The sequence below is a fragment of the Bradyrhizobium sp. Ec3.3 genome (assembly GCF_000472925.1).
Lineage (GTDB): Bacteria > Pseudomonadota > Alphaproteobacteria > Rhizobiales > Xanthobacteraceae > Bradyrhizobium.
Genome location: NZ_AXAS01000059.1, coordinates 1 through 54,157, shown reverse-complemented (window position 1 = coordinate 54,157; position 54,157 = coordinate 1). Strand labels below are relative to the sequence as shown.

Genomic DNA, 54,157 nt, shown 5'->3' with positions numbered 1-54,157 from the left:
TCATGGACAATCTCGGCAGCCACAAAAGCAAGCTCGTGCGCCAGCTCATTCGCTCCGCCGGCGCCAAACTGTTCTTCCTGCCAAAATACTCGCCCGACCTGAACCCGATCGAACAGGTCTTTGCCAAGCTCAAACATCTGCTCCGAAAGGCCGCCGCCCGAACCGTCGATACGGTCTGCGCCGCCATCGGTGAAGTTCTGACGGCATTCACCCCTGGAGAATGCGCGAACTACCTCGAAAATTCAGGCTATCGAACCTAATGCCATCACGCTTTAGTGGGGCCCTTCTGCGACATAGGCTTTCGGGCGGATGTCCGCTTTGCGATTGCCCAGGGAGCATCGCATTAGCTCCAACTGTCCTAAGTCGATTTGCGAGTATCCTGACTTCCTAATGCCGCGCAAAATCGCCGGGTTGAGCTATCCAAGCATCCTTCGGCTTCCAGCGGTGTGTTCGTCCACAACGTTGGCATCTCAATGGGATTTCAACGTCGGGCAAGGTTTCAAATACGACGGTCTCGGTATTGAGCCCGGTTAGCACGACCTGACCTGTGACCGGGCAGCGGATCAAGATATCCGGCATTTTTAGAATCCGTTCGTGCTGCAAACCTACGTTAAAGAACTGTGACAGCATGCAGCGTCAGGCGAGGATATGAGAAGAGCGACGTGATTTGTTCCGAGTGCGGCGCTGGTTTTCGTCGCCTCGAACTATGGTCACACCCCGGGGAAGAAGGCGAGTACCGCTGTGCCCCTGCAACAGCTCACTCGAGGTTTTTGACGGTAGCAAGCTGGTTGCCTATCGCCTTACGATCGAGCCATCGGTTAGAGCTATGCGCGACTGACATCTCTCAATTGAGCTGCGTTTTGAAATGCAACGTGTCTCTGCCATGAAGGATGCATAAGGCTCAAGTCGATAGGATATTCACGTCGGCTCAAGCCGATCGTTTGCACACCGCGCCAGCAGGTGTGGTTCTTTTCACGAGACTTAACGCTCAGTCCGCCGGTCTCTTTCCGAAATTCCGCGATCGAGAGTGCATTTCGATGCACCGTCCCAAGCCGCCACGGGCCTGCTTACACGGCCAAGTAGCGTGTTCATCAGCACCTCACGCCTGCTTCAACAATGCGGGATCGATCGGCATCTTGCGGAGCCGCTTGCCCGTCGCCGCATAGACCGCGTTGGCGATGGCAGGGACGATCGCCGAGGTCCCCGTCTCACCCATTCCGCCCGGCGGCTCCGAGCTCCCGACGACATGAACCTCGATCGCCGGCGCCTCGTTCATGCGCAGCATTTGGTAGGTGTCGAAGTTAGCCTGTTCGACGCGGCCGTTCTTGAGCGTGATCTCGCCGTAGAGTGCCGCTGTGACACCAAAGTTGATCCCACTCTGGATCTGGGCTTGCACCGTGTTGGGATTGACCACAGTGCCGCAATCCATCGCACAGACCACGCGACGAACGCGGACTGCGCCCTCCTTCGACACCTCGACCTCCGCAACCTGCGCCATGTAGCTACCGAACACAAACTGCAGTGAGACGCCGCGGCCGCTTCCCTTGGGCAAAGCTTGTCCCCAGCCGGCCTTCTCCGCGGCAAGATCGAGCACTGCCTTGGCGCGCGGCGACTTGCCAAGCAGCGCACGGCGATAGGCGACCGCGTCCTGTTTTGCCACGGCGGCCATTTCGTCGATAAAGCTTTCGGTCACGAACACATTGTGCGACGGACCGACGCTGCGCCAGAAACCAGTTGTAATGCCTGGCGGCTCCACGCGCGCATATTCGACGTGGAAGTTCGGCAGGTCGTAGACCAGATCAATCGCGCCTTCCGTTGAGTCCGGGTCGAGACCGTTCGCAAAGCCCGGCGGCAGCCACCGCGCAATCACGGACGAGCCCGCAAAGCGATGGTTCCAAGCGATTGGCCTGCCCTGCTCATCGAGCCCCGCGGAGATGCGGTCGAACCAGTAGGGGCGGTACGCATCGTGCTGGATGTCCTCCTCGCGGGTCCACACGACCTTCACCGGGCCATCGACCTGTTTGGCGATCTCGACCGCGCGGACCGCACCGTCGGCCTCCAGCCGCCGGCCAAAGCCGCCGCCGATCAGTTGATTATGGACCATGACTTTCTCTGGCGGCAGACCTGCGGCCTTCGCGGCCATCGCCTGGACACGCGCAACCGCCTGGCTGCCGATCCAGATCTCGCATTCATCCTTGCGAAAATAAACCGTGCAATTCATCGGCTCCATCGTGGCGTGCGCCAGGAATGGCGCCTGATAGACCGCCTCGAGCTTGGTGGCTGCGCCCGCCATGGCCTTGTCGGCGTCACCGATGGTCTGCGCCACCGCGCCTGGCTTCGTCGTGGCACTTTCGAGCTCGCGCGCAATGTCAGAGGTCGAGAGGTTGGCATGTGGACCGTCATCCCACTCGATCTTGAGCGCCGCCAGACCCTTCTTTGCAGCGCCCATATGATCAGCCACGACCGCAACAGCGTCGTCAAGCTGCACGATCTGACGGACGCCGTTGATGGCCTTGGCCGCCGTATCATCCACGCGCTTCACCCGCCCGCCAAACACAGGCGATTGGGCCAGCGTTGCGATTTTCACGCCGGGCGGCCGAATGTCGATGCCGTAGACCGCGGTACCGTTGATCTTGGCGGGCGTATCGAGCCGCTTCGCCGGTGTGCCAATCAGCTTGAAATCCGCTGGTTTCTTCAGCGTCACATTCTCAGGCACCGGCATGCGTGCCGCATCGGCGGCAAGCGCGCCATAACCGAGACTGCGTCCAGACGCCTGATGGTGCACTTCACCGTTTTGTACCCGGCAGGAGCTCGGATCGACGCTCCAGCGTTTTGCCGCTGCCGCGATGAGCATTGTCCTCGCGGTCGCGCCAGCCTTGCGCAGGGGCTCCCAGGCGCCTCTTATCGCATTCGAGTTGCCGGTCGCCTGCACACCGAGCAGCGGGTTCACGTAAAGCTTTTCATTCGGCGGAGCATGTTCCAGGCGGACCTGGTTCAGGCCGACCTCGAGCTCCTCGGCAATCAGCATCGGGATCGAGGTGTAGGTGCCCTGCCCCATCTCGACATAGGGCATCGTCAAGACAATCTGGCCGTCGCCGCCGATCCGGATGAAGGCATTCGGCTCGAAGTTGTCGGAGCTCGCCGCTTCGCTCTCGCGGCTCGCGAACGACAGGCTCAGGCTCAGCAACAGGCCACCGCTCACTGTGGCGCCCACGCGGAGAAAGCCTCGCCGCGACAGATCACCTTGGGTTATGTCAATGTGTGCGAGCGCCATGGTCAGCCTCCCGATTGCGCGGCTTGCTTGATTGCTTCGCGGATACGCACATAGGTTCCACAGCGGCAGACATTGCCCGACATCGCGTCATCGATATCGGAATCCGTCGGACGCGGATTGCTCGCAAGCAATGCGGACGCCGACATGATCTGGCCGGATTGGCAATAGCCGCATTGTGGCACTTCTCGGTCGAGCCAGGCAGCCTGGATTTTCTGGCCCGCCGGTGTCTTGCCGATCGCCTCGATCGTAGTGACCTTCGCGTCGCCAATGCTATCGATCGACGTAATACACGATCGGACGGCCTCGCCGTTGATATGCACCGTGCAGGCGCCGCACAGCGCCATGCCGCAGCCGAATTTCGTGCCAGTCATGCCGAGCACATCGCGCAACACCCAGAGAAGAGGCGTATCTCCGTCGACGTCGATGGAATGCCGATCTTCGTTGATCGTGACCTCGAAAGCCATGGTGACCTCCCTTGAACGATTTGTTCGGTTTCAATTGCGAGGTGGCATTCGACGCTCACCTCGTCTCATCAACTACGCGATCGGCGAGCGCAGCCGGCCGGCTACAGGTCTTGCTCTCCACCTGTCGAATGCGAATGCGCGAGATCCTGTCGCTATATCACAGCAGCATGGCTCCGCATCTTCGCGCCTTCATCACGGAACTCCACCGCTAACGCGCTGCACCAGATTACTCCCCCTCAACAACACAACGAAACTCTCTCCGAGAGCTCTCATGAATTGACCGGCTGGACAACGCCAACCTTGGGGCTGCATTGCAGCTACCATGTTTCTCCAAAGGGCCGCAGCTCGACGTTGAATGACCATGCACAGCGATCTTGGTGAACCACGTGCCAGATCTCGTCTGCGATTGCTCGCGGTTTGATAAAGAAATCGTCCGGCCGATCGGGCCAACGTTTCCTCGTCCAATCCAAGTCGATCACGGCGTCCACCACTACATAGGCGACGTGCACGCCTTGCGGCCCGAGTTCACGTGCCATCGCCTCGGCCAGGATCCGCTGTGCCGCCTTGGTCGGCGCAAAGCCGGCAAAGCCAGGCGTGCCCCGTAATGCCGACGTATTGCCGGTGGCAACGATGGCCCCCTTGCCCGCGCTGACCATCGCCGAGGCAAAGCGCCTCGCCAGGTACAACAGCCCCATCGTGTTGACCTGGAAGTTGCGGTTGAGAATTGATGGATCGATCTCCCGGAACGTGCCGAATGCGCCGCCAACGGCGTTGTGGATGACAACGCTGGGCCCGCCGAGATCTCGATCCACGGCGGACGCGACCGTTTCGACCTGAGCAGGATCCGACACATCGCATCGAAATCCCCTCGCGTTCGGCAGCTCCTTCTCGAGAGCAGCAAGACGCGCCTCGTTCCTGGCGAGAAGGGCCACGCGGTAGCCGCCCTCGGCAAATCTCTTGGCGAGCGCCGAACCCGTACCGGGTCCAACGCCCGTTATCAAGCAAACGGGAGCGGTCATGCGATCAAACCTCCTGGTTGGAGCGGACAGCTCTCATCTTCAGGCCACCGCCTTTGACTGCAATTTTTCGACATATGGCTTGAGGTCCGGCCTGAAATGCTCGTGATCGACCAGCCGGGCAAAGTGCGCGAAGACCAGCGGGTAGTCGCTCTGGATCCCCGGATACAGGATTCTATCCAACCCACGCTGGCTCAACTGGTCCGCCCGCGCGTGCTCGTTCATGAACAGCGCAAGCTCGGCAGCAAAGCAGATGTCCGCCAGCGTGAGATTGTTTCCGACAAACGTTTGCCGCTGCGGAGACAACGCCTGCTCCAGCCCGGAGGCATAGATCGCGAATGCCTCTTTGGCGCGCGCGTGGATCCCCGCATCGACCGTGCCAGCGGACAGCGCAAGGAGATAGATCTGCGCATCCCTGGCGAAGACGAGGCTGACATCCAGAAAGCTGTCGATCCTGGAGGCTTCATAGGGATCATGGCCGTAAAGCGGGAATGTCGCTTCGCCCAGGCGCGCCACCGCCCGCATGATGCTGTTCGACTCGAAGATGCCGATCTTTCCATCGGCTCCGAACGCGGCAGGCACGTTGCCAAACGGTTGCGCTTCAAGAAAAGCATCGGTCTTGAAGAGTTGCGCACCGGTCAACCCGACCCGCCCCGTACGTGCGAGGGATGACAGCGATTGACGTTCGTGCTCGGCCAAGGGGCGCGCATCGTAGTCCCACAGCCAGTCCCTTAACTCCTTGCCCGATGCTCCTCTGATCTCGACGTCCACGGCGCAGAACCGGGCAGCGATGGTCGCTTTCCATACACGCGGGTTCGGCAGATAAGAGAATATTCGCAAATCAGCCATCGTGGGTTGCTCCTGATGAACCTTGTACCCCGAACCGCGAGTCTCCGCTTTGGGGTGTCAAGGCGCCGGGTATCCTACTCCGAGCTCCCGTCGAGAACTTCACCGAACTGCTCCCAGCCCGTCCCCGTCCATCGCTGAAGCTGCAGTTGCGTCCAGATCATGTTGTTGCTGTCGCTGGTGTTGATCCGAACGCCGGGCAGCGCTGTCGGCAGCACGAGGTTCTTCAGCGACTTCGCCTGCTTGATGATGTTTTCACGCGAAAGGTCGTCGCCGCATTGTTTGAGGATTTGCTCCAGCACCATGCCCTGCTGGTATCCGGTCAGATAGCTGGTGTTTGTGATATCGGAGCCGGCCAGATATCGTTCGAAGAAGGCGCGATAGACCTTGATCCCCTCATCATCCGCCCATTTCTGGTCGCTAGGGTCCTTGTTCGGGGTACCGACGATCACGCCGACCGAGTTCTCCAATCCCGCCGGCTTCAGCGTGCCCGCGATCGTTGACGAGGGGAAGTTGATGAAGATCATCGGCTTCCACCCGCTCTCGGCCGCACGACGAATCGCCTGCGCGGCAAATTTCGGCGTACCTGCGATGAACAGCGCCTGCGCGCCTGAGCTCTTGAGCGTGACCACCTGCGAGTCGACCGTCGGTTCTGTCACCTCGTAACTGGCCGTCACCACGCGCTTGTCGAAATCCGCGCCCAGCACGGTCTTGAAGGCGTTCACGTAGTCACGACCGAGATCGTCGTTCTGGAACAGAATCGCGTATTTCCCGTAAGGCAACGCGCGTTGCAGATATTTTGCGTAAATCTTCCCCTCGGTGTCATAGCTGACAAGTCCGGTGGTCGTCAGCGGGTAGTCCTTTACGCTGGTAAATTTATTCGCGCCGGTCACGATCGCGATCGTCGGCACACGTTTCGCCGCCAGGTATTTTGCCACGGCGGAATTGCCCGCCGTGCCGAGCTGGCTGAACATGAAGGCGACATCGTCGCTCTCCACCAGCCTGCGCGCGTGCTCAAATGCCTTGGGGGGGCTATAAGCATCATCGAGCATGACATATTCGATCTTGCGTCCGTTGATTCCGCCGCGATCGTTGATCGATTGCACATAGGCGCGCACGCCCTGCCCGGTCTGGCCGATCGAGGACGCCGGTCCGCTCAAGGGAAATATGCCACCGATCTTGATTTCCTTCGCTGTGACGCCAGGCGTGTCACCCGCCCAGCACGGAGCTGACAATGCGATCAAGAGTGCACAGACCAGCCGTATGCCCAAAAACATCGTGCATTCCTCCATTGTTTACGCGCCTTGCCTCCAGGGGGGGCCGGCGCTAATTCTTCAAGTCAGGCGGCCAACTTGAGTATCTTGACGATGTCGCCGGGCTCGCGGATCGGCTGCGGGTTTGCCCGCGTAAAGATTGAAAGCATCGCGTTCTTTCCGATCAGTTCAAAGCGGTCCTCGGCAACGCCGACCTCGGCGAGCGTCCGGGGAAGACCGAGCTCCGCGACAAATTCAGCGAAAGCCTCGCTGGCGTCACGCTCCGGCGCGCCGAGCGCCGCTGCAACTGCCCTCTGAGCGCCTTCCGTGGCGGGGCGGTTGTAACGCAGTACGCTCGGCATCATCACGGCCGTGCAGAAATAGTGCGGCACGTCGCAGGTGCCCCCGAGGACATGCCCGATGGCGTGGCTCGCGCCCATCGGCACCCTCGCCTGCAACCCGAAGGCCGAGAGCCACGAGCCCAACTGACAGTTCAGTCGTGCCGCTTCGTCGTTCGGGTTGCTCCTAGTGCGTCGAAGACCATCATGCAGGTAGCGCACCCCCTGTTGGCACACGGCATCGACGAGCACGTTGGGACGACTGGAACAGATCGCCTCGATGCCGTGATCCATGGCCCGTGTGCCGGAGCCGAGCCACAGCTTCTCCGGCGTATATCTGGTCATGGCGGGATCGAGGATGATGCTGCGCGGCATCATCATGGGGTGGTTGAATATCTGCTTCAGCTTGCGGCGGGTGTCGGTGACCAGCGCGCCGGAATTGTATTCGCCGCCGGACAGCGTGCTCGGGATCGCGATCATCCGCACCTTGGGGGTGCGGAACTGGCCAAAGCGGCGCTCCGGCGTGGTCTCGAAGCCGTCAAGCCCGTCCTGCTCAAAAATCTCGTGCTCCATGCACATCAGCACGATCTTGGCCGCGTCGACCACTGAGCCCCCGCCGATGGCAGCGACCAGATCGGCCTTCGCCTCCGTCGCCCGCTCGGCTATCTGCACCACCGCTTCGCGGGTCGTATGCTGTGGGACCCCGTCAAAAGTCTCTGCATGGCGCTCGCCCAAGGCTTTGCGGATCTTTTCGATCTCGTCGGTCTTGCTGTTCAAGGTACGGCTGACGATCAGGTAGACGCGCCTTGCGCCAAGCCGCTCCGCTTCCTCGCGCAGCGCCTCGGCCGCGGGCTTGCCGTAGATCACCGATTCCATCGTCGGATATTGATAACTGCCCGCGACAAGCATGCTTTCCCTCCCTTCGAAGTTGTTGTTCGACGTTCCCGCGCGCTGAGCCCGTCACGCGACGGCGCGCGCCGGCGTGTCGTCGATGTCCTCGTCAAGGAAGCCGGTCAGCCGCTGGCGTATGATCTGCTCGGCCTCCGTCATGATGCGGTCGATCAGCTCCTTCACCGTCGGGATGTCCTTGATCAGACCGACCACCATCCCGCAGCTCCAGGCGCCCGCGTCCATTTCGCCGTTCACCATGACCTTTGGATAAACCCCGGCAACCTGTTCGTGGATGTCGTCGATCTTCAGGCTTGCGCCCTTCTCGCGTTCGATCTCGAGCAGCTCATCGACACCCTTGTTCTTCAGCACTCGTTCGGTGTTGCGCAGCGCTCGCATGACCAGCACCGTGTCCAGCTCGGTTGCCTTGACCAACGCCTGCTTGACGTTGTCGTGGACCGGCGCCTCCTTGGTGGCGACGAAGCGGGTGCCCATGTTCATCCCGGCCGCGCCCATCGACAGCGCAGCGACGAGGCTCCGCGCGTCCGCCATGCCGCCTGAACCCACGAATGGGATCCTCAGTTCATCCGCCGCGCGCGGCAGCAGGATCATGTTCGGGATGTCGTCCTCGCCGGGGTGACCGCCGCACTCGAACCCGTCAACGCTCACGGCATCGCAACCGATCTTCTCAGCCTTGAGCGAATGCCGCACCGAGGTACATTTGTGGATCACCTTCATGCCGGCTGCCTTCAGCGCCGGCATGTACTGCTCGGGGCTGCGGCCCGCGGTCTCGACGGCCTTGACGCCGCCTTCTTTGATGGCAGCGATGTATTCAGGATAAGGCGGCGCTGTAAAGCTCGGCAGGAAGGTCAGGTTCACGCCAAACGGCTTGTCGGTCATGTCGCGGCAGCGCGCGATCTCCTTCGCCAGCAGTTCCGGGGTTTTTTGGGTTAGGCCGGTGATGATACCGAGACCGCCAGCATTGGAGACCGCTGCCGCAAGCTCGGCAAAGCCGACATAGTGCATGCCGCCCTGGATAATCGGATGCTGGATGCCGAATAGTTCAGTGATTGCCGTCTTCACGTGTGATCTCCGCCCTTGGATCAGTGAACGATTTCAAACAGACCGGCCGCGCCCATGCCGCCGCCGATGCACATGGTCACCACGCCGTATTTCGCCTTGCGCCTCCGGCCCTCGATCAGGAGGTGCCCGGTGAGCCGCGAACCGGTCATGCCGTAGGGATGACCGATCGCGATCGAACCGCCATTGACATTGAGCTTGTCCGGATCGATGCCGAGCTTGTCGCGGCAATAGATCACCTGCACCGCATAGGCCTCGTTGAGCTCCCAGAGATCGATGTCGTCGATCTTCAGATTGTGGCGCTTCAGAAGCCGCGGGATCGCAGCGACCGGGCCGACGCCCATCTCGTCCGGCTCGACGCCGGCCGCGACGAAGCCGCGGAAGATGCCGAGCGGCTTCAGGCCCTTCTTGGCCGCGATCTTGTCGCTCATGATCACGCAAGCCGAGGCGCCGTCCGATAGCTGGCTGGCATTGCCGGCGCTGATCGTCTTGCCTTCGAACACCGGCTTGATCTTGGCCAAGCCTTCGGCAGTCGTATCGGGGCGTGGGCCCTCGTCTTTGGCGAGCGTGATCTGCTGATAGCTGACCTCCTTGCTGTCCTTGTCAACCACGGCCATTTTGGTGGTGATCGGCACGATCTCGTCGTTGAAGCGGCCGCCCTGCAGGGCGGCGCCGACGCGGCGCTGGCATTCGAGGCTGTACTCGTCCTGCTTATCCCGGCCGATCCCGTAGCGCTCGGCGACCACTTCCGCGGTCTCCAGCATCGACATGTACATTTCCGGCTTCATCGCCATCAACTCTTCGTCGACAGCGTGGAATCTGTTCATGTGGTCGTTCTGCACCAGACTGATCGATTCGATGCCGCCGCCGATCGCGATCTCGACGCCGTCGAGCATCACCGAGCGCGCGGCAACCGCGATTGCCTGCAGGCCAGAGGCGCATTGCCGATCAATGGTGGTGCCCGCAACCGTGACGGGGAGGCCCGCGCGGATCGCGCCCTTGCGCGCGACATTCATCACCATGGTGCCCTGCTGCATGGCGCAGCCCATCACCACGTCCTCGACCTCGCCGGGCGCGATACCGGCACGCTTCACCGCTTCCGCGATCACATGGCCCGCCATGGTCGGACCGTCGGTGTTATTGAGCGCGCCGCGATAGGCCTTGCCGACGCCGGTGCGCGCGGTGGAAATGATTACTGCATCAGTTATCATGCTCGCCTCTCTGCTTATGCCGCTATGTCGAGCCGCGCGTAGCGCAGCAAATGATAGGCGGGATCGCCAAACTGGATGTTGATGGAGGAAATGCGCTTGAAGTAGTGGCCAACATTGAGCTCGTCGGTCATGCCCATGCCACCATGCAGCTGCACAGCCTGGTCTGCGACGAACCTGCCGGCATAGCCGATTTTAGATTTGGCGCCTGACGCCAGCCGCGAGACGCCCGCTTCGCCCGTGCTGAGACTGAGATTGAGGTGCTGCATCAGCGAGAGCGCCTCCTGATGCGCGATGAACATGTCGACCATCCGGTGCTGCAGCACCTGAAACGAGCCGATCGTGGTTCCGAACTGCTTCCGCGTCTTTGAATATTCCAGGGTGGCGGAATTCAGCTCCCCGATCGCGCCTACGGCTTCGGCACAGAGTGCTCCGATGGCTCGATCACGGCAGCCTTCCAGCGCGGCGACGCCCTCGCCTTCCTTGCCAAGCAGCTGACCGCGGACATTGTTCAAACTGACCTCAGCGGCGCGGCGTCCGTCGATGGTCTTGAAGCTTTGCAGATGCAGGTTGGCCGCGCGGCGATCGACCACGAACAGGCTGACGCCGCCTCGATCATCGCGGCGACCGGATATCCGGGCGGACACGATGAGATAGTCCGCCCAAGGTGCCGCGATCACGGCTGCTTTCTCGCCACTCAGAACGTAGTCGCCGCCGTCGCGTCGCGCGGTGGTCATCACCGCCGCCAGATCGAAGCGCGAATCCTTTTCGGCCCAGGCCAGAGCCCAGATTTTCGTCCCGGCGATGATGTCGGGGATAAAGCCTTGTTTCTGTGCCTTGGATCCCGCCTGCTCGATGAGGCCGCCTGCAAGCACGACCGTTTCCACGAACGGCTCGACCACGAGGTGGCGGCCGAACTCCTGCATGATGATCATGGTCGACAGCGGCCCACCGCCGAGACCGCCGACGTCCTCGGAGAACGGCGCAGCGAACAAGCCAAGCTCGGCGAAATCGGCCCATTGCTTGCGGCTAACGCCTTCTTCGCTTGCGACGATCTTGCGGCGCGCGTCAAAATCATACTGGTCGCGCAGCAGCCGCTGGACGCTCGATCCCAACAATTCCTGCTCTTCCGTGAACTGGATATCCATCCGATCCTCTTGTGGCGCTGTTGCTAGAGACCGAGCACTGCTTTGGCGATGATGTTGCGCTGGATCTCGTTCGATCCCCCGTAGATGCTGAGCTTGCGCGAGTTCAGGTACTTCTCGGACGCGGTGTGGCCGTAGTCCGGCCCGGGCATGAAAAGGTTCGCGCTGACCGGGTGCTCGCGGATTGCCAGACCGCAATTGCCGATCGCGCGGTGGGTCAGCTCAGTGATATTCTGAAAGATCTCGGTGCCGCGGATCTTGAACAGCGAGGCTGCCGGCCCCGGATCGATGGCGCGCGCCATCTGCGCCACGACCCGAAGTTCGGTCGCTTCCAACGCCAGCACGTCGAGCTCGACGCGGGCGATATCCCTGATGAATTCGAGATGGGCCGGATCGTCCTCCGGAATATCGGCCTTCACGATACGCTTCAGCCGCGCGATGTAGCGTGTCGAGCGACCGATCCCGGCCATGCTGGTCCGTTCATTGCCGAGCAGGAATTTCGCGTAGCTCCAGCCCTTGTTCTCCTCGCCGATCAGGTTCTCGACGGGAACACGGACGTCTTCCAGGAAAACGTCGTTGACTTCATGGGAGCCGTCGAGGGTGATGATCGGCCGGACCGTAACCCCGGGCGACTTCATGTCGATCAGCAGGAACGAAATGCCGGACTGCGGCTTGGCGGCCGGATCAGTCCGCACCAGGCAAAAGATCCAATCGGCGTGCTGGGCAAGCGTGGTCCAGGTCTTGTGGCCGTTGACGATGTAGTAGTCGCCGTCACGCACCGCCTTGGTGCGGACGGTGGCGAGGTCGGAGCCGGAGCCCGGCTCGGAATAGCCCTGGCACCACCAGTCCTCACCGGAGAGGATGCGCGGCAGAAACTTCTTCTTCTGCGCCTCGTTTCCGAATGTATAGATGACCGGGCCGACCATGGTGACGCTGAACGCCAATGGCGGCATCGTGCCGGCGCGCGTCGTCTCCTGCTCGAAGATGAAGCGGCGCGTGATCGACCAGCCGGGTCCGCCATATTCCTTCGGCCATAGCGGCGCGATCCAACCCTTCCTGTGCAGGATGCGATGCCAGAGCAGCATCTGCTCCTTCGAGAGATCGGTCTCCGGATTCGGAACGCGCATCTCCGCCGGATAATTCTCGGCGATGAAAGCGCGCACCTCGTCGCGGAAGGCCGCATCCTCCGGTGACAACGCGAGCTCCATCGGACCTGCTCCTACCACTTCTCGCCGAAGGGGCGGATTTCCAGCTCGAAAGTCCAGGCACTTCTAGGCTGCTGATAGAGCTGCCAGTAGGACGCCGCGACCGACGACGGCGGCATCAGGAGATCGGGATTGTCGAGCGCATCGGGACCGAGCGCCTCGATGCGGCGCTGCCGCACCCATTCGGTATCGACGCCGGAGTCGATGATCAGATGCGCGACGTGGATGTTCTTCGGCCCCAACTCGCGCGCCATCGCCTGCGCTACTGCGCGGAGGCCAAACTTGGCGCTGGCGAAGGCGGCATAGCCGCTGCCGCCGCGCAAGGACGCCGTAGCACCGGTGAAGAAGATGTTGCCGCCGCCGCGCGGCAGCATCAGCCGCGCGGCCTCGCGTCCGGCCAGGAAGCCGGAATAGCAGGCCATTTCCCAGACTTTCCGGAACACACGCTCGGTAGTCTCCAGGATCGGGAAGTTGACGTTGGCGCCGATGTTGAAGATGCAGACCTCGAGCGGCGCGTACTTGTCGGCATCGTTGAGGAAGGAGATGATCTCCTCCTCCTTGCGCGCGTCGAGCGAGCGCGCGTGGATCTCGCCGCCGGCAGCCTCGACCTCCTTGACCAGCGGCGCGAGCTTGTCGCCATTGCGGCGGCCGGCGAAGATCGTAAAGCCTTCGGAGGCGAACTTCTTGGCGATCTCGCCGCCGATGTAATCGCCGGCACCGATGACAGCGACTGTCGCATTTCTCTTCTGCATGGTTTCCTCCGGCCTCTGGTTTGACTGAACTCTTCTCGAATGCTGCCTCGCGCTAATGCTGGCCGCGCAGCGACTCCGCCAGCTTGTGCTTCAGGATCTTCCCCGTCGAGGTCGCCGGAAGCGCATCCAGTAGGATGATTTCCGAGGGACGCTTGTAGGAGGTTAACTGCGGGGCGACGTGAGCCATCAGGTCCTGCTCGGTAGCCTTTGAGCCCTTGATCAGCTGCACGAAGGCCACGACCTCTTCATTGCCCTCGACTGGCCGCCCGACCACGGCGCACTGCACCACCGCATCGTGCGTGCTCAACACTGCCTCTATCTCGGCCGGGTAGACGTTGAATCCCGAGCGGATGATCATCTCCTTGGTCCGGCCGACGATGTAGAGGCAGTCGCCCTCGAAGCGCGCAAGATCACCGGTGTTAAACCAACCGTCGGCATCGATCGCCTTCGCAGTCAGGTCAGGAGCGCGGTAGTAGCCGCGCATCACATTCGGGCCACGGACATGGAGCTCACCGACCTCGCCGTCGGCAACGGTCTTGCCGCTCCGGGCGACAAGCTTCGCTTCAAGTCCTGGAAGAACCGTTCCTACTGCGTGGTCGGTCCTCGGGTTATCGGGCCGGACCCCGGAAATGCCCGGCGAGCACTCGGTGATGCCATAGCCGTTAAGGAGTGGCAGGCCGAGTTCCTGCTCGACACGAGATTTGAGCTCCAGATCGAGCGGCGCGCCCGCCACCGCGATCAGGCGAAGCGCGCCGCGATCGAACTTTGGCAGGCCTGCGTTGCGCCGGTATTCGAGCAGACGCTGGTAGGTCGCGGGCACCCCATTGAGGATGGTAATGCCCTCCTCCGCCATCGCCTTCACGAGGGCGGCCGGATCATACTTTGCGACCAGGCGCACTGTGCCGCCGAACATCAAAGTCATGGTGAGCAGCGAAATGCCAACGATGTGCGAGATCGGCAGCACGCAATATTGTACGTCGGCCGATGTCATCTTCCGCCAGCCCGCGGTGCCCCTGGCGCTGAACAGGAGATTGCGGTGAGTCAGCATCACGCCCTTGGGCGTGCCCGTCGTCCCCGACGTGTAGATGAGAACCGCAACCTGGTGCGAGCCTTCGGTCTCGACCGGCTCCGCCGAAGTCTCCTCGTTCAGCGCGGTCACGCCGATACCGCGGAGCGAACCAACGTTTTGCACGGACGCACCATACCGCACGGCGTGGTCGGCTGCTTCCTGCGACACATCGGAGGTAAAGAAGGCCCGACGAGCGCCGCTGTGATCCCTGATCTGGTCAATCTCGCGTGGCGACAGCCGCGGATTGACGACGATCGCCCAGGCATCGAGCCGGCTTGCGGCGAGCAGCAGACAGGCGAGCGAAATGGAGTTTTCGCTGACAATCATCACGCGGTCGCCGGCGCGGATACCGAGCTCCTGCAGTGCCTTCGCGACACCGCCCGTGCTTCGATCCAGCTCCCGATACGTCAATTTTGCCTTGTCATCGATCAGCGCGAGCCGATCCGGTGTCGCATCGACATACCGGTCGATCACCTCGTGGATCCGGTTTGGCAAACCTTCCAGATGTTCTGCCGCCGTCTGCGTCGAAGCCACCACTGAAACCTCCCTGCAACGGCCCTTGGGGCCTGATTCTTGTCTTGCGTGCGGTTCGGGATCAGGCGGTCTTGCGCCGTCCCGTAGCCAGCTGCGCGACGATCTCGTCCTCCACCTCGCGCAATTTGTCCTTTCCAAAGAAAATCTCGCTTCCGACGTAGAAGGTCGGCGATCCGAACGAGCCGCGAGCCACGGCGTCGCTGGTGTTCTCGATCAGCTTTCTCTTGACGTCGTCCTGTTGTGCGCGCGCGATGATGCGGTCGATATCGAGGCCAGAGGACAGGAACGCCTCACGGAACACCTGCGGATCGTCCATCTTCTTGGGCTCGCCCCACATGTGGTGATAGGCGGCGCGGAAATAGGGCTCGAACATTCCCTCGAATTGGGCCGCGACAACGCCGCGCATCAGCGTCAGCGTGTTCACCGGGAAGAACGGGTTCGACTTGAATTTCGTGACGTTGTGGCGCCGCAGAAAACGCTCGGTTTCCAGCGCGTTGTATTCAGGCTTGTTCTTGATGCCGTGGAGTGACTGGGCGGGCGACATGTTGCCAGTCGCCTTATAGACGCCGCCGAGCAACACGGGAACGTAGTCGAACTTCACACCGGTCCTCCGCTCGATCTCTGGCAGCGCCAGTTCGGCGAGATAGGCGTTAGGGCTACCAAAATCGAAATGGAATTCGACCTTCAGCGGAGCAGCCATGGCATGCGCCTCCCTTTCGATGTGCGGCGATCGCGTGTCACCTGCATTTGATCGTGCCCGTTGATAAAGTTCTCTTTTAGAACTGTCAATCTCGCTTTGGACGACGAGCTCTAAAATTTCAGTAGATCATTGAAATGTGATCAGTTCTGATTTAGAATTTAACGGACTAATTCGCTTGCAGACCATTGGAGATATTGATGAAATGGGATGCGCTCGAGGACGAACCGTGTTCGGTCGCCCGTACCGTCGCAGTGATCGGCGACCGCTGGACCCTGCTCATCCTGCGCGAATGCTTTCTGCGCATCCGCAGGTTCGATGAATTTCAGGCGTCGCTAGGAATTACCCGGCATCTTCTCGCCGACAGGCTGAAGAAGCTGGTGCGCTTTGGCGTGCTTCGGCGGATTCCCTACCAGGAGTCGCCGGAGCGTTACGAATACATCCTGACTCAGAAAGGCCTCGACCTTTATCCGATCATCATGTCGATCGTGCACTGGGGTAACATCCACATGGTCGACGCGCGCGGAAGGCCGATGCTGCATGAGCACAAGAACTGCGGAAAGATGTTCGATCCCGTGATGGTCTGCTCGGAATGCGGAGAGCCGCTGACGGCAAAGGCAGTCCACGTGCATCCTGGTCCTGGAGCGCGACAATCGTCGCCGGTACATGCGAAGACGCACGCGTCCGCCAGGAGAACCGTTCGGCTGGGCTAGATCCCTGGAGCTCAAAAGCACGCCATTGCCGAGATCGGCGACAATTTCAAGCATCGAATAGGCGCCCATAGTCTGCGCCGAAGGTATGCGATCTTGAACCGTTCTCCCGGGGGTGACCTGTAGGACAGCCCTCATCGTGCCGATGCTCAGAAACGACGAGCTAACAGGAACGCTTGGTGTTGGGCGGCGGCGCACGGTGCCCTTTACGGAGAACGAGATTGAGCTGGTCACGGACTTCGCCGCGGAGGCTGCCATTGCTCTGGAGATCACCCGCCGCGAGCGGGAGCTGTGCGAGCTGCAGATGCAGCTGGCGCACACGAACCGCGTCGTAACGATGGAGGAACTCAGCGCCTCCATCACACATGAGGTCAATCAGCCGATTGCGGCGGCGAGCAACAACGTCGTTGCGGCGCTGCATTTCCTGGATCGAAACCTCCAGATTTGCAGGAGGTCAGAGAAGCGCTCGCCGCTGCTGTGGCCGCGCCGAGCGTTTCCGTCCCGTTTTGTTCACGATCGTTTCACCCAATTCGTTGCGATTTCGTTGCGGTGTTCTCTGAAAGAAAAGTGGTGCGGGCCTGAACGCATCTTTCGACGCACGTGATTTGCCTAGGCTAAGACCTTACGCTCCACAACGCGGCCGGTTAACGTCAGAGGCCCCTTTCGGCGAGTTTGCGAAACTCGTCGGGCACGGAACGAGAAACACCCAGCGCCGCCAAGCCGTATCCGATTGCATCCCAACCGAAGCGATCGCGGATCTTGTCGACGGCGCAGTCAGCCGCCCAACGTGCCATGCCGATCCTGGTGCCGGGCCGGCGCGCTTCGTCCTGAAGTCCAAGAGGAAGCTCCAGCTCGAGATCCCAGTGCTCCTCGAGATGCGACACAGAGATCGCCAAGAGCGAAATGGTCTTCTCGTGCGGGTGATCCGCGAGGATCGCGGACACCAGTTCCTCTGCGAGTTCAGCGAGGATCACGGTCGCTGAGATCGGCGCATCGAGCGTTACCGAGCGCGTGACCGAGTTCAGATCGGCGAAGCGAACGCGCACCGCTACGGTTCGACCGGGCCTGGACTTTGCCCGGAGCCGCGTTGCGATGCGGTCCGCGAGGTGAAGCAGGGTGGATCGAATAATTCGCGCATCGGCCGGCTTGCCGCCAATCGCCGATTGCGCTCCCGCCGATCGGGCCCGGCGATAAGTCCTGATTTCCCGCGGATCGCGATTCCACGCCAACGCCGCTAGCTTTTCCCCTGCCGCGGGACCGAGCAACCGCTCGAGCGACCATCCCGGTGTCTTTGCCAGCTGCCCGATCGTCAGCACACCGATCTCGGCCAGCCGCGCCTTCGTTACTGGGCCTACCCCCCACATCAGTTCGACCGGCAGGTGGTGAAGGAACTCCAGCTCGGTTTCGGGATCGACAACCACCAGCCCGTCGGGCTTTGCAACTTGCGAGGCAATTTTCGCCAGATGCTTGGTGCGAGCGACACCCACTGAGATCGGAAGACCAAGCTCGGTACGCACGCGCTGGCGAATTGCCGTTGCAATTTCAGCGGGCAAACCGAAGAGATGGGTGCAGCCAGCTACGTCGGCAAAGGCCTCGTCAATGGAGATCCGCTCGACGAGGGGCGTGAAATCGCCAATCACCTTGATCGCAGCATCACCCAGTCGTTGGTACTCCTTGAAATGTCCGCTGACAAAAGTGAGCTGCGGACAGAGCACGCGCGCTTGCCGTCCAGGCATGCCGCCGCGGACCCCGAAAGCCCTCGCTTCATAAGAAGCCGCAAGCACAACCCCACCGCCGACCGCGATGGGTTTGCCGCGCAATGAAGGAACGAGCAACTGCTCGACCGAGGCGTAGAACGCATCTAGATCCGCGTGGAGGATGGTTGCTGTCCTTGCCATCCGACCCGTTCGCCCGAAGAAGTTCTCCAAGAACATAATGAGAACATCGCCACCAGGTGTCAAGCCGAGACCTCATCGACTTGCACCTTGCAGCCGCGTCACGACGCACCTCATCAGGCCGTTTTCTGCGTTGGAGTGACGGCCGAAGTCTTTCTGCGGTTAGCGCGAAGATATCGCCGCGTAAACAGAAGAAGGCGGATGCGCCATGCCGCAAGCGCTCGGCCGGATGCAGCTCCCACGCGTGGCAACCGCGAACGAAAGCATTCCAGTGCACTAGAACTTCGATGATGGCCGTCATAAATCCGTAATCTTACGGCATCGAACCTTTCTGTATTTCGAGCTTTGCCATAGGCTGGGCTTCAGAAGACGGGGCAAGCGATGTCGGAACGCAATCAACTATAATATGCATGCGGGAGAGCGACGGCGAGAGCGTTGTCGAGGATATCCTAGACAAGAGCCGCACCAGCACGTTCATTCGAACGGTGGTAGAGCGCGAGCTAAAGCGACGGGACCAAGGAGATCAATTGTTTGCTCGCGTTGAGGGGGTGGTTCAAGCGCTTCGTACCGCAGACGAGGGCAAGGCACCTTGTCGTCGCCTCCTAAAGGCTCTTCCAAGGATGACGCTTCTTCGGGCGATCTCATTGCCATCGTCATCAACTGCGCAGACCTCACAGTCCCGATATTTGTCCCCTTTGTACGCGAGTTCGGCAGCGATCACTGTCGCATGAATTCGGGCAGACTCAGTGTCTGACAACACCGTGCCTGTTTCGTCTTCTACTGTTCTTGCGTTGCACAAGACGTGAAAGTAGTACCGTTGGCTAAGTCGCATTCTAGTTTTCCAATTGGATCTATGCACAGAAGACGCCAGCGCCAAGTTGGAGCTCGTACTCCCGTTTGATCAAGCGCCAGCAAGGACAAGAGATCTGTGCCAATCTGGATGCATCCCGGATGAGGATGTGGGCCCGTTTCATTTCGATGAGCCCCTCCCTCCTGAGTAGAACCAGGCAATCTGTCACTCCCGCACGGCGAACTCCGAGAAGCTGGGACAACACCTGATGGGTGAGCGGGACGTCGTCAGATTGAAGAGCATCGCGTGCAAGTAGAAGCCATCGCGAGAGCCGCTGCTTCAACTGATGAGCGCTATTGCATGCGCCTGACTAAAGCGCACAGCAGTCCCGACGGCGGCCGAAAAAAAACGACGCGGCGAGCTCTTCCGGATGCCATTTATGCCATCTCTATATTTCGGCCTTTCCGCCCTCCTCGATTTCAAATGCCGTTCTCGCCACGCTGAAAGGAGCGACCGCTCATCGCGGCGCACATCAGCCGTGCGAGGGAACGCCATGAGATTTGCGTCCGACCTTGATCCCGTCGCCCTTACCGGCGCTCGGGAATGCAAATGCGGTAACGCCGAAGTTCATCGCAGAACTCATCGTTCGCGCCTATCGGCGCTTCCTCCCCGGTGGAAAGACCACCAAAACGGCGCGTATCGCGGAGCTGATCGAAGCGCGAGCCTGGACCGCTGTCGCGCTGGCGCTGATAGATCTGGAACCGCCGCTGTGGCAGATCCGACGGATCGCCTACGACTCAGGCGATTGGCACTGCGCACTGTCACACCAGCGCGAATTGACCGACTGGCTGGACGACCCGATCGAGGCGCGGCATGCACATTTGGCCCTTGCGCTGCTTGGTGCGGGAGCCGCCTCGCGTGTTCCTTTGGTACGGCAGGCGGCGGATGATCCGTGCAAGCCGATTTGCCGCGATAACTTCAGGTAGGCCGCAGCAGCGAGGAGCTTCAAACTTTGGCGCAATTTCCGAATGTACCGCGAACGCTGAGCTCAAGCCGGGTACTTGTCCGATTCTGCGTCCGCGTAATGCTTCTCGTCGGATTTGCCACATTCGGTAGCATCGGTTTCAGCCAGAGCCTCACTGCGCTCTTGTGGATGGCGATCATCCTTTGCTCGCTCATTGGTATCATTCGGCGCGAGCCGGTGTTCGATTCAACCCTGAACCATTGGGACGAGGCGGCAGCGTACGGCGCGCTGCTCGCGCTCGCCATCATCTTCAATTCAATAGCTGCAGCTTGAGCGGCAGTTCATCCAGATTTTATGCGGCTCTTATGAGATCGCCAATCGCCAGATCTCGAATTCATATTCCAACGAAGGATATTATTAGGCGGGCAAGTCTACGCAACCCGCCCTGCAGGAAATTCTCTCAACATTCGGCCAGCCGAAATGACTGCAGTCAGCGAGTCGCCGATTGTATCGATCAGAAGGAATATCAACGTGAAACTCATCGAACCTCCGTCGTGCAGTTCTCCCTCGGTCGTTGTCTTCGTCGGCAGGAACCGTCGTGGCCAGTGGGTCGCCCAGGAACAGAACGGTCTCTATGGCGGACTGTTCGTCAGCCGCGCGCAAGCTCTCAAATATGCGCTGTTCGAGAATGGGCAGCGTCTTGACACGATCGTCGAGCTGCCGCGCGAGATCGAGCTCGACATGAGCCGGCAGCCGCAAACCGGCAACGATCGACGCGTCGCCTGACAGAACATCTCGCCAAGGAGTACGCTGATGATGCTCCAGCTTCATTCGTCCCCCTCAGAGCGCGACCAGGTCATCGAAACCATGATCACGCTCACGCACCTCTCGAACCTCAATCGCGCGATCGTCGCTGGCCAGGGCAGCACCGAATTGTATCTCGCTTTGCGCCGGCGCGGCCTTGTCCGGATCGCACTGCCCTCGATGTTTCGCCTGCGCAACGGGAGGTGCGCGGTCGGCCTCATCAACGTTGAGACCTCACTGGCGGAGTTCGAACTGTCACTGGCCCAGATCGCCCCGTCTCTGGGCGTCGCCGCGACGATCGCCGTCCTCATCAAATCGCGCGAAAGCGGCCTTGCGCTCAAGATTCGCAAGTCGCTCGAGCAGCTCGGCTTCCGGATCGAGGCGGGCGTGAGATGCCAGCAGGGACTGGTGCTGTCCGGGCACCGGCAGGGCTTTTTTCAGATGGAACACGCGGCGTGAGGCCCATGACCATGCTTGTCCCTCGCTCTGCCTGGCTCACCGGCTACATCCCCGACCTGCCGACCCCGTTCAACGCCGCAGGGCTGGTCGATATCGAAGCCGTCGCCGTGCAGTGCGAGCGACAGATTGCAGCCGGCGCTCCGGCGCTCGTCGTCTGCGAGGACGCCGGCGAAGCCTCGACGCTGTCGCCGGCAGAGCAGGCACTGATCATACGCACCGCTGTTGACGTCGCACGCGGCCGCACGCGGATCATCGCCGGCGCCGGCTCGAACGCGACCAGCCGCGCTATCGAGCTGACCCGGCGCGCAGAGGCAGCGGGCGCCGATGCTGTGCTTTCGGTTGTGCCCTACTACAACAAGCCTATGCAGGAAGGGATTCGCGCCCATTTCCGGGCCGTCGCAAGTTCAACCGGGCTACCCATCATCCTGCATGACGTACCGTCCCGCACCCTTCGTCCCCTCGCCGACGAGACCATCGTGCGCCTTGCCGAATCCCGGCAATTCGCAGGCTTGAGAGATGGCAGCGGCGACATCGCTCGCCTGATGCGTTTGAGTTGCGCTTTGCCTCCCGGCTTCCGCCTGTTGTCCGGTGACGACCCAACCGCCTTCAGCTTCGTCGCGAGCGGTGGACACGGCGCGATCTCCCAGCTATCGAATATCGCGCCGGATCTGTGCCGGACGATCTTCTCAACCTGTCGGCAGGGCCGGCTGCAAGCTGCGAATTACCTGCAGACGCGGCTTGTGTCGCTGGAGTTCTGCCTGTCCAGAGAACGCCCTGCCGCCCTCAAATATGCGCTGAGCCTGCTCGGCTTGATGGAGCCTTACACCCGGCTGCCGATCGTGGAGTTGGACGAGCCCGCCAAGGCAGAGCTTGCCAGAGCGCTCACCGTGATCGCCGACGAAGATCAGATCGAGACTGCTGAGGCGTGATGTCTGCCTGCGTTGCCAAGGTCGCGTGCGGTCGAGGCTCACCGTGAGCTCGGGGCAAGGGTCCGACCGACAGAGCAAGCTGCTGCATGCGTGGCAACTGGCGCTTCTGCGTCTTGCCATTACGCTGGAGGAGGCCGACAGGCTGAATGTCCTTGCCATCGCCGGAGAAGCTGATCGGCTCGCTGCAAACCAGCGTGGCGCCGCTTCCTTCCGCTTCTTTCGGCGAACCAGCGTGGAGCTGAGCTTGGCTATCCTCGGAGCGTCAGCGGATGCTGACACGGTCCTGCGCCGCTTTCATGCACAAATCGACCATCCGACCTTGAAACGAGCATTCGGCGCGGCCGTTGGGATCAAGGCTCAGCATCATGCAAGACACGGAATGACAATCTGCTCGGGGGAATTGCCGTCATGGAAGGTCTACGCTTTGAGCTGCCCTCCAGATATGTCATCACCACCAGACTGTCCGCGAGCTGCGTAGCGCGACCTCTGAGACTATCGATCATGAGAGGCGCAAGCTGCTCGCCGGCGCGGCCACGGGACTTGCCGCTGCAGGCGTCGTCAACATGTTTGCGATACGCCCGGCGCCGGCCGCAACGAACGACGAGATCCGTTCGTTCTGCGTGAATATTCCCGAAGTCGATCTCGTCGACCTGCGCCGTCGCCTTGCGGCGACCCGGTGGGCTAAGAAAGAGACGGTCGACGACGGCTCCCAGGGCGTGCCGCTCGCTATGTCAAGCGTACGCCGGCGTCGGCCAGTACCGCCGGATCACGCCGATGATCACGACGACGAAGAATACCAACACGATGCCCTGTACGATGGCGAACGGTAGCTCGGCTGGGGGCACGCTTGGCGCCAGCGCATGCAGTGCCGGCACTTTCAGGAAGGACTGGATCACCAGCACGAATACATTGAGGTAGAGCGAGACTAGAGCAGTTAGCGCGTAGATCCAGCGCCAGGCGCCGGCGAGCTTCATGCCGTAAAGCGCAAAGCAGGCGATCGCCAGCAGAACCAGCGAGAGAATGCCTATCATATGGGACGGCAACAGCCTCTCGAACAGCAGCGGTGGGATCAGAAACCCCGAAGCGCTCGTCAGGATAGTGAATCCTAGGAAGATCGCAGTCAAACCCGGCATCCGCTTCGAGCAGAGCATTCCGAACATCACGACCAGGCCTGCCACGATTGCAATCAGGCTGATGATCACGTGAACCATCGTGAACGTCGCCAAGCTCACACCCAATATCATGATACATCTCCGAACAAGATCATACGGTCCTCCCAGTTATCGAAACTCAGCGGCCAGCCGTGATGAGAAACAATGGGTTCGGCGGGCTCCGCCCCCAGTCATGTAGAAGACCTTTGACGCAATCTTTGGTGGTGACTGTGGTCATAGGGTCGATCCCTTGAATAGCGCAATTTGCAGCCAGCTTGGTGCTTGGGTTGTAACAACTATTGTGCGGGCACGAGCGCCGGCGCGCCCTTGTCCTTGATCAAGACCACCAAGAATTTCGCCGGCTTTGTGTCGCTTGCGTTCCGGTCGACGACGTGAACGTCGCCAGGGCCTTCATAGAAGCTCTGTCCTGGTGTCAATGTCACCGGTTGTCCACCCTTCACTTGCATCACGACGGAGCCCTCCAGCACGTAAACAAACGCGTGGGCATTGTGTCGGTGAACAGCGCTTGATCCGCCGGGCGCATGCTCGACCGTGATCATCAGGGCTTCCCTGCCGGGGCTTTCCGGAAGATCCTTGGACATGAGTGGCGTGACCTTAGCCTCCTCAGCCACCGTAGTGCCGGTCATGAAGCACAGCAGAATCAACGCAACGAGTTTGTTTGTCATAGTCGCCTCTTTCGTTCCTCGCCCGAGGCCCCCTCGTAGCAGAGCGGGCCTACTTGCGATGCGGGATCAGGCTGCTGCCTGTGAGCGGCGGACCCATTCATCCAAACCGATGCGGCCGAGGCGCGCCTCGCCCAATGGCACTAGCGAGTGCTCGTCGACCCGGCCGCCCCAGTATCGGGCCTCGGGATCGCTCGCGACCTCGCGCGGGTCGCCAACCGCCTTCAGGTAGCGGGCAATGATTTCGTTGAACGGAGCTCGCTCCGGGCCGGCGATCTCCACGATACCGCTTCGCGGCGGCGCGAGTGCCACGTCGGCAACATTGGCAGCAACGTCGTCCGCCGCGATCGGCTGGAACAGGATCGGCGGGAGCCTCACCTTGTTTCCATCCGAACTTGAATCGGCGATGCCGCGGAGAAATTCCATGAACTGGGTTGCGCGGACAATCGTGTATGGGACGCCGGATGACTTGATCAGATTCTCCTGGGCGACCTTGGCGCGGAAATAGCCATTGTCTGTCCGGTCGGTTGCGACGATCGATAGTGCGACATGGTGCCTGACGCCCGCTGCGGATTCTGCTGCGAGCAGGTTACGGCCAGAGGTCGAGAAGAACTCCAGCACCGCCTTGTCTTCGAATGAGGGCGAATTGGCGAGGTCGATCACCACCTGTGTGCCTGCTATGGCCTGCTTGAGCCCCTCGCCGGTGATGGTGTTGACACCGCTTTGAGGCGAGGCAGCCACGACCTCGTGGCCACCCTGGCGCAGAATGGCGACGGTCTTCGAGCCGATCAGGCCGGTGCCGCCGATCACGACGATCTTCATGTTTGATTCTCCATTGTCGTTAGATGCGCTTGGCTTCTGAGTTGGTAGTCCGGCCCTACCCAGCAAGCGGTCAGTACTCCCAGATGGCCGGTACCCAACGAAAGGCGTTGCCAGCGACCGCGACATGGCCGACGGACGGGAACGGCATATGCGTGGCCACCAGCAGTTCGCGGTTCGCCGCCAGTTCTCGCAAAAGACTGGTACGAACGCGGGCCGCCTCCTCGGGGTCATGTTCGAAGCCGTTGTACCAATCGGGGTGTTCGAATCCGACCGCGAACACGAGGTCGCCGGCGAATGTCAGCCGGTCGCCGCCGGACGCCAGGCGGACCACGCTGTGCCCGGGGGTGTGGCCGCCAGTGCGACAGACGACGACCCCCGGCGCCACCTCGTACTCCGTCTCGAACGTGTGAAACTTGCTGCCGTATTCGTTCAAGAACCGCTTGGCCGTCTTCCGAAGCGCGTCCGGGAAACCCGGCGGCATGGAGACGCGGGAAAAATCGGGCGATTCCCAGAACTTGACCTCGGCGGCGGCCACATGGATCCGAAGATCCGGACGCAGCCGCTCCTTCACCCCGTCGACGAGCAGCCCGCCAACATGGTCCATGTGCATGTGGGTCAGCACCACGTCCGTCACGGACGCAAGATCGATGCCGGCGGCCTCCAATCGGTGGACCAACTGTCCGGCCTTCGGCACTGGGAACTCCACCCCCATCCCGGCGTCGACGAGGATGGTCCGGCCCCCGCTGCGCACCACGACCACGTTCAGCGCCCAATCCAACGCGTCCGGCGGGAGGAAATTGTCCTTTAGCCAGGCCGCCCGGGTAGCCGGGTCGGCGTTGTGGGCCAACATCGCGCCTGGCAGCATTAATACGCCATCGCTGACCACCAGCACGTCGATGTTGCCGATCTGCAGCGCGTAGCGCGACGGAACCAACTCGTCGAGCCTCGGTCTAACGGAGTTCGAGGTGTAGTCCAGGCTCATGTGTATCTCCTCCTGAGTGTTGCGGATCATCTCATTCACCTTTGAGAACTCATGCGTTCGATCTTCGCGCTTGATCTTAGGCGGGCCGCGCTTCCCGCGTGGGAAGCGCGGTCAATGCGTGTGAGGTGTCCAGAGACCGGCGACACGCTCATAGCCGGTGTGTCAGCGTGATGACCTATCGAACTTGACCCGCGACTACGCCAGAGCGATTGCCGTCACTATAGAGCGATTGCTGCTAACGCATGCGCCCCCGCCAATCGGGCAAGCGGACATGCCGTCCGGTTGGGACCGAGGGGACTGTCTGTGAGGCGCACCGCACCGACCGAGGGCAAGCATATGTCGCACGCTTGGATCACCACGGCCGCTTGACGGAAGTGCGTTCGCCACCTCAGACTGGCCCCTACAGGTGGCATTGGGGTCTAATATGTCAGACCTTACGGACGTCACCCGAAGGCTGGTAGCTGTCCTCGCGGCAGACGTGGAGGGCTACAGCCGGCTCATGGGTGTCGATGAGGTCGGCACACTCAAGGGGCTCACTGAGCGACGAGCGATCCTCGATAAGCTCATTGTGGACTACAGGGGCCGCATAGCGAACACGGCGGGCGATAGCGTTCTTGCTGAATTTGGAAGTGCCTTAGAGGCGGTGCAATGCGCGGTGGAGGTGCAGACCGCCTTGGCTGAAGCGAACGCCAATCTCGCGCCGGATCGCCGCATCAGCTTCCGCATTGGAGTACATATCGGGGACGTAATGGTCAGGGCCGGCGACTTGTTCGGGGAGGGTGTAAACATTGCCGCTCGTTTGCAGTCCATTGCAAAGCCTGGAGGCGCGTGCATCTCAGGCACGACGTACGATCAGGTACGCAAGGTCCTGCCGATCACCTTTACGGACCTCGGCGTTCAACAGGTAAAGAACATTCAAGAGCCAATCAGGGCCTATCAGGTGGGTGCACCGATTGAAACGAGTGACGCGGCTCCAGCGCGTGCTGTCGAGGCTGAGATCGCGCCTCCGCTGCCCGACAGGCCTTCCGTTGCGGTGCTTCCGTTCGAGAACATGTCCGGCGATCCCGAGCAGGAGTATTTCGCCGATGGGATGGTTGAGGAAATCATCACAGCGCTGTCGCGTTTCAAATGGTTGTTCGTAATCGCCCGCAATTCGAGCTTTACATTCAAGAGCCAAGCCGTCGACATAAAGGAGGTCGGACGCAGGCTCGGCGTGCGCTACACCCTTGAGGGGTCGGTACGCAAGGCGGCAGGGAAGGTTCGCATCACCGGCCAGTTGATTGACGCTGTGACGGGCGCGCACCTATGGGCAGACAGGTTCGAGCGTGATCTCACTGACGTTTTCGCTCTGCAGGACGAAGTCACCGTCGCGGTTGTCTCGGCCATTCAGCCAAAATTGCTACAGACAGAAATTGCAATGGCGGCGCGGCGACGACCGGAGAACCTCACCGCCTATGATTTTTATCTGCGAGCGATGTCGCAATTCTACCTGACGACCCGTGAAGGGTTGGCGGAGGCGATAAGATTGGCTCATCGCGCTTTGGAGCTGGACCCTGGGTGCAGCCTGGCCGCAGCCCTCGCAGGTGCCGGTCACATGCAAAATGTCCTTCTAGGCTATGCGGTCGATCCTCAATTCGACAGGGAGGAAGCAATTCGGCTTCTTCGGTTGGCATTGAGCATCAACGATGGTGATCCGGATTCGGTGGCAGTGGCTGCGGTGACATCGGCCTACTTTGTCGGCGATCTTGAAAGTGAAATTGAAATGGCTGACCGGGCGGTTGCGCTCAACCCAAATTCATTTGTGGCATGGAGCTGCAGAGGCCAAGTCTATAGAATTGCAGGGTTGCCCGAGGAAGCGATTCCCAGCTTTGAACGGGCCATTCGCATGAGCCCTGTAGACCCGCGGCTGCACCTGATGCTTGCTGGTATGGGGCAGGCCTTGATTGAGCTCCGTCGCTTTGACGAGGCTATCGCCGCAGGGAAGAAAGCCCTTCGTCAGTGCCCCTCCTTTTCGGGGGCTCACTGTTGCCTCGCGTCCGCTTTAGCCCATCTCGGACGTGACGCTGAAGCTCGCGAGGCGGCGGCGCATTTGCTCGAAGTCGACCCCGACTTCACGATCTCCGCTTGGATCGCCCGGGGCGGCCAAACAAACTCGACGCTTGTTTTGGAGGGCCTCCGGAACGCGGGGTTGCCCGCATGATCCCGGCCTGTGCGACCGCTCCTCGCGTGATCCTACGTCGCGATGTGTTGGCCCTTTTTGCCTGCAGGCCCCACGGTGGTGATGTCGCAACACCTGAAATCACCTTCCTGTCATGCGCTCGGAGGGGGGTAGCTCGCTTCGACGGTCCAGGAGTCCTTCGGCTGGCTGTACAGCTGCCAGAACTGTTCGGCCACCGATGAGGCCTCCTTCGAGTCTGGGGAAACAAAGGTACAGACGGTCACCGTCGCGACGTGAATTCCCTTTTCTCGGAACGATTCAAAAAGTCCGCGAGCCAAAGCACGAATCCCGGCCTTGCCGATGCTGACTGAGAGATAGTCCGGGCTGGGAGCGAGCGCGAAGCCACCTCCCGTCAACAGGATCGCACCGGACCTCTGATCCTCCATCTTCGGGGCGACCGCCTGAGCGGCGACAAGCGCCCCTCCGATGTTCACGGCAAGATCACTGTTGAAGCTGTCGCGCGACTGTTCAGAGAGGGTCGCCTTGCGCGCGGATGCGGCATTGTAGTGCAAGACGTCGATTGAGCCGTGCTGCTTCTGAACCTCAGCGATCAGTTCAGCGACGCTCTTCGGATCGCCTGCGTCCGCTTTGCGAGCGTTGGCCCTGTAACCTTTCTTTACTAGCCTTTCGGCCAGCTCTTGCGCCTTGGAGACGTTCCGAGCGGCCAAAAACACTTGGAAACCCTCTCTGGCAAAGCGTTCGGCGGTCGCGAAGCCCATTCCCGGGCCCGCACCGATGCTGAGAAATGTTTTCATCTCCCGTTCCTTTTTGTAAGCACCTCGCATTTGGCATTCGCCAGGCCAGCGTCGGCGCAGAAGGTGTTCACCGCATGCGTCTTCGCCAGTCGCTCGGCGTTTCACCGGTCAGCTTTCTGAACGCTGCGGCGAAGGCGGTCTGGGAGGAATAACCGAGCGCCGCTGCGACCGAGACGACCGACACGTCGGTGTCACGCAGCATGTTCATGGCTTGCTCGAGCCGGTGCTGGCGCAGCCAGGCATGCGGCGACAGCCCGGTGCTTTCCTTGAAAGCGCGGCAGAAGTGGAAGCGCGACAGGCCTGCATCCGAAGCCAGCGCGGCAAGCGATAGGTCCGCATCGCTGTCCGAACGCAGGCGTTCGATGGCGCGACCCAGCACCTTGGGCGACAACCCGCCCATGACCGGCTGGATCGTTGCGGGTGAGCCGCCATACGCCGTGAGCAGGCGCGTAGCCAGAAGATCCGTCAGTTGGTGTCTGAACAGCGTGTCCAGTGCAGCGCAGCCTTCCAGGGCGTCGGCCGCGCTCAGGAGCAGGCGGGATGTAATGGGGTCGGGATGCGCAGTTCGCTCCACAAGTTCGCCGGGGGCGGTTGTACTGGCTTCGTGGGCGACGCGATTGAGCGTTGCCTGCGGAAGATAGAGCTGAAGGACACTCAAAGGCTGGTAGATGTCCCATCGTGAGGTTGAACCGGCCGGAATAACCGTCACGGTCCCGGGACGCGTCATTCCGTGCACGAACACGTTCCCGTCGCGGCGCTCGAACCGCACTGGCTCGGCGGGGAACGTCATGATGACGTGGTCGGCCATGGGCCGGACGACGTCGTGCAAGGGATCGTGCCTCCAGAAGGTGATCACGCCGCTGGAGGGGTCTGAAGCCATGCGCAGTGGCGCCGTCTTGAGCACGCGTGTCATTTCCGCATCGGCATGAGGACAGTCGCCGATCGGCATATCGCGCTGCTGTGGCCGGGATTTGTCTGGGTGATTGTTCTGCGAACGATCGCGCAAGACTGGCTTGCTGCTCATGGACCTGTCCTCGCCGTTGAGGGGCATTTCGTTGAGCGTTCGGCGCGCGTTCTAGCCGCTCAACAGGTTCGACGTCTTTCCCAAAACGGCGGTGCTTTGCCTGATCATGCTCAAGCCGCCATCACACGCCCCTGTCCAACCGAAATCGAGTGCGGCGAACGGTCGCGGCTTGCTGCTATCGAAACGAGTTGCCGGTGCTACAAAGGCTCTTGCTGCGTGACGCTGTTGCGGATGGACAACAACGCTGACTCTCTTTTGAGAGCGCTATCAGTCCCGTGATCTGAGAATGCCAGCTTGTGGGTCCGGCCGAGAGTCCGCTTTCCTCCAAAGAGCTGGCGATCTCCGATTCCCTTCGAAGCGCCTCACCGCGAACGCGTGCGTCTGGCTCAGCGGCGCAGCCGATCCATGTCGAACGGAGTTTTGCCGAGGCTTGGCGGAAAACCTCGAACCCGACGAGTTGCCCGATCACTACTTGGCATCAAGTCCATCAAGCAGCGCTCTTGCCTCGCGAGCGTCGGCAATCTGGAGGCTGTCTCCGCGCGTCTCGCATACCTGCGCAATGATTTGCCTCGCCTCGGCCTTCCTGTCCTGTGCCGCCCAGAGACGCGCGAGGCTAACTGCATTTCGCAACTCCCAGAAGAGCGCGCCCTGCTGCCTTGCCAGATGGAGCGCGTCGAAGAAGTATGCTTCTGCTGACGAGGCGGATCGGTGTGGTGACCCCTTCAGCATCAGTTCGCCTTTGATGCGCAATAACTCCGGGACGTACCACTCTTCGTGCCTGGCTTTGCAGCGCTCCAAGGCTTCATCGACCGCTGCAAGTCCGTTATCGATTTCATTTGCTTCACCGAGACAGACCGCGAGTTCGCCCAGCGGAAGCAGGAAGCGCGGCAGGAGCCTGGCGTCACCCGCGCGACCGATTTCACTACGCAAGAGCGCCAGTCCGGCGTCGACGTTACCCCGCTTCGCCATGACCATCCCCCTGAAACAACCAGCCCAAAGCCGCCATAGTCGTATCGCGTGGCGTTCGGTGTGCTCGAACAGCACGTCACCGTAGTGCTCCGCCGCGTCGAGATCGCCGGCCCAAAAAGCGATCGGGCACGCGGCCTGTCCCAGCACACTACAGAAAGTCAAGGCGTGGCCGTTCGCGCGCCCCTCCTCGATGTTGCGCTCGACAAGCCGTAGCGCCTGACCCGCAAAACCCTGCAGCCACAGGATGCGGGCACGGAAATATTGCGTCGAGATGCGAAGATCGAGAGGGAAAATCCTGGGCCTTCCTACCAGGCGATCGAGAGACGCATCCACTCGATCGATGTGGTTGCGGGCATCCTTCTGGTTTCCGAGAAAGTGCAGCGACACGGCGAGAAGGCGATCGCCCAGCATCGAGTCGGTCGGATCGGCCGACTCCTCTGCCGCCCTGGTGAAGCGCTGAGCGAATTCGAGCGCCTTGAGAAATTCGCCATTGTTGAACTGATCGACACACAGGCCCCACAGCGCACGCAGGCGATAGTCTTTGTCGTCGAGCCGTTCCGCCAATTCGAGGGTGATCGCCAGTGCCGGACCCGTCTCTCTCGCACGTCCCTGGCTGTAGGTCAGCGACCAGCCTAGCGCCGCCGAGAGCTGCATGCGCAGGCGTGTTGAGCCCGTAGCGCCATCATCCAGTCGCGCGAGCGCCAATTCGGTGCGCTCGCGACATTCGCCGAACAGCGACAGGTGGACCCATAACGGTACTGCAGCGGCAGTCAACGCAGCGCCGACCTGCAAATCGCCGTCCGCAGAGAATGCCCAGTCAAGGCCGGCACGGACATTGCCGAGATATCGGCCGTAGCGCTTCTGCCAATCGGCTTGCGGCAAGGGATTACTCTCAGCTTCGGCCTGAAGGAGGGCAGCCCGGAAATATTCCGCATGACGACGTGCGGCTTCCTGATACTCGCCCGCAGCCCGCAGTTTCTCGAGCGCGTAGGCGCGCGTCGTGTCTAGGAGACGATAGTGATCGTCCCCGGCTTGAAAGTCGGCGGCGACGAGCGACTTAACGACCAGCCCTGCCAACATGTCTGCGGCCGTCGCGTCCATATCTGCCGTCACCGCGGCAGCAGCATCGAGGGAAAAATTGCCATTGAAGACCGCGAGGTGGCGCAGCACCCGGGCCTCGGTCTCCGAAAGCAACTCATAACTCCAGTCGAGGGTCGCAAGCAGGGTCTGATGCCGCGGCAAAGCGGTTCGAAAGCCGCTGGTCAGGAGATTGAAGCGATCGTGCAGGCGCGCCGCGACCTGCTGCAATCCAAGCGTTGCGATGCGGGCCGCCGCGAATTCGATGGCAAGTGGGATGCCATCGAGCTGACGCGAAATCGACGCGACTAGTTGAAGGTTTTCCGCGCTCGGCGAGAAGTCGGCATTCAATGCCTTTGTCCTCGCCACCAGGAGCTGCGCTGCGCTGTATCCGAGCACATCGCGATCTCCACCTCTCTCTTGTCCCGGAATATCGAGTGGAGGAACGCGATAGACGTACTCGCCATCGATGCGCAGTACCTCACGGCTCGTCGCCAGTATCGTTGTATATGGACAGGAACGTACGAGCGCCTCCGCCAGCCGCGCAGCCCCTTCGATGAGATGCTCGCAATTATCCAGCACAAGCAGAAGTTTCTTTGTACCAATTTCACGCGTGATCGTTTCGATGGATACCTCGTCGCCACGTTGCTTGAGGCCTAGAACCGCCGCGACCACGAGCGGCACCATCGCAGGGTCCGATAGCGAGGCCAGTTCCACGAGCAAACCATCGCCTCCGAAAGTCGCGAGCAGACTGCGCGCAACCGCATGCGCGAGGACACTCTTTCCGATACCTCCCGGTCCCGTCATGGTGACCATTCGATAGGTCGAAAGTAGCTCCGATAGCTGGATCTCGGCAGCCGCTCTGCCGATCAATGCATTGGTTGGGGCCGTGAGATTTGTGACATGGCTTTGAATTGGTTCGGCAGCCGGCATGCCCACCGCGGTGACGGCCTCCTGCTGAATGACCCAATCTCCCAGCAATCGGTAGCCGCGACCCGCGATCGTTTTCAGGAGTCCCCTGTCCGGACCCAACGCTTTGCGTATGGCGGAGATTTGAGCTTGCAGCGTATTTTCCTCAACCGCTGCGCCCGGCCATACACGATTCATCAAATCATACTTGTCGATCAGTTCGCCCGCCGACTGGACGAGCGTCTCGAGAATTTCAAACGCCCGACTTCCAAGGTCAGTCGGAACGCCGTTCAACCGCATCTCGCGGCGAGCGAGATCGATTTCCCAAGCGCCCGACCTGTAAACGGGCTGTCGGTCCTGGCCCCGCATCCGTGCTCCTTTCGGGCATTTTAAGGCCATTTCGGACGGCTTTGCGGGACAATCTGCGGTTCCCGCGCAGTGCTTTTCAGGACTTTTCAGAACTGGCTCAAGGCGAAATGCGGCCCCTGGGGATAGGGTCAGTCATCGAACATTCTCTGGGCCGCAACGCCATGACCGCAAATGGATTGATTACTATCGAAAGTCGAAACGGACCCGAGGAAACGATGAATCGGTTCGAGGCCGAGGTCCGCGCCAGGGGAATGACCGTCTTTGCCCATATTGATCACGCCGCGGGCGCGACCGCCGCGGGGCTCCCGCTGCGCCCCACGGAACTCTTGATCTTCGGCAACGCAAAGACCGGCACGCCGCTGATGCAGTCAAATCAGATGATCGGCATAGATCTGCCTCTGAAGACCCTGGTCTGGCAGGACGCATCGGGCACCACGTGGTTGTCTTACAACGATCCAGCGTTTCTTGCGCACCACCATGGCGTGGACGGTGCAAATGATACGACCGTCAACGCCATGGCTGCCGCATTGCAGGCGATCGCAAGCAAGGCAACGACCGCAACCTGACAACCAATGGCAGTTCAAGGACTAAACTTCGGAGCACGCCGATGACTATCACGCAACCAATAGTCCAACGCGACATGCCATTCGAGGAAAGGGTAAGCGAAGACGAAACACTCATGCAGACGCCGCCGGATACCGCGCGTCCCTTTGATGCAGAGCTCCACGAGATCATCGACGCGATCGCGGCGATAGTCATGGGTGCACAGGCTGGGTCACGATGGTTGCGTGTTCAACCGCCGGACCTGGAAGAAGTGCGAGAGATCCTCAGCAGTATCGCCGTGGACGGCAAGCGAGCTTGCGAACTCGTCGTTCGGCTTCGAGCGGTTCTGAGCGCAGGAGCCCAAACAACGCAGGGCACCAGCAAGGGCGTTTTCTGCGGATCCCACGATCCTTCCTAACGGGTTAGCGTCCGGGCGATGTTCGGCTTGCACCGATTGCGTCGAAAAACTTCTGAAATCCCCTTCGGAGACTGAAATTCGCGATACCCGTCGTCGAAGTGCGGTTTGATGTGCCGGGAGGCTGGCTGATTGCGGTAGCAGGAGATGACGCGGCCCCCGGAGTCTCCGACACCGCCGCGCTGGCGTCCCTTTTAATCGCGCACCGCGCCGAACACATCCGAACTCGCCAGGCCCGCAGTCACTATCCCGGCAAAACTTCTTCGACCTCTCAAGGGGATGATCCCATCGAACGGACCGCGAACGAAGGCCCTGCACAGGGCAAGCATTTCCGCTGATCGCCGTCATAAATCCGTAATCTTACGTCACTGAAGCCTTTGCGGGCCCGACCTTGTGACTTAGGTTAGGCATAAGCAGACGGGGCAAGCCATGACGGAACGCGATCAATCAGGAATCACGCCACGTGACCGCCTTCTTGAAGCGGCTCGCAAGGAGCTAGTTGATTTCGAGCGGCGCGAGAACGAGTTCCGAAAAAAGGATCGCGACGAGCGGGCCGCAGAGTTGCGACTTCCTCTGGAAGTGATCAAGATTCACTAACGTGTGCGGGCTCCAGGCACCACAGCTGCCGCCCTCACGCTGCCCATCCGCCCCGCAGCTTCAGCCGAGTTGATCGATTTCGCCGCCTCCGAATATGTTTCAGTCGCAACGGCACCGCCTACGAAGCGCTCTTGCACTGGTTTGAGCTTGAGCTCGCCCGCCGCTGCGTTGGGGCTGCCCGGCTGATCAACCATATCGGTGTTGACGAGATTGGTCAGTCGCAACTCGTCCCGTGACAGCTCATGCAGATCCTCCCAGGGCGGCACGTTCAACGAAAGCGACAACAGATCGCCCGCACCGCCCATGTCAAAGGTGTATTTGGCGAGACGCCCGATATCGCGTTCCACGATTGTTAGATCATCTGCGCTGTAGGTCGCGGCCCTGGCGTCATTGGCGCGGTCGCCCATCCATATCTGATGCACACGAACATGGGCGGTCTCGGGCACGTAACGCGTCTTGCCCGACAGAAGCAGGAAGACGCACATCGACTCGCAATAGGCCACGGGCGTCACGTTGACAGGATCGCTTTGCGCCGTGTTGGTCTGAACGCTGACGCCGACGGTGGTCAGCGCCCCGAGATTGCGCCAGCGCCGTCCAAGCGCAATCGAGTCGTTGACCGAACCGCCGCTCGAATCCAGCACGATGGTCACGCCGCCGAGCTGTCGGCCGCGCGCGAATTCATCGAAATCTCTTGGACTGGCGGCGGTCACGATGCCGACAGCGCTGATCCAGCCCCGGCAATTCGGCTGGCAAGCGACCCAGCTAAACTTCATTGGCAATTTGCGGTCTTCGCCGGCATGCGCCGAACCGCTCAGCATAGCCACCAATGCGATGCAAAGAGCCGCGCCAATGAGCAGCATCCAACCTCGGATTTCCACCCAACGAGCGCGAGCCGAGGTCGGATCGGAGATGTGGGGGCGCTCCGAGGATCCGGCCCGCGAGATGAGCATGATTCCGTGACCTCTGCTTGACTATCGAGTGGGGCTGAGCCGTCGCAGCGGCGTACCTACAGCGACACGCGGTGCTGCCCGCCTGGCGGTACCGCTGGAGAATCGAATTTCAGCCAGGGCTGATGCTTGGCGCGCCATTTCGGACCAGGGCCGCGCATGTAGTGCAACTCGGGCCGGTAACTGTCGCGCACGTCCAGAATCAGGTTGCGAACGACGCTGGCGAAGTCGGAGGCTGACTCAGCCGTCCTGCGAGCCAAACCTGACAATGCAGTTGCATCCATGATTCTCATCGCTGTGATTCCTCGATTTGCCGCTCGATGGATCGGGCGATTAGCATCCAGAGCGTAGGCACGAGAGGAGAAGCAAGCCATTGCACAGAGGTCGATCGCGTACAGTACATTGGCTAGGAAGAGCACACCTAAGTTTAGGTCTGCCTACCCGAGACTTGGCCGGTCTTCAAACAAGCGCTTTTGATCCGACTCGGACCTGCCGCGATACAATGCGGCGCACCATGTGTGTGATGACAACCTGGAGCAAACAATGAAAAAGCTTTCCACTTGCGTGGCAGCCGTGGGCTGCCTTGTCGCCTTTGTCTCCGTCGCTCAAGCCCGCTCTGCATACGACGGATCCTGGGACCTCATTTTCGTGACGCAAAGAGGCGCTTGCGACGCGACCTATGATTTCACGGTCAACATCACGGATGGAATAGTGACACATCCGAATCTAGTCAGGTTCAGAGGCTACGTGGCGCGTTCCGGCATAGTCCGGGCGTCAGTGACAGTTCAGGACAAATTCGCCTCCGGCGCAGGCAGGCTCTCGGGCAATTCTGGCCGCGGGACATGGAGTGGCTATTCAGGAAGCGCGCGATGTTCGGGCTACTGGACCGCGCAGCGAAATTGAGGCGCTGAACCCAGACACTTCGCGAAATTTCCGGAGGGGGAGTCACTCCGCCGCGAGCGCGCGGTGTCGGAGCGGCAAGCCAAGGCGTTCCCATACATCGACCAGCGCTTCAGCGAGCGCATCGATCAGTGCGTCATCATGATAGGGCGTCGGCGTGATGCGCAGCCGTTCGGTGCCACGCTGAACGGTCGGATAGTTGATCGGTTGGGCATAGATGCCGTGCTCGGCGAGCAGGAGATCGCTCGCCTCCTTGCACTTCTCCGGATCGCCCACCATGACAGGCACAATGTGTGTCTCAGTGGGCATTACCGGCAGACCTGCTGCGTTGAGCACAGCCTTGACCCGCGCGGCACGGTCCTGATGGCGGTCGCGCTCCCATTGCGAAGTCTTGAGGTGCCGGATCGCCGCGGTAGCAGCGGCGCAGACCGCCGGCGGCAGTGCGGTGGTGAAGATGAAGCCCGGCGCATAGGAGCGCACCGCATCGATGATGTCGGCGCTCGCCGCGATGTAACCGCCAAGGCCGCCGAAGGCCTTCGCCAGCGTGCCCTCGACCACGTCGATGCGGTGCAAGGCCCCTTCCCGCGCGGCGATGCCGGAACCACGCTGACCGTACATGCCAGCCGAATGGACCTCATCGATATAGGTCACGGCGCCGTACCGCTCCGCGAGATCGCAGATGCGGCTCACCGGCGCGACGTCGCCGTCCATCGAGTAGAGCGCCTCGAACACGATCAGCTTCGGCCGCTCAGGTGCCTCCGCCGCCAGCAATTCTTCGAGATGGCCAACGTCGTTGTGGCGCCAGATCTTCTTTTCTACGCCGGCACGCCGTACGCCCTCGATCATCGAATTGTGGTTCCAGGCATCCGACAGGATCACACAGTTCGGGAGCAGCTTGGCAATGGTCGCAATGCCGGTCTCGTTGGACACGTACCCCGAGGTGAAGACCAGCGCCGCTTCTTTGCTGTGCAGGTCAGCGAGCTCCCGCTCAAGCTCGACCAGCGGATGGTTGGTACCGGAAATGTTTCGGGTGCCGCCCGCGCCAGCACCCATGCGGGTCGCGGTTTCGACCATGGCGCCGATCACCTTCGGATGCTGGCCCATGCCAAGGTAGTCGTTCGAGCACCAGATCACGACCGGCCGCGGGCCGTCCGGCGAATGCCATGTCGCATGCGGGAAGCGCCCGGCGATGCGCTCGAGATCCGCAAACACGCGGTAGCGCCGTTCGGCGTGCAAGCGAGCAAGCGCGGCGGAAAAGAAATGATCATAGGTCATGGAGCAAAATCTCCGTCCGGTTTGTGCTCGGCGGTTGGGTCTTCTCCGATCCAACGAGCCGCCTTGCCCCTCCGATCCGGCGCCGTCACTTATCCAGGCCCTGCGAAGAGGGCGGCCGGTCCTCGGGAGGGGAAGGACCGGCCGCGGGGAGCCACGGCGAAGGGACGGGGCGCCGAGGCCAAGCACTTGCGAAGCTGTCTGCCTCCGCGAGCCAAATTGGTATCCGACAAAGGACATCGGGGCGAGTGAAGCAATGTAAATTTCAGCAAATCGTAGCGAATGCGCAGGCCGGGGCATCCGATCACATCCGTTATGAGACGTGATCCGCTTTGACCCTACGCTCCCCGGTCGCCCTGTTTGCCGATCACACACCGCCATCCGGCAAGGCGCTCGGCCGGATGCTCCTTCATCCAGTCGGCAAGCTGCGGTGCGCCCATCAGGCACGACTGCACTGAGACGTTAGCGAAGTTCGAGGTGGTGACGGTCTGCTCGTAGCAATTTGTCGGAGACGACAGACTGCAGAGCACGGCAATGATCTTGATCACGACAGCAGATCCCCGCCACGAACCGAGTGAACCGCCGGCCCTTGGTCGCCCTGCTCGTTGATGGGAGCAGCCGACGGGAAGACGCTTTCATATATCGCACGAGCTTCTCGAATGAGGCGGATACGCTCGCGCTCGGATTTTGAAACAAATCGAACAACCTCACCCATAGTAAGCTCCTATTGAATTACAGTCGTCATTCCTACTATTGACTTGGTGTCCTTAGCGCCGGCGTTGAACCCCCGCAGGTGGTAACGAACAGATAAAAAGCGCGTGACACAGTCTGAAGGTTGAAGAAAAGGCCCCTTCGTCTAGGTCGGCCGAGATTCCTCAACCGAGCTACGCCAGCGTTCCAAACTGCCGTGCGCATCGAGAACCTAGCAGTAGCCCGTTCATGGTTTTCCTTTCCAATCCCGGCCGAGCGGGTCAGCTCTAGCGCGCAGCCTCGGCCGTCTGTTGTCGGCTTTGCGGCTTGCTCCCGATGACCTTTTTCCGTGGCGTCAAGACCTCGATCTGGTGGGGAGATGCGGGCATACCACCGAACGTCAGCGTCGGCACAGAGGGGGCCTCCTGAACATGTGCCGCGCCCGTCACGGAGGCCTGGTGCGCGGTGATCGGAAAGCCCGTCGTTTCATAGGTCGGAAGCCCGGCAGCGGCAGCCACATCGATTCCGTTCGCTATGACGAGGGAAATGGCGGCAAACAACACTGAACGTTTCATGATTGCATCTCCTTTGGTTCTACTTCCATGGGTTTACGGTAGTGATTGAGTCACTTCGCCGACGCTACGGCAGCCTTCGACGCGGCGAACGCTCCGACCCTGTATCGGGGAGCCGGGACCGCGCTTGAGAGCTTGCCGGACATGGTGCGGCGCGCGGTCTCGTAGCTGTCCCAGTCGACCTTGTCGGCGAGAGACGGAATGGTGACGACCTCGCCCTGGTCAAGACCGGTCAATGCGGCGTCGACCATGTCACCGGCGGACATCACGATCGCGGCAGGGAGGTGGTGGAGCGGCACGCCGGCGACGTCCCAGAAGTCGGTCGCGGTTGCGCCGGGCAGGACAGCCTGGACGCGCACGCCTTTTTCAGCGAGCTCGTGGTGCAGCGAGAGAGAGAAAGCCAGCACAAACGCTTTGCTTCCACCATAAACGCCATTAAGCGTTTCAGGTGAGATCGCTACGATGGACGAGATGTTGATGATCGTGCCCCTGCCGCGCGTGACGAAGCCCGGGGCCGCCGCATAGGTCAATCGGGTTAGCGCACCGACATTGAGGTGGATCATATCATCCATCTTCTCGACGTCGGCGTTAAGCAGTGGCGCCGTGGCTCCGACGCCTGCATTGTTGACCAGGAGCGTGATGTCCGCGTTCGCGCGCAGGATCGCCTCGACCTTGGCAAGATCCGTCTTGTCGTTGAGGTCGGCTGCGAGGGTGTCGACGGAGCGGCCGGTCGAGCTTCTCAAGCGCTGCGCGAGGCCGGTGAGACGGGTCTTGTCGCGGGCGACCAGGATCAGGTCGTAACCACGTTTGGCCAGACGGTCGGCGTAGATAGCGCCGATACCTGCCGATGCGCCGGTGATGAGGGCGGTGCCTTTGTCGGTGGTGCTCATGGACGTTCTCCGTTATGCCGTCCACACCTAAGGCCTTCCGAAATCCGACGCCATCTGGCAAAATTGAGAGCTATCCTTCCAAAATATGGAAGAGGAGCCGATGGACCGTCTGGACGCGATGTCGACCTTCCTGGCCGTGGTCGAAACCGGCAGCCTGTCGGCTGCGGCGCGGCAATTGAAAACCCCACTGGCAACGGTCAGCCGCAAGGTCTCCGAACTCGAGTCCCATCTGCGGACGAAGCTGTTCAACCGGTCGAGCCGCAAGCTGGTCCTGACCGATTCAGGCAGCTCCTATTTTGCCGCGTGCAAGCGGATTCTGGCTGATGTGACCGAGGCCGAGCGCACCGCCTCCGGTGAATATTCTGCTCCGACCGGAGAGCTGATCTTGACAGCCCCGGTCGGACTTGGCCGCGCTTACCTCATCCCGATCCTGGCGGATTTCTTCAAGGCCTACCCGGATATCAAGGCCAGTCTTCTCCTCGCAGATCGCGTGCAGAGTCTGTTTCAGGAGCAGATCGACATCGGGCTCCGCATCGGCGCTCTTCCCGACAGCAGCTTGATGGCGGTACGCCTAGGTACGATGCGTCGCATGGTTTGCGCCAGTCCCGCCTATCTCGTAGCCCACGGAACGCCGCGCACGCCGGACGATCTCGCCGGGCATGACTACATCACTTATGCAGGCTTTATGTCCCCTGATGTCTGGACATTCTTCAAGGACAAAGTGGCGGTCGCCGTGCCCGTGCATGCGCGGCTCGTGGTCGGCAGCGCCGAGGCAGCCTGCGACGCCGCGTGCGCCGGCATCGGAATTACCTCCGCCTTCACCTATCACTTCCAGACCGCGCTTGAACGCGGAGCCCTCACGAGCTTGCTCGACGAATTCCAGCCGGCACCGCTGCCGGTTAATCTCGTGTACGCAGCAAACCGGTTTCTGCCGATCAAGGTCCGTGCTTTCCTCGACTTTGCGGCGCCGAGACTGAAGAAAGTCTTCGCGGAGCTCCAGCCGCCTGTCTAGGGCGCGGAACTCATTAGCGGGTAGCCAAATGCAGATTGATGCGAGCTTGGCGAATGCCAGCTTACTTCGCTTTCGGCGGCACAGCGGACGTGACCGAATTAGGTGCTGGATTGCTTCGGCCGCGATTGCCCCCTAGCCGACCTCGATGGACCAGGGATCGTCTGCTTTAGGTGCCCGGAAGAGGAACCCGCGATGCGTTCGCGAGGCTCTCAGGTCCGTTGAATCGCCCGAGGAGGATTCATGGGCTCTGCTTCGGCGCCGGGCAACCTGAAGCGAAATACGGCGCCGCGAGGCTTGTTCGCCTCCGCCCACAGCTCGCCCCCATGAGCATGGATGATGGAGCGGCAAATCGACAACCCCATGCCTGTTCCACTGGACTTCGTGGTGTAGAAGGCGTGGAAGACCCGATCGAGATGCGCCGGATCAATGCCTGGTCCGGAATCGCGCATGGCCACTACGGCGCCCGCTTGCTCCTGCACGGTGCTGATCAACAGCTCTCTTGCTCCCTCTTCAACCGAGCTCATTGCTTCAGCCGCATTCAGGATGAGGTTCAGCAAGACTTGTTGTAGTTGAACGCGATCCCCTTCAATCGGAAGCAATCCATCCGCAAGCCGGGTCTGGACCGAAACACCATTCCTGTTGGTTACGCTCTGCGCTAATTTGAGCACCTCATTGATTGCCGCATTGAGGTCAAAACGCTCCTTTCGCGGTGGCGCTTTCTTGATTTGCGCTCGGATGCCATTGATGATTTCTCCGGCGCGATCAGCGTCGCCAACGATACAGGAGAGTGCTTCCCTGACCTCGCTCAGGTCCGGCGGCTGCATCTTCAGAAAATTCTGGGCCGCACGGGCGTTGTTGCGCGCGCTGGCGATCGGTTGCGCGATCTCGTGAGAGAGCGAGGCTGCCAATTCTCCCATCATGCTCACGCGGTTTATGTGGGCGAGATCCAATTGCATCTGCTGCAATCGCGCCAACGCCTGCGTGCGGTCCTCGATGTCCGTCAGGAGAACATACCAACGAGTGATGCGCCCAGATTCATCCCAAACCGGAACGCCTCGGTGGTCAAACCATCGATATTCGCCGTCGAGGCGCCTCAAGCGTGCTTCTGTCTCATAGGGAACACCGGTGGCGATTGATTTTGTGAAAACTTCCTCGAGATGTGAACGGTCATCAGGATGAATCGTCCCGGTTGTGCTCCAGTTCTTCAATCCTTCCAGCGACCGGCCACAATACTCGACGATTTGGCGGTTCACGGCTTCGACGTCACCGTTCGGGGCCAAGATCGCAACGAAACCCGGTATCCCGTCAATTGCTGAGCGCAAACTTCGCTCGCTTTTACGGAGCGCCTCCTCCGCACGTTTGCGCTCAGTCAAATCGAGCACGAAAGCGACACCTTGATTCTCAGCATCCTCGAAGCTCGCCGCGCCGATCAGTACGGGCAAGCGGCTGCCGTCTTTCCGAAAATACTCCTTCTCGAATTGTGGGACACTCCCCGTCAGTTTCAGCTGCGCGAGGTTACGTTCGTCACGGTCGCGCCATTCAGGCGGCGTCAGATTGGTTCGGTGCAGGCGACCCGAGGCGAGATCCTCTCGGTCGTATCGCACCATTCGGAGAAACGCGTCGTTGGCATCACGAATGCGGCCTTCGAGATCGAAAATCGTGATCCCGATAATGTCAGAGTCGAACAGACGTCGAATCTTCCTATTTCGCTCTTCGAGATCCTTGTGAAGCCGGACGTTCTCGTCGGTTGTTCTTCGTCGCTGCCTTGCTTCGAGCCGTGCGAACACCAATGCCGCCGCTGCCAGGGCAGTGGCAATGACGATGGCCGCTGCGATCAGCCACGTCTTGCGTTGTTCGAGCGAACCGGCGCGCGCCTCCTGATCCACCAGCAGAAAGCGTTCGTTATCCACGATCTGGTCAATTTGCGAGCGAATCTCGTCCATGTTGCGGATCATCGCCAGGGCCGCCAATCCCGACGTGCGTGCCGTCTTGACCATGTCGTCAGTCTCGCGCAGCATCGCTGAGACAGTCAGCGCCAGATGTTCTGCGCGCAGGCTCTGCAAGGGATCGTTCGTCACTAGGGCTTGGAGTGCCTGAACATCTCGTCGCACGCGGGCGTCTGAGACGCCGTAGGCCTTGAGATATGCCGGGTCGAGGGTTTGCAGATAACCGCGCCTTTCGGTCTCTAGGTCGGCGGTTGTCGTCCGCAGCCGATCAAGCGTATCGAGCACTAGCCCGCTATGCGCGAGCACCTGAAACGTCGCTTGCCGCTCGCGCCAATTTCGGATGCCGAAATACCCGGTCGCGGCTAATAGAACCAAAAACACCGCGATCGCCAGCGGGCGAGCAAAGCTACGCAAAGACGGGTCCGGTGCAAGGACAGACATTTAGTCTTGGTCTTCGATGGTCGCGTGACTGGCGTTTTGCTGGCAGCGACACGACAGGAATGCTGTTATAGTAGCAGGCTGGTCTGCATAGGTGAACCCGAACCCGACATCGTCCTGGCTTCAAATTGCGGGAGATCACTAGTAGCGGAAAGACTGCTACACAGCCGACCGGCGACTTTCCTAAACTGGATAGGCACCCTTTCTTGACATCCAAATGAAGCGATTTAAAAATCGATAGTGTTGGACGGACGGGCCTTCTTGAAATGCAACGGGTACGATCCGCTCTTGGTTCTCTGCGCTTCGGCTTGCGGTTCATCTTCTCGATCAGCCCGCGTGTATCGTGAATGACTGCCTTTGGTCAGGAGCACCAACATGGCGCCAGGTGAAAAATCACTGAGCGGTCGGTTGCCGGCCAGCCGCCGTAGCTTCGTCAAGGGATTGGGCGCGGCGGGGGTAGTCTTGCCGGCCCTGGCAATGCTGTCGCAAAGGAGCTTCGCGGAGGATGCCGCCGCAAGCTATGGCAACGCTGCGATCGATTGGAAACAATTTGCGGGGCACACGATCACGCTCGCGGGCGCGGTCCATCCTTGGTCGAACGCCATTACTCCGCTGTTGCCCGATTTCACGAAGCTAACGGGTATCAATGTCCTCACCGACTTCCGGCCGGAAACTACGTATCTGGGCGCCTTGCCGATCAAGCTCGCCCGCGGCAGCGACACGCCCGACGTCTTCATGTTCCTGACCTATGGTCAAGGCATCTCCGCAGGTTGGCTCGAGCCGCTGAACGCCCACTATTCCGACAGGTCGCTGACCGATCTCGCCTGGTACGATGAGAACGATCTCCTGAAGACCGCCCGAGCCTTTCCCGTGTGGTCGGATGGAGAACGCTATGCCTTCCCGATTACGTCCGAGGCAGTGACCTTGTTCATCAACGGCGATGCGCTTGCAGCCAAGAACCTACCGGTTCCTCAGACTTTCGAGGAACTGCTTGCGACGGCTAAGGCTGTCAAGACCAATGAAATGTCCGGGATTGCCATGCGGGCCCAGGCCGGCGGTAATTCATCGCCCGCAGCCATGAGCTACGTATTCTCCTACGGCGGGCACATGGTCAAGGATAACAAAGCCGCTTTCGATAGTCCCGAAGCGATTGCGGCTATCGCAATGTTCGGGGAGACCCTTGGAAAAGCCGGGCCCGTCGGCGTCGGCAGCTATGAATGGCAGCAAGTGCTGAACGACTTCGTTCAGGCCAAAACGGCAATGGCGATCGATAGCAGCGTTCTTGCCAGCGATATTTCCGACCCGGCGAAGAGCCGCGTCGCGAAGCAGGCTGAGTTTGCAGCCTTCCCGCACGTCGCCGGCCGCCAACCGGTTCCCTTTATGTCGCACTGGCAGGCCTGTATTAGTTCTAAATCGCCAAGTAAGCGGACAGCTTTCTTGTTCCTGCTGTGGGCGACAAGCAGGCCAATCTCGCTGCAGACCGCCGCGGCGGGGCTTGCTACAACACGCGTCTCGGCTTGGTCGAGCGAGCCCTTCAAGAAGACATTCGGCCAGCAGGCCGCGGCGGCGGCGCTGACCAACTTGCAAAATGCCGATGTCGAACGCGCGAAGGCAATCCTTTTCCATCCGCAATCGAGACCTATCCAGGACGCCTTTATGATCGGCGTCAATGAAGTGGTCTCTGGAACGAGATCGGCAAAGGACGCTATGACCGCGGCCGCCGAAAAGGCCAACGCGGCGATCCGCTGATAGGGGGAGCTGTCCGAGAGGGTACGCGCGTCACGGGCGGCTGCGCGAGTGCAGCAGGCAAAGTCCCTCGAACTGCGCGCGGCGACGAGCTTGGCGCCGCTGTGGCGCGATCAAGGGAAGCGGGACAAGGCCCGTGAACTTCTTGCTCCGATCTACGGCTGGTTCACGGAGGGCTTCGATACCCTCGATTTAAAGGAAGCTAAGGCACTGCTCGCCGGGTTGCAGGACTGACAACGAGCTTTTGTCTCGAATCTTTTGCAGCGCATGAGATCCGTTTCTGGCCCCCTCGCGTCATTTGCTGCGTCTGCACAAATGCGAGCGCTATCGGGGCCGAAGCGGACATCGATTGGTAGCGAGCACTGCCCGCTCAGTCGCGAATGACCCTGGCTGTGTAAAAACGCGAAGGATCGAAACACGTCTAGAATTACATTCTGCAGTTCGTTATCTAAGTTGAAATCGCTTGCGAGCTTGAGCGCTAGAGCGGTCTTGGACGAATAACTTGTTCTACCCGTTACGGACATGGCCGCGCCTGCCGCCCGGACTAGGCGGCCTGAACCAGGTCTGCGACGTTTTACTTTTTTAACTGCCCGAATGCCCGTTCCTGTTCGATAGTACCTGTACACGACCGCCACATTGGTCGGCATGCTTTGGAAATGACGGTCAACGCGGAGGAGTAGTATCATGGCAATCAAAAACATCGTTCTTGTGCATGGCGCTTTTGCCGACGGTTCCTGCTGGGCAAAGGTCATTCCGTTGCTCGCGAAGCGCGGGCTGAAGGCAATCGCCGTTCAAAATCCCCTCAGTTCCTTGGCTGACGATGTCACCGCTGCTCACCGAGTCATCGGGATGCAGGAAGGTCCGATTCTCCTGGTCGGTCACTCCTGGGGCGGCGCCGTCATTACGGAAGCCGGCAACCATGCTCAGGTGAAGGGTCTTGTCTATGTCGCGGCTGGCGCGCCGGATAGCGGTCAGTCGTTCGCTGATTGGTGGAAGGACTATGCGCCCGCGCCGGGCGCAGCCGAAATCAAGCCTTACGGCGAGGGCTATGTCGCATTGACTCTCGAGGGGGTTCGCAAGCACTTTGTACAGGACATCCCGTCGGACGAGGCCGATATCGTGTACGCGACCCAAGGCCCGCTGGCAGTGAAGTGCTTCGGCGACAAGATCACCGAGGCAGCATGGCGCTCCAAGCCAAACTGGTACATCGTCGCAGCGCGAGACGAGACCATTCCTCCCGGAGTCGAGCGCGATTCCGCGAAGCGAATGGGTGCCGAGACTCTCGTGCTGGAAAGCTCGCACGTGCCGATGCTTTCTCAGCCCGATGTCGTTGCGGAATTCATCGCCAAAGCGGCGTCGTCTCTTTGAGACTAGGGAAAATTGGGGTCGTAGGCAGACCTTCTCTGCGGTTTAGATGCATCTTGCAGGCGTCGGCTTTTTGGTCTCGCCGAAGTTGACGCTGGTACTGATGATGAATGTGGGGCGGAACGATCGCAGCGTTAGATCGGACGAGCCTGCCTGCGAATCCCGTTCGCAATGGACCTCAATGATTCCGGAGCGGCTTGATCCACCAGACTGCACCGCAGCCCATCGTCAGCCGCGCCGAAGATCGCCGTGGCAAGACCCGGTCTCAGAAGCTTGCAGGAGAGCGTCGTCAGGACGCCCTGAAATGATGGCCGATACATTCCAAACTTCGTGGGTGTTGCATTGAGCGTGAGACGTATCACGACGCGTCTTATTCCATCGAACTTGTTGAGAATTTCGCCGCCGCCGACCATCATCATCCCAACCATAGGTCTGCCCATGGATCATCGACATGATTTTGAGGCTGCGGCCTAACGGCGCGCGGCGCGGACATGCTGTTCATTCCGTAACCCTGCGCGTACGGGCGCACCAGGGACTTGGCCGCGGCGTGCATTGGGTGAGCTGCAAGAGCAGGGGAAGAGGCAAGCGCATTGCCGAGCGCCATTGTTGCGAAGACGAGAACAGGGTGTCGTGATTTTTCAACGGTCATTTCGATTCTCCATTTGTTGGGTCATGTGGCGAACGATTAGCTGACTTCGCTGCACCATTGAATGATCAGGCCCCGCTCATCGCGCTCAGGCCGATGCCCTGCGGGATGGATGTGCCTCCGCAGGTCCTCTCTTACGCCGATCACATCTCGGCAACCTCGAGGATAGCCTTGGCGAAGGCCTGTGGCGCTTCCTGCGGCAGATTGTGTCCGATGCCGCCCCTGATAGTCAGGTGTTGGTACTTGCCCGAGAACTTCCTGGCGTAGGAACTCGGCTCTGGATGTGGCGCACCATTGGCGTCGCCTTCCATCGTGATGGTAGGCACCGTGATGACGGGAGATTCCGCAAGTCGCTTGTCCAGATCGTCGTATTGGGGCTCGCCCTTGGCGAGGCCGATTCGCCAGCGATAATTGTGGACGGCGATGGCGACTTGATCCCGATTATCCAGGGACGCTGCGCTGCGATCGAATATGGCATCGTCGAAGTCCCATTTCGGCGAAGCGAGCCGCCAGATGAGCTTCGCAAATTCGTGCCGGTATTTGTCGTAGCCGGCCCGGCCATTTTCCGTGGCAAAGTAATATTGGTACCACCATGCGAGCTCAGCCTTTGGCGGCAACGGCACCATGTTTGGGCTGCCGATCAGATAACCACTAACGGAGACCATGGCCTTGCAGCGCTCCGGCCAGAGCGCGGCGATGATGTTGGCAGTCCGCGCTCCCCAATCAAATCCGGCGAGGGTCGCCTTCTCGATCTTGAGCGCGTCCAAGAGAGCGATGATGTCCGTCGCGACCGCCGCTTGCTGGCCGTTCCGGAATGTTTCGCTGGAAAGAAAGCGCGTCGTGCCATAGCCGCGCAGATAAGGGATGATCACGCGGTTGCCGACCTGCGCCAACAATGGCGCGACATCTACGAAGCTGTGAATGTCGTAGGGCCAGCCATGCAGGAGAACGACCGGTGGACCGTCGGCGGGACCAGCTTCTGCGTATCCGACATTCAGAAGGCCAGCGTCGATCTGCTTCAAAGGGCCAAACGACGTGTTGGTCCCCGGCTTGATCGCGCGGGCACCTTCCTGCTCCGCTTTGCTTGGTTGCGCCTCGGCAAAGCTGTTCAAGGCCAACTGAGCGGCAGCGATCGTCAGAGCTGCAGTGCCGAAAAAGCGCCGGCGGGGCTGGTTGATTTCTTCGGGCTTCCCGGTTGTATCCATTGGTCAATCTCGTTGGTTGTTGGTTCGACCTGGACGAGGTTTCCTTCGTCCGGCTTCGATGCGAGCGAAGATGGCGCACGACCAGTGATCGATCAAACGAGTAATTTTTGATGTTTCAATCGATAAAATCGATTAAGCTTCCGGCGCGGCGAGGCCACCGAAAATGCCACCGCTGAAAGAGACAGATTTTTCTCTATCGCGCTCGTTCGGAATGAGCGTTGGTTTTGGGGGATGGAACAGGATTGCAGTCATGACCCTTGAGCAGCTTCGCATTTTTGTTGCCGTGGCTGAATGCGAGCACGTCACCCGAGGCGCGCAACAGCTTAATCTGACCCAATCGGCGACGAGCGCCGCAGTCGCCGCGCTCGAAGAGCGATACGCGACCAAGCTGTTCGATCGGATCGGTCGTAGGATTGTGCTGACCGAGGCGGGGCGGCTATTCCTGAAGGAAGCAAAGGCGGTGCTTGCCCGTGCGTCCGCCGCGGCGAAGGTGTTAACCGACCTGGCCGACCTGACGCGAGGCTCATTGGCGCTAGCCGCGAGTCAAACCGTGGCGAACTATTGGCTGCCCGTGGCGATCCAGAGCTACCGGTTGCGGTATCCGGGCGTCACCGTCAGCACGACGATTGGCAACTCGGAAAATGTCGCAGCCATGATTCACGAAGGCAGCGCCGATCTCGGCTTGGTCGAAGCGGCAATTGATGATCCAACCCTCGTCATGGCTCCTGTTGCGGAGGACGAACTCATTCTCGTTGCGCCGCTAACCCATCCCTGGGCAGCAAAAACGCCGCGATCGGCGCAGGAATTGAAGCGCGGACCCTGGGTGTTGCGCGAGCCGGGCTCAGGTACGCGATCGGTCTTCGAGGCTGCGCTGCCCCGCCTTGGCTTAACGAGCAGAGATCTCGACGTCGCGCTGGTGCTCCCATCGAATGAAGCCGTTCGTGCCGCGGTCGAGGCTGGCGCCGGGGTCGCCGTCATATCCAGGTTGGTGGTTGCGAATTCGATCAAGGCAGGCAACCTCGTTCCCGTCAAATTTCCTCTTCTGCATCGCCGCTTCGTCGTCCTTCGACACAAGGAGCGATACGTCAGCCGCGCGGAACAGGCATTTCTCGACGTGATTGCGAACGATGCTGCTTCGAATCGTCAAAAAAGGAAGGGCGGCGTGCGAAGCTTCCGTCCCCCAACCTTCGAGAGATAGATTTCATCGGTTACTTATCGGGAGAGGCGACCTACCGAATACTCTTCGGACCGACGACGTGGTTCACGCGCATGAGCAAAGGGCAACAACTACTCATTCCGGCGCCAACTGATGCCTCGAGCCGTCCGAAAGTGCCATGAAACGAAATCGTGACCCCTTACTGCGGCCCGGGAATTGGACTAGCTTTGATGTTGCAAGGAGGGGTGCATTGAAGCTTCCTCACCGACTTTCTTGCGTCTGGCCAGGTGCTGCCGCGATCCCGGTCGTGTCGCGCATGACGTCTAAAGCTGATCCGATGCGCCCGGTTGCACTCACTGCTCGGTCGCAGCGCCGGCGGTTCGACCCTAACTTTGTATGACGGCAACGTTACTACAGGACGTTTTCGCCGAATGGCCACCGAGCCAGGCTTGCGCGCCGTGACGATCTGGAAATGAACATGATCGGGAGGTCGGGATGAATTCGCTCACTCGCGGTTCGGCCATGCTTACGGTGACCACGCTGGCGGTCGTGTGCGCTGTTGGAACCATCTTCTTTGCATCCGCGCAATCGCTTCCGGCGTCACATCCGGAGATTTGCGCGAGGCCCAATTCCGATGTCGGTGCAGAAGCTCCTTTCCTGGCCGAGAACGTCACCGCTATGAAAAGAATGATGGGCGATATGGCGGTGAAGCCGACCGGCGACGTTGATGCCGATTTCGTGGCGATGATGGTGCCTCATCATCAGGGTGCGATCGACATGGCGCTTGCCGTGCTTCGCCACGGGCGCAATCCGCAGATTAGGCGGTTGGCCCAGGAGATCATCGTGACCCAGCAACAGGAAATCGCGGTGATGCGCCTCGCTGTCGATCAGCCCCAACCCACCGATCGAACCGTGGAGCCGTGACATGAAACGCGCCGCTTATCTGGGGGGCCTCCTGGTATCGACTGTTCTCGTGGGTACGCAATATGGCGGTGCCGGACAAGTCCCGGGCGCTGCCTCCAATCCCGACATCCCGATCAGCCACCGCGATCGCGTCTACGCCGCCGAGCAGTTTTCGAACACGGTCTCGGTCACTGATCCCGTCGACAACAAGCTGCTCGGCGTTATCCGGCTCGGCGAGCCGCTGCCGGCGAGCTTCAGTCCGCTCTATCGCGGCCAGTTGCTGGTGCACGGCCTGGGTTTTTCGCCCGATCATCGCACCCTTGCTGTGGTCGCAATCGGCTCGAACGCCGTGAATTTCGTCGATACCGCAACCAACACCGTCAAGCACGTCACCTACGTCGGGCGCTCGCCGCACGAGGCGTTCTTCACGCCGGACGGCAATGAAGTCTGGGTGGTGGTGCGGGGCGAGAACTATGTCGCCGTACTCGACGGCACGACCTACCAGGAAAAGGCGCGGATCGTTGTGGCAAACGGACCGGGCATGACGATCTTTTCGCCGGACGGGAAGTACGGCTACGTCTGCTCGTCATTCACGCCTGAGACCGCAGTTATCACGGTCGCCGACCACAAGATCGTCGGCAAGGTCCCGCAGGCGAGTCCGTTCTGTCCGAACATTGCTGCCACGCCGGATGGTGCCCAGGTTTGGTTCACGTTGAAAGACACCGGCAAGGTCCAGGTGTTCGATGCCCAGCCGCCATTCGCGCTCTTGAAGACGATCGACACTGGGCCGATCACAAACCACGTCAACATCGTGCGCAACGCCAACGGCATGTTCGCCTATGTCACGATCGGCGGCCTCAACGAGGTCCAGGTTTATCGCACCAACGACTTCTCGAAGGTGGCTACCATTCCGGTCGGTCAGCTGCCCCATGGCATCTGGCCGTCCGGTGACGGCACGCGGGTGTATGTCGGCCTCGAGAACGAGGACCGCATCGCCGCGATCGATACGCTGACGAACAAGGTGATCGCGACGAGCCCGATCGGACAGGCAGCGCAGGCGGTGGTCTACGTGCCCGATGCCAGCTCGGTGATGGCCGTGAACGGCAACGCCGCGATGACGATGATGCCTGCGGCCCCTGATCGCGCGGGAACGGAGAACCTGCAGCCACTCGGCGTAGCCGGGATGTCGACGCAACTGCGGCTCGCGCCGCTCGGGCAGAAAGCTGACCAGGCGCCCACCAGCGTCTCGCTCTCCGACCAAGGCCTGGTGCAAGTGCTCGAGGCTTCGGTCACCGGGCTCGAACCTGGCAAGCCCTACGTGCTGGCGCTGGCGAGCGAGGCGTCGGGCGGCGGCGCACTGCAGCCTCTGCAGGGCTTCATGACCAATCCGGCGGGCGCGGCGGTCGTCACTGCGATCGGACCGATCCGGCAGCTCGTGCGCGGTGATGACAAGGTCCAGCGCCGCTATCTGGTGATTGCGCCCGGTATGGTCGACGGCCCGGGCGCGCCGGTCCAGGTGCAGGCGGAATGACCGCGGTCGTGCCTGGATCAGGTCCGCGACAACCTGAACAGCAATCGCGACGAAATCCTGCAGAGGTTTGCCCGAGGAAGAGCATTTTAAAGTTGCGCGTGGGTTCATGGACGACATGTTCCGAGGATGGACCCAGGGAGCGAAGACATCGGCAGATGCGTTCTCCCACCATTACTCGCACTTTACGCGAGACCAGGATCATTCGAATCGAAACTTGCCCGGCTCAAGACGCCCGTGAAGGTTATTTGGGGCGAGAAGGATCTCTAAATCAATAGGGAGATGGGAGTAGAGTTCGCCGAACGGCTGCACGCGGAGATATAACCCTTCTTCCGTGCATGGGGCATTTTCCCCACCTGCAGAATCCAAGGCTGGCCATCGATGAGGTTCGTGCTGCATTCCGATGAGCCGCCAGCTCCTGCACGTTCAATCGAAGTTCGACGCACTTATGGCAGATCGTTGGGACCGACATGGCAGCCCCGGCCCATCGCGGCATTTAGCTGCGCTGCAGGATGTTCCCTAAGCTCCCCTGCCCTCCTTCTGACCGATCACGCAGCGCCAGGCCGCAAGACGTTCGATCGGATGCTCATTCATCCACGCAGCGAGCTGCGGCGCGCCCATCAGGCAGGACTGCATTGAGACCTCAGCGAAGTCCGAAGTGGTGACGGTCTGCTCGTGGCAACTTACCGGAGACGAAAGACTGCAGAGCACGGCGATGATCTTGATCACTAGAAAACTCCATCGGATGTTCAAAGGCATTCGTCTGATTCAGCCGTGTCAGCACGCCACGACGTTGCTTTCCACCGCGCGATCGGCGTAGATGTAGAGCGGACGCGCCGTGCCTTCCACGACCTCGCGGGAGATCACCACCTCTTCCACACCTTCCAGGCCCGGCAGATCGAACATGGTCTCGAGCAGGATCGCCTCGAGGATCGAGCGCAGTCCGCGCGCGCCGGTCTTGCGCTCGATCGCCTTGCGGGCGACCGCGCCAAGCGCCTCGTCGGCGAAGGTCAGCTCGATGTTCTCCATCTCGAACAGGCGCTGGTACTGCTTGACCAGTGCATTCTTCGGATCGGTCAGGATCTTCTTCAGCGAGGTCTCGTCGAGGTCCTCGAGCGTCGCAACGACCGGCAGACGGCCGACGAATTCGGGGATGAGGCCGTACTTCAAGAGATCCTCGGGCTCGACGTGGCGGAAGATCTCGCCAGTGCGGCGGTCTTCCGGTGCCATCACCGAGGCACCGAAGCCGATCGAGGTCGACCGGCCGCGCGCCGAGATGATCTTCTCGAGGCCCGAGAAGGCGCCGCCGCAGATGAACAGGATGTTGGTGGTGTCCACCTGCAGNAACTCCTGCTGCGGATGCTTGCGGCCGCCCTGCGGCGGGACCGAAGCCACCGTGCCTTCCATGATCTTCAGCAGNGCCTGCTGCACGCCCTCGCCCGACACGTCGCGGGTGATCGAGGGNTTGTCGGACTTGCGGCTGATCTTGTCGATCTCGTCGATGTAGACGATGCCGCGCTGCGCGCGCTCGACATTGTAGTCGGCGGCCTGGAGCAGCTTCAGGATGATGTTCTCGACGTCCTCACCGACGTAGCCGGCTTCGGTCAGCGTCGTCGCNTCGGCCATNGTGAAGGGCACGTCCAGNATGCGGGCGAGCGTCTGCGCGAGCAGCGTCTTGCCCGANCCGGTCGGNCCGATCAGCAGGATGTTCGACTTCGCGAGCTCNACGTCGTTGTGCTTGGTCTGGTGGTTGAGGCGCTTGTAGTGATTGTGCACCGCGACCGACAGGACCTTCTTCGCATGGCTCTGGCCGATCACGTAATCGTCCAGCACCTTGCAGATTTCCTTCGGCGTCGGAATACCGTCGCGCGACTTCACCAGCGAGGACTTGTTCTCCTCACGGATGATGTCCATGCAGAGCTCGACGCACTCGTCGCAGATGAAGACCGTGGGACCCGCGATCAGTTTGCGGACTTCGTGCTGGCTCTTGCCGCAGAACGAGCAATATAGCGTGCTATTGGAGAGTGACTGAACTGTCATGGCGACCTCAGTGCGGCTTGCCGAGCACGAAAGTGAAGGGGACAACAAAGAGCTCATCGCCCTGGTC

The 54,157-nt window shown here is 60.7% G+C and carries 54 protein-coding genes and 1 pseudogene; 20 read left to right on the top strand and 35 right to left on the bottom strand.

Annotated features, from left to right (window positions below; genetic code table 11):
* The coding region (locus tag YUU_RS0137310) for a transposase (protein ID WP_027526895.1) at positions 1-260 on the top strand (260 nt) is incomplete at its 5' end.
* Positions 261-1,099: 839 nt separating this feature from the next.
* On the opposite strand, the gene YUU_RS0137305 is transcribed toward YUU_RS0137310, so the two are convergent.
* From YUU_RS0137305 to YUU_RS0137240, 13 genes are all read right to left on the bottom strand, one after another.
* Complete coding sequence (locus tag YUU_RS0137305) at positions 1,100-3,274, bottom strand: xanthine dehydrogenase family protein molybdopterin-binding subunit (RefSeq protein WP_035664420.1); 2,175 nt, start codon at positions 3,272-3,274, stop codon at positions 1,100-1,102.
* Positions 3,275-3,276: 2 nt separating this feature from the next.
* On the bottom strand, positions 3,277-3,738 hold the full coding sequence (locus tag YUU_RS0137300; protein WP_027526893.1) for a (2Fe-2S)-binding protein: 462 nt from the start codon (positions 3,736-3,738) through the stop codon (positions 3,277-3,279).
* 317 nt (positions 3,739-4,055) lie between these two features.
* Positions 4,056-4,757: an SDR family NAD(P)-dependent oxidoreductase gene (locus tag YUU_RS0137290; RefSeq protein WP_027526891.1), complete on the bottom strand. Its 702-nt coding sequence runs from the start codon at positions 4,755-4,757 to the stop codon at positions 4,056-4,058.
* A 39-nt stretch (positions 4,758-4,796) separates the two neighbouring features.
* The gene (locus YUU_RS0137285; RefSeq protein ID WP_245288218.1) at positions 4,797-5,525 is read right to left on the bottom strand and encodes a glutathione binding-like protein; all 729 of its coding nucleotides are present in this window, start codon (positions 5,523-5,525) and stop codon (positions 4,797-4,799) included.
* Positions 5,526-5,677: 152 nt separating this feature from the next.
* Positions 5,678-6,877 carry an ABC transporter substrate-binding protein gene (locus YUU_RS0137280; RefSeq protein WP_027526889.1) on the bottom strand — a complete coding sequence of 400 codons (1,200 nt, stop codon included), beginning with the start codon at positions 6,875-6,877 and terminating at the stop codon, positions 5,678-5,680.
* 62 nt (positions 6,878-6,939) lie between these two features.
* Positions 6,940-8,100, bottom strand: a complete 1,161-nt coding sequence (locus YUU_RS0137275) for an iron-containing alcohol dehydrogenase (protein ID WP_027526888.1) — start codon at positions 8,098-8,100, stop codon at positions 6,940-6,942.
* A gap of 51 nt (positions 8,101-8,151) precedes the next feature.
* On the bottom strand, positions 8,152-9,162 hold the full coding sequence (locus tag YUU_RS0137270; RefSeq protein ID WP_027526887.1) for a nitronate monooxygenase family protein: 1,011 nt from the start codon (positions 9,160-9,162) through the stop codon (positions 8,152-8,154).
* A 20-nt stretch (positions 9,163-9,182) separates the two neighbouring features.
* The gene (locus YUU_RS0137265; RefSeq protein WP_027526886.1) at positions 9,183-10,367 is read right to left on the bottom strand and encodes an acetyl-CoA C-acyltransferase; all 1,185 of its coding nucleotides are present in this window, start codon (positions 10,365-10,367) and stop codon (positions 9,183-9,185) included.
* Positions 10,368-10,384: 17 nt separating this feature from the next.
* Positions 10,385-11,515, bottom strand: a complete 1,131-nt coding sequence (locus tag YUU_RS0137260) for an acyl-CoA dehydrogenase family protein (RefSeq protein ID WP_027526885.1) — start codon at positions 11,513-11,515, stop codon at positions 10,385-10,387.
* Between the two features lie 23 nt (positions 11,516-11,538).
* Complete coding sequence (locus tag YUU_RS0137255; RefSeq protein WP_027526884.1) at positions 11,539-12,720, bottom strand: acyl-CoA dehydrogenase family protein; 1,182 nt, start codon at positions 12,718-12,720, stop codon at positions 11,539-11,541.
* Positions 12,721-12,731: 11 nt separating this feature from the next.
* Entirely contained in the window at positions 12,732-13,469 is a 738-nt protein-coding gene (locus YUU_RS0137250; protein ID WP_027526883.1) for an SDR family oxidoreductase, read from the bottom strand.
* A 52-nt stretch (positions 13,470-13,521) separates the two neighbouring features.
* Complete coding sequence (locus YUU_RS0137245; protein ID WP_245288217.1) at positions 13,522-15,075, bottom strand: class I adenylate-forming enzyme family protein; 1,554 nt, start codon at positions 15,073-15,075, stop codon at positions 13,522-13,524.
* Between the two features lie 58 nt (positions 15,076-15,133).
* Positions 15,134-15,772: a 2-hydroxychromene-2-carboxylate isomerase gene (locus YUU_RS0137240; RefSeq protein WP_027526881.1), complete on the bottom strand. Its 639-nt coding sequence runs from the start codon at positions 15,770-15,772 to the stop codon at positions 15,134-15,136.
* Between the two features lie 197 nt (positions 15,773-15,969).
* On the opposite strand from YUU_RS0137240, the gene YUU_RS0137235 reads away from it, so the two are divergent.
* Complete coding sequence (locus YUU_RS0137235; protein WP_027526880.1) at positions 15,970-16,482, top strand: helix-turn-helix domain-containing protein; 513 nt, start codon at positions 15,970-15,972, stop codon at positions 16,480-16,482.
* Positions 16,483-16,594: 112 nt separating this feature from the next.
* Positions 16,595-17,083: a GAF domain-containing protein gene (locus tag YUU_RS0137230; RefSeq protein WP_256375325.1), complete on the top strand. Its 489-nt coding sequence runs from the start codon at positions 16,595-16,597 to the stop codon at positions 17,081-17,083.
* A 46-nt stretch (positions 17,084-17,129) separates the two neighbouring features.
* On the opposite strand, the gene dinB is transcribed toward YUU_RS0137230, so the two are convergent.
* From dinB to YUU_RS62905, 3 genes are all read right to left on the bottom strand, one after another.
* Positions 17,130-18,377, bottom strand: coding sequence for a DNA polymerase IV (gene dinB / locus YUU_RS0137225; protein ID WP_027526878.1), 1,248 nt, complete (start codon positions 18,375-18,377; stop codon positions 17,130-17,132).
* 550 nt (positions 18,378-18,927) lie between these two features.
* Positions 18,928-19,206, bottom strand: a complete 279-nt coding sequence (locus tag YUU_RS62910; RefSeq protein WP_371260549.1) for a hypothetical protein — start codon at positions 19,204-19,206, stop codon at positions 18,928-18,930.
* A 19-nt stretch (positions 19,207-19,225) separates the two neighbouring features.
* Positions 19,226-19,507, bottom strand: a complete 282-nt coding sequence (locus YUU_RS62905) for a helix-turn-helix domain-containing protein (RefSeq protein WP_084801724.1) — start codon at positions 19,505-19,507, stop codon at positions 19,226-19,228.
* Between the two features lie 229 nt (positions 19,508-19,736).
* Here YUU_RS62905 and YUU_RS0137220 point away from each other — a divergent pair, with 229 nt between their 5' ends.
* The 6 genes from YUU_RS0137220 to YUU_RS59255 all read left to right on the top strand — a co-directional run bounded on the left by YUU_RS0137220 (position 19,737) and on the right by YUU_RS59255 (position 22,798).
* The gene (locus tag YUU_RS0137220; protein ID WP_035664417.1) at positions 19,737-20,150 is read left to right on the top strand and encodes a hypothetical protein; all 414 of its coding nucleotides are present in this window, start codon (positions 19,737-19,739) and stop codon (positions 20,148-20,150) included.
* Between the two features lie 98 nt (positions 20,151-20,248).
* Positions 20,249-20,461 carry a hypothetical protein gene (locus YUU_RS0137215; protein WP_245288215.1) on the top strand — a complete coding sequence of 71 codons (213 nt, stop codon included), beginning with the start codon at positions 20,249-20,251 and terminating at the stop codon, positions 20,459-20,461.
* 198 nt (positions 20,462-20,659) lie between these two features.
* A complete protein-coding gene (locus YUU_RS0137210) occupies positions 20,660-20,914 on the top strand; it encodes a hypothetical protein (protein WP_027526875.1) in 255 nt (84 codons plus the stop codon).
* Between the two features lie 27 nt (positions 20,915-20,941).
* The gene (locus tag YUU_RS0137205) at positions 20,942-21,391 is read left to right on the top strand and encodes a hypothetical protein (RefSeq protein ID WP_051390094.1); all 450 of its coding nucleotides are present in this window, start codon (positions 20,942-20,944) and stop codon (positions 21,389-21,391) included.
* Positions 21,392-21,402: 11 nt separating this feature from the next.
* A complete protein-coding gene (gene dapA / locus YUU_RS0137200) occupies positions 21,403-22,320 on the top strand; it encodes a 4-hydroxy-tetrahydrodipicolinate synthase (RefSeq protein WP_027526873.1) in 918 nt (305 codons plus the stop codon).
* Positions 22,321-22,363: 43 nt separating this feature from the next.
* A complete protein-coding gene (locus YUU_RS59255) occupies positions 22,364-22,798 on the top strand; it encodes a hypothetical protein (RefSeq protein WP_156944721.1) in 435 nt (144 codons plus the stop codon).
* 253 nt (positions 22,799-23,051) lie between these two features.
* Here YUU_RS59255 and YUU_RS0137190 read toward each other — a convergent pair whose 3' ends face one another.
* The 4 genes from YUU_RS0137190 to YUU_RS0137175 all read right to left on the bottom strand — a co-directional run bounded on the left by YUU_RS0137190 (position 23,052) and on the right by YUU_RS0137175 (position 25,997).
* Entirely contained in the window at positions 23,052-23,564 is a 513-nt protein-coding gene (locus tag YUU_RS0137190) for a hypothetical protein (RefSeq protein ID WP_027526872.1), read from the bottom strand.
* 203 nt (positions 23,565-23,767) lie between these two features.
* Positions 23,768-24,157: a cupin domain-containing protein gene (locus tag YUU_RS0137185; protein WP_027526871.1), complete on the bottom strand. Its 390-nt coding sequence runs from the start codon at positions 24,155-24,157 to the stop codon at positions 23,768-23,770.
* A gap of 66 nt (positions 24,158-24,223) precedes the next feature.
* Positions 24,224-24,976 carry an SDR family oxidoreductase gene (locus YUU_RS0137180; RefSeq protein ID WP_027526870.1) on the bottom strand — a complete coding sequence of 251 codons (753 nt, stop codon included), beginning with the start codon at positions 24,974-24,976 and terminating at the stop codon, positions 24,224-24,226.
* Positions 24,977-25,046: 70 nt separating this feature from the next.
* Complete coding sequence (locus YUU_RS0137175; RefSeq protein ID WP_027526869.1) at positions 25,047-25,997, bottom strand: MBL fold metallo-hydrolase; 951 nt, start codon at positions 25,995-25,997, stop codon at positions 25,047-25,049.
* A gap of 385 nt (positions 25,998-26,382) precedes the next feature.
* Between YUU_RS0137175 and YUU_RS0137170 the strand changes: the two genes are divergently transcribed.
* On the top strand, positions 26,383-28,158 hold the full coding sequence (locus YUU_RS0137170; RefSeq protein WP_027526868.1) for an adenylate/guanylate cyclase domain-containing protein: 1,776 nt from the start codon (positions 26,383-26,385) through the stop codon (positions 28,156-28,158).
* A gap of 110 nt (positions 28,159-28,268) precedes the next feature.
* Here the strand turns inward: YUU_RS0137170 and YUU_RS0137165 are convergent, their stop codons facing one another.
* From YUU_RS0137165 to YUU_RS0137155, 3 genes are all read right to left on the bottom strand, one after another.
* On the bottom strand, positions 28,269-28,931 hold the full coding sequence (locus YUU_RS0137165) for an SDR family NAD(P)-dependent oxidoreductase (RefSeq protein ID WP_027526867.1): 663 nt from the start codon (positions 28,929-28,931) through the stop codon (positions 28,269-28,271).
* Between the two features lie 67 nt (positions 28,932-28,998).
* A complete protein-coding gene (locus tag YUU_RS0137160) occupies positions 28,999-29,955 on the bottom strand; it encodes a helix-turn-helix transcriptional regulator (protein ID WP_371260548.1) in 957 nt (318 codons plus the stop codon).
* A 468-nt stretch (positions 29,956-30,423) separates the two neighbouring features.
* Positions 30,424-33,210, bottom strand: a complete 2,787-nt coding sequence (locus YUU_RS0137155; protein ID WP_084801723.1) for a winged helix-turn-helix domain-containing protein — start codon at positions 33,208-33,210, stop codon at positions 30,424-30,426.
* Between the two features lie 110 nt (positions 33,211-33,320).
* Between YUU_RS0137155 and YUU_RS0137150 the strand changes: the two genes are divergently transcribed.
* The 3 genes from YUU_RS0137150 (at position 33,321) to YUU_RS60530 (ending at position 34,834) form a co-directional block, all read left to right on the top strand.
* Positions 33,321-33,845 carry a DUF302 domain-containing protein gene (locus tag YUU_RS0137150; RefSeq protein WP_371260547.1) on the top strand — a complete coding sequence of 175 codons (525 nt, stop codon included), beginning with the start codon at positions 33,321-33,323 and terminating at the stop codon, positions 33,843-33,845.
* A gap of 41 nt (positions 33,846-33,886) precedes the next feature.
* A complete protein-coding gene (locus YUU_RS0137145) occupies positions 33,887-34,240 on the top strand; it encodes a hypothetical protein (RefSeq protein ID WP_027526863.1) in 354 nt (117 codons plus the stop codon).
* A gap of 426 nt (positions 34,241-34,666) precedes the next feature.
* Positions 34,667-34,834 carry a hypothetical protein gene (locus tag YUU_RS60530; protein ID WP_198031897.1) on the top strand — a complete coding sequence of 56 codons (168 nt, stop codon included), beginning with the start codon at positions 34,667-34,669 and terminating at the stop codon, positions 34,832-34,834.
* Here the strand turns inward: YUU_RS60530 and YUU_RS0137135 are convergent.
* The 7 genes from YUU_RS0137135 to YUU_RS0137110 all read right to left on the bottom strand — a co-directional run bounded on the left by YUU_RS0137135 (position 34,831) and on the right by YUU_RS0137110 (position 40,105).
* Entirely contained in the window at positions 34,831-35,694 is an 864-nt protein-coding gene (locus YUU_RS0137135; RefSeq protein ID WP_051390093.1) for a hypothetical protein, read from the bottom strand. The genes YUU_RS60530 and YUU_RS0137135 overlap by 4 nt on opposite strands.
* Positions 35,695-35,840: 146 nt before the next feature.
* Positions 35,841-36,065, bottom strand: a complete 225-nt coding sequence (locus YUU_RS52990; protein WP_035664415.1) for a hypothetical protein — start codon at positions 36,063-36,065, stop codon at positions 35,841-35,843.
* Between the two features lie 661 nt (positions 36,066-36,726).
* On the bottom strand, positions 36,727-37,956 hold the full coding sequence (gene hemA, locus YUU_RS0137125; protein ID WP_027526861.1) for a 5-aminolevulinate synthase: 1,230 nt from the start codon (positions 37,954-37,956) through the stop codon (positions 36,727-36,729).
* Between the two features lie 335 nt (positions 37,957-38,291).
* Entirely contained in the window at positions 38,292-38,501 is a 210-nt protein-coding gene (locus YUU_RS0137120; protein WP_027526860.1) for a hypothetical protein, read from the bottom strand.
* Positions 38,498-38,668 (bottom strand): hypothetical protein, encoded by a 171-nt coding sequence (locus tag YUU_RS60525; RefSeq protein ID WP_198031896.1) that lies wholly within the window; start codon positions 38,666-38,668, stop codon positions 38,498-38,500. The genes YUU_RS0137120 and YUU_RS60525 overlap by 4 nt, the downstream gene beginning before the upstream one ends.
* Before the next feature lie 262 nt (positions 38,669-38,930).
* Complete coding sequence (locus tag YUU_RS52985) at positions 38,931-39,218, bottom strand: hypothetical protein (protein ID WP_245288214.1); 288 nt, start codon at positions 39,216-39,218, stop codon at positions 38,931-38,933.
* Positions 39,219-39,268: 50 nt separating this feature from the next.
* Positions 39,269-40,105 carry an SDR family oxidoreductase gene (locus YUU_RS0137110; RefSeq protein ID WP_027526859.1) on the bottom strand — a complete coding sequence of 279 codons (837 nt, stop codon included), beginning with the start codon at positions 40,103-40,105 and terminating at the stop codon, positions 39,269-39,271.
* 100 nt (positions 40,106-40,205) lie between these two features.
* Here YUU_RS0137110 and YUU_RS0137105 point away from each other — a divergent pair, with 100 nt between their 5' ends.
* Complete coding sequence (locus YUU_RS0137105) at positions 40,206-41,117, top strand: LysR family transcriptional regulator (RefSeq protein ID WP_027526858.1); 912 nt, start codon at positions 40,206-40,208, stop codon at positions 41,115-41,117.
* Positions 41,118-41,326: 209 nt separating this feature from the next.
* On the opposite strand, the gene YUU_RS55405 is transcribed toward YUU_RS0137105, so the two are convergent.
* A complete protein-coding gene (locus YUU_RS55405) occupies positions 41,327-43,504 on the bottom strand; it encodes a PAS domain S-box protein (RefSeq protein ID WP_051390091.1) in 2,178 nt (725 codons plus the stop codon).
* Positions 43,505-43,876: 372 nt separating this feature from the next.
* On the opposite strand from YUU_RS55405, the gene YUU_RS0137095 reads away from it, so the two are divergent.
* From YUU_RS0137095 to YUU_RS0137085, 3 genes are all read left to right on the top strand, one after another.
* The gene (locus tag YUU_RS0137095; protein ID WP_027526857.1) at positions 43,877-45,250 is read left to right on the top strand and encodes an ABC transporter substrate-binding protein; all 1,374 of its coding nucleotides are present in this window, start codon (positions 43,877-43,879) and stop codon (positions 45,248-45,250) included.
* Positions 45,251-45,298: 48 nt separating this feature from the next.
* Positions 45,299-45,481 (top strand): hypothetical protein, encoded by a 183-nt coding sequence (locus YUU_RS0137090; RefSeq protein ID WP_027526856.1) that lies wholly within the window; start codon positions 45,299-45,301, stop codon positions 45,479-45,481.
* A 450-nt stretch (positions 45,482-45,931) separates the two neighbouring features.
* A complete protein-coding gene (locus tag YUU_RS0137085) occupies positions 45,932-46,615 on the top strand; it encodes an alpha/beta hydrolase (protein ID WP_027526855.1) in 684 nt (227 codons plus the stop codon).
* A 412-nt stretch (positions 46,616-47,027) separates the two neighbouring features.
* On the opposite strand, the gene YUU_RS59250 is transcribed toward YUU_RS0137085, so the two are convergent.
* Together YUU_RS59250 and YUU_RS0137075 are read right to left on the bottom strand one after the other, a co-directional pair.
* Complete coding sequence (locus tag YUU_RS59250; protein WP_156944718.1) at positions 47,028-47,261, bottom strand: hypothetical protein; 234 nt, start codon at positions 47,259-47,261, stop codon at positions 47,028-47,030.
* 140 nt (positions 47,262-47,401) lie between these two features.
* A complete protein-coding gene (locus tag YUU_RS0137075; protein WP_027526853.1) occupies positions 47,402-48,463 on the bottom strand; it encodes an alpha/beta fold hydrolase in 1,062 nt (353 codons plus the stop codon).
* Between the two features lie 250 nt (positions 48,464-48,713).
* Between YUU_RS0137075 and YUU_RS52975 the strand changes: the two genes are divergently transcribed.
* The 3 genes and pseudogenes from YUU_RS52975 to YUU_RS0137060 all read left to right on the top strand — a co-directional run bounded on the left by YUU_RS52975 (position 48,714) and on the right by YUU_RS0137060 (position 52,053).
* Entirely contained in the window at positions 48,714-49,661 is a 948-nt protein-coding gene (locus YUU_RS52975; protein ID WP_051390090.1) for a LysR family transcriptional regulator, read from the top strand.
* Between the two features lie 480 nt (positions 49,662-50,141).
* A pseudogene (locus tag YUU_RS52970) lies at positions 50,142-50,519 on the top strand (DUF305 domain-containing protein); the annotation flags it as partial.
* A gap of 25 nt (positions 50,520-50,544) precedes the next feature.
* Complete coding sequence (locus YUU_RS0137060; RefSeq protein ID WP_027526852.1) at positions 50,545-52,053, top strand: YncE family protein; 1,509 nt, start codon at positions 50,545-50,547, stop codon at positions 52,051-52,053.
* A 516-nt stretch (positions 52,054-52,569) separates the two neighbouring features.
* Here the strand turns inward: YUU_RS0137060 and YUU_RS0137055 are convergent.
* Together YUU_RS0137055 and clpX are read right to left on the bottom strand one after the other, a co-directional pair.
* The gene (locus YUU_RS0137055; RefSeq protein WP_027526851.1) at positions 52,570-52,779 is read right to left on the bottom strand and encodes a hypothetical protein; all 210 of its coding nucleotides are present in this window, start codon (positions 52,777-52,779) and stop codon (positions 52,570-52,572) included.
* Between the two features lie 48 nt (positions 52,780-52,827).
* Positions 52,828-54,090 carry an ATP-dependent Clp protease ATP-binding subunit ClpX gene (gene clpX / locus YUU_RS0137050; RefSeq protein ID WP_027526850.1) on the bottom strand — a complete coding sequence of 421 codons (1,263 nt, stop codon included), beginning with the start codon at positions 54,088-54,090 and terminating at the stop codon, positions 52,828-52,830.
* Positions 54,091-54,157: the final 67 nt, after the last annotated feature.

Excerpts from the sequence above, each read along its gene's own strand:
- YUU_RS0137305 (WP_035664420.1), bottom strand. The coding sequence starts at position 3,274 with ATGGCGCTCGCACACATTGACATAACCCAAGGTGATCTGTCGCGGCGA.
- YUU_RS0137300 (WP_027526893.1), bottom strand. The coding sequence starts at position 3,738 with ATGGCTTTCGAGGTCACGATCAACGAAGATCGGCATTCCATCGACGTC.
- YUU_RS0137290 (WP_027526891.1), bottom strand. The coding sequence starts at position 4,757 with ATGACCGCTCCCGTTTGCTTGATAACGGGCGTTGGACCCGGTACGGGT.
- YUU_RS0137280 (WP_027526889.1), bottom strand. The coding sequence starts at position 6,877 with ATGTTTTTGGGCATACGGCTGGTCTGTGCACTCTTGATCGCATTGTCA.
- YUU_RS0137275 (WP_027526888.1), bottom strand. The coding sequence starts at position 8,100 with ATGCTTGTCGCGGGCAGTTATCAATATCCGACGATGGAATCGGTGATC.
- YUU_RS0137260 (WP_027526885.1), bottom strand. The coding sequence starts at position 11,515 with ATGGATATCCAGTTCACGGAAGAGCAGGAATTGTTGGGATCGAGCGTC.
- YUU_RS0137255 (WP_027526884.1), bottom strand. The coding sequence starts at position 12,720 with ATGGAGCTCGCGTTGTCACCGGAGGATGCGGCCTTCCGCGACGAGGTG.
- YUU_RS0137250 (WP_027526883.1), bottom strand. The coding sequence starts at position 13,469 with ATGCAGAAGAGAAATGCGACAGTCGCTGTCATCGGTGCCGGCGATTAC.
- YUU_RS0137240 (WP_027526881.1), bottom strand. The coding sequence starts at position 15,772 with ATGGCTGCTCCGCTGAAGGTCGAATTCCATTTCGATTTTGGTAGCCCT.
- YUU_RS0137235 (WP_027526880.1), top strand. The coding sequence starts at position 15,970 with ATGAAATGGGATGCGCTCGAGGACGAACCGTGTTCGGTCGCCCGTACC.
- dinB (WP_027526878.1), bottom strand. The coding sequence starts at position 18,377 with ATGGCAAGGACAGCAACCATCCTCCACGCGGATCTAGATGCGTTCTAC.
- YUU_RS62910 (WP_371260549.1), bottom strand. The coding sequence starts at position 19,206 with ATGCGACTTAGCCAACGGTACTACTTTCACGTCTTGTGCAACGCAAGA.
- YUU_RS0137215 (WP_245288215.1), top strand. The coding sequence starts at position 20,249 with ATGCTTCTCGTCGGATTTGCCACATTCGGTAGCATCGGTTTCAGCCAG.
- YUU_RS0137205 (WP_051390094.1), top strand. The coding sequence starts at position 20,942 with ATGATGCTCCAGCTTCATTCGTCCCCCTCAGAGCGCGACCAGGTCATC.
- dapA (WP_027526873.1), top strand. The coding sequence starts at position 21,403 with ATGCTTGTCCCTCGCTCTGCCTGGCTCACCGGCTACATCCCCGACCTG.
- YUU_RS0137190 (WP_027526872.1), bottom strand. The coding sequence starts at position 23,564 with ATGATATTGGGTGTGAGCTTGGCGACGTTCACGATGGTTCACGTGATC.
- YUU_RS0137185 (WP_027526871.1), bottom strand. The coding sequence starts at position 24,157 with ATGACAAACAAACTCGTTGCGTTGATTCTGCTGTGCTTCATGACCGGC.
- YUU_RS0137180 (WP_027526870.1), bottom strand. The coding sequence starts at position 24,976 with ATGAAGATCGTCGTGATCGGCGGCACCGGCCTGATCGGCTCGAAGACC.
- YUU_RS0137170 (WP_027526868.1), top strand. The coding sequence starts at position 26,383 with ATGTCAGACCTTACGGACGTCACCCGAAGGCTGGTAGCTGTCCTCGCG.
- YUU_RS0137165 (WP_027526867.1), bottom strand. The coding sequence starts at position 28,931 with ATGAAAACATTTCTCAGCATCGGTGCGGGCCCGGGAATGGGCTTCGCG.
- YUU_RS0137160 (WP_371260548.1), bottom strand. The coding sequence starts at position 29,955 with ATGAGCAGCAAGCCAGTCTTGCGCGATCGTTCGCAGAACAATCACCCA.
- YUU_RS0137155 (WP_084801723.1), bottom strand. The coding sequence starts at position 33,210 with ATGCGGTTGAACGGCGTTCCGACTGACCTTGGAAGTCGGGCGTTTGAA.
- YUU_RS0137145 (WP_027526863.1), top strand. The coding sequence starts at position 33,887 with ATGACTATCACGCAACCAATAGTCCAACGCGACATGCCATTCGAGGAA.
- YUU_RS60530 (WP_198031897.1), top strand. The coding sequence starts at position 34,667 with ATGACGGAACGCGATCAATCAGGAATCACGCCACGTGACCGCCTTCTT.
- YUU_RS0137135 (WP_051390093.1), bottom strand. The coding sequence starts at position 35,694 with ATGCTGCTCATTGGCGCGGCTCTTTGCATCGCATTGGTGGCTATGCTG.
- YUU_RS52990 (WP_035664415.1), bottom strand. The coding sequence starts at position 36,065 with ATGGATGCAACTGCATTGTCAGGTTTGGCTCGCAGGACGGCTGAGTCA.
- hemA (WP_027526861.1), bottom strand. The coding sequence starts at position 37,956 with ATGACCTATGATCATTTCTTTTCCGCCGCGCTTGCTCGCTTGCACGCC.
- YUU_RS60525 (WP_198031896.1), bottom strand. The coding sequence starts at position 38,668 with ATGGGTGAGGTTGTTCGATTTGTTTCAAAATCCGAGCGCGAGCGTATC.
- YUU_RS52985 (WP_245288214.1), bottom strand. The coding sequence starts at position 39,218 with ATGAAACGTTCAGTGTTGTTTGCCGCCATTTCCCTCGTCATAGCGAAC.
- YUU_RS0137110 (WP_027526859.1), bottom strand. The coding sequence starts at position 40,105 with ATGAGCACCACCGACAAAGGCACCGCCCTCATCACCGGCGCATCGGCA.
- YUU_RS0137105 (WP_027526858.1), top strand. The coding sequence starts at position 40,206 with ATGGACCGTCTGGACGCGATGTCGACCTTCCTGGCCGTGGTCGAAACC.
- YUU_RS55405 (WP_051390091.1), bottom strand. The coding sequence starts at position 43,504 with ATGTCTGTCCTTGCACCGGACCCGTCTTTGCGTAGCTTTGCTCGCCCG.
- YUU_RS0137095 (WP_027526857.1), top strand. The coding sequence starts at position 43,877 with ATGGCGCCAGGTGAAAAATCACTGAGCGGTCGGTTGCCGGCCAGCCGC.
- YUU_RS0137085 (WP_027526855.1), top strand. The coding sequence starts at position 45,932 with ATGGCAATCAAAAACATCGTTCTTGTGCATGGCGCTTTTGCCGACGGT.
- YUU_RS59250 (WP_156944718.1), bottom strand. The coding sequence starts at position 47,261 with ATGACCGTTGAAAAATCACGACACCCTGTTCTCGTCTTCGCAACAATG.
- YUU_RS0137075 (WP_027526853.1), bottom strand. The coding sequence starts at position 48,463 with ATGGATACAACCGGGAAGCCCGAAGAAATCAACCAGCCCCGCCGGCGC.
- YUU_RS52975 (WP_051390090.1), top strand. The coding sequence starts at position 48,714 with ATGACCCTTGAGCAGCTTCGCATTTTTGTTGCCGTGGCTGAATGCGAG.
- YUU_RS0137060 (WP_027526852.1), top strand. The coding sequence starts at position 50,545 with ATGAAACGCGCCGCTTATCTGGGGGGCCTCCTGGTATCGACTGTTCTC.